The sequence below is a fragment of the Enterobacter sp. 118C5 genome (genome assembly GCF_034107645.1).
Taxonomy (GTDB): Bacteria; Pseudomonadota; Gammaproteobacteria; order Enterobacterales; family Enterobacteriaceae; genus Enterobacter; species Enterobacter nematophilus.
On record NZ_JAWNEU010000001.1, the window covers coordinates 913,047 to 968,571 of the forward strand.

Sequence of the window (55,525 nt, forward strand, 5' to 3'; positions counted from 1 at the left end):
CCGACCGGAAAAGTATGGACTCTTGAAGAATTGAACCATATGGCCGAGCTTTGCGAACGCTATGACGTGGCGGTAATCAGCGATGAAATTCATATGGACATGGTGTGGGGGACGCATCGCCACACCCCGTGGAACGCTGTGGCGCGCGGCAAATGGGCGCTTCTCACCTCCGGCTCGAAAAGCTTTAATATTCCGGCGCTGACGGGCGCATACGGCCTGATTGGCGATGAGGAGAGCCGTACCGGCTATCTCAGCGCGCTAAAAGGCCGGGACGGACTCTCTTCCCCTTCCGTGCTGGCGCTCACGGCACATATCGCCGCCTATCAGCAGGGAGAGCCGTGGCTGGACGCCTTGCGGCGCTATCTGGAAGAGAATCTGTTGTATATCGCGCAGGAATTAAACAGCGCTTTTCCGAAACTTAACTGGCAGCCGCCGGAAGCAACCTATCTGGCCTGGATTGACCTGCGTCCGCTAAACGTTGACGACAGGGCACTGCAAAAAGTGCTGATCGAGCAGCAAAAAGTCGCCATCATGCCGGGATACACGTACGGAAAAGAGGGCAACGGCTTCGTGCGCCTTAACGCCGGCTGTCCGCGCAGCAAGCTGGAACAAGGGGTTCAGCGCCTCATCGCCGGGATCAACACGCTCCTGTAATTTGTTTGCGCAACGGAATATTCCCTTGCGCAAATAGCTTTTTACCCCGTTTTGTTTTTATAATATGGCGCACTTTAACCAGAAAAGAGTGCGACCATGATTGATACACGCCTACCTTTAACTGATATTCATCGTCACCTTGACGGTAACATTCGTGCCCAAACCATCCTCGATCTTGGCCGCCAGTTCAACTTAACGCTTCCCGCTCAGACGCTTGAGTCATTGATCCCACACGTTCAGGTCACCTCCAATGAACCGGACCTGGTCAGCTTCCTGAGCAAGCTCGACTGGGGCGTGAAGATGCTGGCCTCGCTGGATGCCTGCCGCCGCGTGGCGTTTGAGAATATTGAAGATGCGGCGCGTAACGGCCTGCATTACGTCGAGCTGCGCTTCTCGCCGGGCTATATGGCGATGACCCACGGCCTGCCCGTTGCAGGCGTGGTGGAGGCCGTCATTGAAGGCGTCCGCGAAGGGTGTAAAACCTTCGACGTTCAGGCCCGCCTGATCGGCATTATGAGCCGCACGTTCGGCGAGGCCGCCTGCCTGCAGGAGCTTGAAGCGCTGCTGGCGCACCGCGATGCCATCACCGCCGTCGACCTCGCCGGCGATGAGCTGGGCTTCCCGGGCAGCCTGTTCCTCTCCCACTTCAACCGCGCGCGCGATGCCGGCTGGCACATTACCGTGCATGCGGGGGAAGCAGCGGGCCCGGAAAGCATCTGGCAGGCCATCCGCGAACTGGGTGCCGAGCGTATCGGCCACGGCGTGAAGGCGGTAGAAGATCGCGCCCTGATGGATTTCCTGGCGGAGCAGCGTATCGGGATTGAGTCGTGCCTGACGTCCAACATTCAGACCAGCACAGTGGCAACGCTGGCGCAGCACCCGCTGAAAACGTTCCTTGAGCACGGAGTGCTGGCCTCGCTGAACACGGACGATCCGGCGGTTCAGGGCGTGGATATCATCCACGAGTACAACATCGCCGCACCGCAGGCTGGCCTGAGCCGCGAGCAGATCCGTCAGGCGCAGGTAAACGGGCTGGAAATAGCCTTCCTTACGCCTGAAGAGAAGCAGGCGCTGCGGGATAAAGTGGCGCGCGGTTAACGCCGCTGCCGGGTGGCGCTGGCGCTTACCCGGCTTACAAAAATTATGCCAGACAAAGCGTGGCGCGATGTTTGGCAGATTCAATCCCCAGCTCAATCAGCTCCATAATCTGGATCGCCTGGCTGGCCGGAACCGGGTTCTCCCCCGTTCCGTTCAGCGCATCGCGGATGGCTGCATAATAGGCCGGATAGTTACCCGGGATCGTTAACAGGGTTTCCTCAACCAGCTCCTCACCTTCCGCCCGCGTCACGACGCCGTCGCGCATATCATAGCCCCAGTCTTCCTGCGGCAGACGTTCACCGTTTTTAAGCCGGTCTTCCTGCGGATCGAGGCCAAACTTCACGTAGCTCCCGCGCGTGCCGTGAATGATAAAGCGGGTAGATTCCGCGGCTGCGACCATCGTGCCGTGCAGCACAATCCGGCGCTGCGGGTAACTCAACACCGCGTGGAAGTAATCGGTTGTCTGCGCCCCGGGCCTGAGCTGGGCCAGATCGACCGTCATGCTCACCGGCAGACCAAACAGATTCACGGCCTGGTCCAGCAGATGCGGGGCTAAATCGTACCAGATGCCGCTGCCCGGACCGGCCTGCTCGCGCCAGCGGTTTCTTACCTGCGGACGGAAGCGGTCAAAGTGCGATTCAAAAAAAACGATCTCCCCTAACGTGCCTTCCCCGATAAGTGTCTTAACCGTCAGGAAGTCGCTGTCCCAGCGGCGGTTATGGAAAACGGACAGCACTCTGCCCAGGCTTTTCGCCAGCGCCTCCAGCTCACGCGCCTGTGACAACGTCACGGTGAGGGGTTTGTCAACAATGATGTGCTTCCCGGCTTCCAGCGCGGCTTTCGCCAGCGGGAAGTGCGTGTCGTTCGGGGTGGGAATAACAATTAAATCGATATTCGGATCGTTGAAAAGGTGTTTAGGCTCGGAGACAACCGGCACGGCGGGCCAGTCAGCGTGAACTTTGGCGGCGTCGCTGCTGGATACCGCAGCCAGCGCCATTCCCGGCGTTCCGGCTATCAGAGGCGCATGAAACGTTTTGCTCGCGTACCCGTAGCCTATAAGCCCGACGCGGATGTTATCACTCATCGTGTTATCCTCTTTATGCGTTTCTTATTTCATACTGGCCTGTCTGGCATTGTCCTCATTAATAATGAGCCATGGCGCTTAAAATAGCAGGCTGTAGCGGCTATTTTTGTTACATAGTATTAACCTTCTGATTTTGTTTAAGGGAATCGTCCCCAAAGCGCTTGCCGTCAGAGAAACAGCGCTGTAACATTTGCGCCCTGTATTTATGGATAAATTACAACAGTGAATCATGGCATCAATTATTAATCGAATCATTGAATTAGCGGGATGGATTGTTCTTGGGGTTTCGGTCATTTTGCTCGGCGTAGCCAGCCATATTGATAACTACCAGCCGCCGGAGCCTGCTGCCGTCACCCATCCTAAGTAACCGGTTGCTGCTATAAAGAGTGACATAATGTGTCAGTTTCATATTGCCAGCCCCGGTGAACGCGGTTAACCTTCTCTTCCAGGCATCACCTTCGGTGCCTGAACTTCAGCAAAGAAAACTCCTAATTTCGTCGCGTTATCTGAGTGGGCTGTTTACGTCTGTATTAATCCGTTTATTATTCGACCGAATTACCTTAACTGGTATTACTCACTTTTATATGGAAAATTATTAATATGACAGTTCAGGACTATTTATTAAAATTTCGCAAGATCAATTCGCTTGAGAGCCTGGAAAAACTGTTTGACCATCTGAACTACACCCTGTCGGATAATCAGGACATTATCAATATGTATCGCGCCGCGGATCATCGCCGTGCGGAGCTGGTCTCCGGCGGACGCTTGTTCAACGTCGGCGAAGTGCCGAAGTCCGTATGGCGTTACGTTTTATAAGAAAGTAGCCATCCGCGCGAAATGTTATATACTCTCCGCCCTGCAAACTGGCTGTACAACATTTCGCGCAGATAATGGGAGAGTTCATGACCGCAACGCCTGGAGAACGCATCGGAGGCTGGTTAATCGCCCCACTGGCATGGCTGCTGGTTGCCTTATTAAGCGCATCGCTTGCGCTGCTGCTTTATACCACCGCATTGATTACCCCTCACGCCATTAAGACCCTGATGTCGCAAAGCGTGCTGAATATAGCGATGTGGTTTGTGTCGTTCGTTTTCGCGATTGGGATGTGGTACTACACCCTGTGGCTGACCATCGCCTTCTTTAAGCGCCGCAAGAGTGTGCCTAAGCACTATATAATCTGGCTGCTCATTTCGGTTCTGCTGGCGGTTAAAGCGTTTGCTTTCTCGCCCGTGTCTGACGCGCTTGCTGTCCGCCAGCTGCTTTTCCCGTTACTGGCTGCGGCGCTGCTGGTGCCCTATTTCAAGCGTTCAACGCGTGTGAAAAACACCTTCGTGAACCCGTAATAACCTTACAGATAACCTGTTGTCGCCTGCCCCGGTTTGTCCGATAATAGGCGGCTTTTTTATTTCAGGCTAAATAATGACCGATTACTTACTGCTCTTTGTCGGCACTGTGCTGGTTAACAACTTCGTTCTGGTGAAGTTCCTTGGCCTGTGCCCGTTTATGGGCGTGTCCAAAAAGCTGGAAACGGCGATGGGCATGGGGCTGGCGACGACCTTTGTCATGACGATGGCGTCTATCTGCGCCTGGCTGATTGACACCTGGATCCTCATCCCGCTGGGGTTAATCTATCTCCGGACGCTGGCGTTTATTCTGGTCATTGCGGTAGTGGTGCAATTTACTGAAATGGTGGTGCGTAAAACCAGCCCGGCGCTCTACCGCCTGCTGGGTATCTTCCTGCCGCTGATCACCACCAACTGCGCGGTGCTTGGCGTGGCGCTGCTGAACATCAATCTTGGCCATAACTTCATGCAGTCGGCGCTGTACGGTTTTTCCGCCGCCGTCGGTTTCTCCTTTGTTATGGTGCTGTTCGCGTCGATTCGCGAACGTCTGGCGGCAGCGGATATCCCTGCGCCATTTCGCGGTAACGCCATTGCGCTGGTGACCGCGGGTTTAATGTCTCTGGCCTTTATGGGCTTTAGTGGTCTGGTGAAGTTGTAATGAGTGCTATCTGGATTGCCATCGCCTCTATCAGCGTCCTGGGGTTGGTGTTTGGCCTTGTCCTGGGCTATGCCTCCCGCCGTTTCGCGGTAGAGGACGATCCTGTTGTTGAGAAAATTGATGAGCTTTTGCCGCAAAGTCAGTGTGGACAGTGCGGCTACCCGGGCTGCCGCCCTTACGCTGAAGCGGTAGGCATTCAGGGTGAAAAAATTAACCGCTGCGCGCCCGGCGGCGAAGCGGTAATGCTGAAAATTGCCGCCCTGCTTAACGTCGACCCGCAGCCCGTAGATGGCGATGCCGAAGCGCAGGAGCCGGTTCGCGCCCTTGCCGTGATCGACGAGGCAAACTGCATCGGCTGCACCAAATGTATTCAGGCCTGCCCGGTTGACGCCATTGTTGGCGCGACCCGCGCCATGCACACCGTTGTGGCGGATCTGTGCACCGGCTGCAACCTCTGCGTGGCCCCCTGCCCGACGCAATGTATAGAGCTGCGCCCGGTTGAAACGACTACCGAAAGCTGGAAGTGGGATCTTCAAACCATTCCGGTTCGCAATATTCCTGTGGAACAACATGCTTAAGTTATTTTCTGCTTTCAGAAAAGAGAAGATTTGGGACTTTGACGGCGGTATCCATCCGCCAGAGATGAAAACCCAGTCCAACGGCACGCCGCTGCGTCAAATTCCGCTGGCGACGCGTTACGTCATGCCGCTCAAGCAGCATATTGGCGCTGAGGGCGAGCTGTGCGTGAAAGAAGGCGATACGGTGCTGCGCGGTCAGCCGCTGACCTTCGGACGCGGACGTATGCTGCCGGTCCACGCCCCAACATCCGGGAAAGTGGTGGCGATTGCCCCTCATACGGTGGCGCATCCGTCCGCGCTGTCGGAACTGAGCGTGATTATTGAAGCCGACGGTGAAGATCGCTGGATTGACCGTGACGGCTGGAGCGACTACCGCAGCCAGAGCCGCGACGCGCTTATCGAACGTATCCATCAGTTCGGCGTCGCGGGGCTTGGCGGCGCGGGCTTCCCGACCGGCGTCAAGCTGAGCGGCGGCGGCGATAAGATTCAGACGCTGATTATCAATGCCGCCGAGTGCGAGCCGTATATCACCGCAGACGATCGTCTGATGCAGGACTGTGCCGCCCAGGTGGTGGAAGGCATCCGCATCCTCGCCCACATCTTGCAGCCGCGAGAAGTGCTGATTGGTATCGAAGACAATAAACCGCAGGCTATCTCGATGCTGCGCGCCGTGCTGGCCGGTAGCCATGATATCGCCCTGCGCGTTATCCCGACCAAGTACCCCTCTGGCGGCGCAAAGCAGCTGACGCAAATCCTCACCGGAAAGCAGGTGCCGCACGGCGGACGCTCGTCGGATATCGGCGTGCTGATGCAAAACGTCGGAACCGCTTACGCCGTCAAGCGTGCGGTGATTGACGGCGAGCCGTTGACCGAGCGCGTGGTAACGCTGACCGGAGGGTCAGTTTCTCGTCCGGGTAACGTCTGGGCGCGCCTCGGCACGCCGGTGCGCCATCTGCTGGAACAGGCTGAATTTTGCCCGGCCAGCGACCAGATGGTGATCATGGGCGGCCCGCTGATGGGCTTTACTCTGCCGTGGCTCGATGTCCCGGTGGTGAAAATCACCAACTGCCTGCTCGCCCCTTCCCCAACCGAAATGGGGGAAGAGCAGGAAGAGAAAGGCTGCATCCGCTGCAGCGCCTGTGCCGACGCCTGCCCGGCGGATCTCCTCCCGCAGCAGCTGTACTGGTACAGCAAAGGCCAGCTGCACGATAAAGCAAAAGCCCATAACCTGGCCGACTGCATCGAATGCGGTGCCTGCGCCTGGGTCTGCCCAAGCAACATTCCGCTGGTGCAGTACTTCCGCCAGGAGAAGGCCGAAATTTATGCCATCTCCATGGAAGAGAAACGCGCCGCGGAAGCCAAGGCACGTTTCGAAGCGCGTCAGGCGCGTCTCGAACGTGAGAAGATGGCCCGTCAGGAACGTCATAAGCAGGCCGCCGTTCAGCCTGCCGGGAAAGATCAGGATGCAATCAACGCCGCACTGGCGCGCGTTCGCGAGAAAAAAGCCAATGCCGCCCAGACGCTGGTGATCCAGGCCGGTGATAAACCGGATAACAGCGAAGCGATTGCCGCCCGCGAAGCGCGCAAGGCAGCGGCCCGCGCCCGTCAGGCGGAAAAAGCGCAAACGGCGCAGCCGGAAGCTGAAATCGATCCACGCAAAGCGGCCGTTGAAGCGGCCATCGCCCGCGCTAAAGCGCGCAAAGCAGCGCAGCAGACGCCTGCCGCAGAACCCGAAGTACCGGTCGACCCGCGTAAAGCCGCCGTTGAAGCGGCCATCGCCCGCGCCAAAGCGCGCAAAGCGGCGCAGCAGGAAGAGCAGCCGCAGGCCGCAAACGACGACCCGCGCAAGGCCGCCGTCGCGGCCGCGATCGCGCGCGTTCAGGCGAAGAAAGCCGCACAGCAAGCCGTAAACGAGGATTAAATGGTTTTCAGAATCGCAAGTTCCCCCTACACCCATAACCAGCGTCAGACCTCGCGCATTATGATGCTGGTCTGCCTGGCCGCGCTGCCGGGCATTGCCGTTCAGTGCTGGTTTTTCGGCTGGGGAACCCTGTTCCAGATAGCTCTGGGATGCGCCAGCGCCGTCGCGGCGGAAGCCCTCGTGCTGAAGCTGCGCAAGATGGCGGTTTCCCGCATCCTGGCCGACAACTCCGCGCTGCTGACCGGCCTGCTGCTGACCATCAGCATTCCCCCGCTTGCCCCGTGGTGGATGGTGGTGCTCGGCACCGTGTTTGCCGTGATTATTGCCAAACAGCTCTATGGCGGCCTCGGTCATAACCCGTTTAACCCGGCGATGATCGGCTACGTGGTGCTGCTGATCTCCTTCCCGGTGCAGATGACCAGTTGGCTCCCGCCGCACGAAATTGCGGCCACGGTTCCGGGCTTTGTGGATGCTTTGCAGGTGATCTTTACCGGCCATACGGCGCTGGGCGCGGATATGAACGCGCTGCGTATGGGCGTGGACGGTATCAGCCAGGCGACGCCGCTCGATACGTTCAAAACGTCCCTGCACGCCGGGCACAGCGTTGAGCAGATCATGAAATCCGCCATCTACAGCGGCATGCTGGCGGGCGCGGGCTGGCAGTGGGTCAACCTGGCGTATCTGCTGGGCGGGCTGTTCCTGCTGCAGCAGAAGGCCATTCGCTGGCATATTCCGGTCAGCTTCCTCGTGACGCTGGCATTCTGCGCCACGCTGGGCTGGATCGTCTCTCCTGAATCACTGGCCAGCCCGCAGATTCATCTGCTCTCCGGCGCGACCATGTTAGGCGCATTCTTTATACTGACGGATCCGGTGACGGCCTCCACCACCAACCGCGGTCGCCTGATCTTCGGCGCGCTGGCAGGGTTGCTGGTCTGGCTAATCCGCAGCTTCGGCGGTTATCCGGACGGCGTCGCGTTTGCCGTCCTGCTCGCCAATATTACCGTTCCGCTCATCGACTATTACACGCGGCCCCGCGTGTACGGCCATCGCTAAGGGTTTCGCCATGTTAAAAACGATGCAAAAACACGGCGTCACGCTGGCTGTCTTCGCCGCGGTTCTGACGGGGCTGACGGCACTGGTTAATGCCTTGACCAAAGCAACCATTGAAGAACAGGCGCTTAAGCAGCAAAAGGCGCTGTTCGACCAGGTGATCCCGTCCGATTTCTACGATAATGACCTGCAAAAAAGCTGCTTTGTGGTAGACGCCCCGCAGCTTGGAAAAGGCGCGCATCGCGTCTTTATCGCCCGTAAAGGGGATAAGCCGGTAGGCGCGGTAATGGAAGCCACGGCGCCTGACGGTTACTCTGGCGCCATACAGCTGCTCGTGGGCAGCGATTTTTCCGGTACCGTTCTCGGGACCCGCGTCACGCAGCATCATGAAACGCCGGGCCTGGGCGATAAAATCGAAACCCGTCTGAGCGACTGGATTTTGCACTTTGCCGGTAAAGTCATCCACGGCGAAGACGACACGGCATTTGCGGTGAAGAAAGACGGCGGCGAGTTTGACCAGTTCACGGGCGCAACCATCACGCCGCGGGCGGTGGTAAACGCCGTAAAACGCGCCGGGCTGTATGCCGAAACGCTGCCCGCGCAAATCAACAATCTTCCGGCCTGTGAGGAGTGATCATGAGCCAGGTTAAAGAGGTTATTGTCCAGGGGTTGTGGAAGAATAACTCCGCGCTGGTACAGCTGCTTGGGCTCTGTCCGCTGCTGGCGGTGACATCTACCGCTACCAACGCGCTCGGGCTGGGCCTGGCGACCACGCTGGTGCTGACCCTGACCAACTTCTCTATCTCCGTTTTGCGCCGCTGGACGCCGTCGGAAATCCGTATTCCGATTTACGTGATGATCATTGCGTCAGTGGTAAGCGTCGTGCAGATGCTTATCAACGCTTACGCGTTTGGCCTGTACCAGTCGCTCGGGATTTTTATTCCGCTTATCGTGACCAACTGTATCGTGGTCGGCCGCGCTGAGGCTTTCGCGGTAAAAAACAACCCGGCCATTTCCGCTCTGGATGGGTTTTCCATCGGTATGGGCGCGACTGCCGCCATGTTCGTCCTCGGCTCAGTGCGTGAAATTCTGGGCAACGGGACGCTCTTCGACGGCGCAGATGCGCTGCTGGGAGGCTGGGCCAAAGTGCTGCGCACCGAAGTGTTCCACACCGACACGCCATTCCTGCTGGCGATGCTGCCGCCTGGCGCGTTTATTGGCCTTGGCATGATGCTGGCGGTAAAATACCTGATTGATGAAAAACGTAAGCGCCGCGCGGCAGAGCGCAGCGTTCTGGAAGGGACACCCGAGAAGGCTTCATGAATAAAGATAAGCGCATTGCGATCCTGACCCGTCTGCGGGACGAGAACCCGCACCCGACGACGGAGCTGAATTTTACCTCTCCGTTTGAGCTGCTGATCGCGGTGCTGCTCTCTGCGCAGGCGACCGATGTGAGCGTCAACAAAGCCACTGCCCTGCTCTATCCGGTCGCCAATACGCCAAAGGCGATGCTGGGGCTGGGCGTGGAGGGCGTTAAGTCTTATATCAAAACCATCGGCCTGTTTAACAGCAAGGCGGAGAACGTCATTAAGACCTGCCGGATCCTGCTGGAACAGCACGGAGGCGAAGTGCCGGAAGATCGCGCCGCGCTGGAAGCCTTGCCGGGCGTGGGGCGTAAAACCGCGAACGTTGTGCTCAATACCGCATTTGGCTGGCCGACCATCGCCGTGGATACGCATATATTCCGCGTCTCAAACCGGACCAACTTCGCCCCAGGGAAAAATGTCGAGCAGGTTGAAGAGAAGCTGTTAAAAGTGGTCCCTGCCGAATTCAAGGTTGACTGCCATCACTGGCTTATTCTGCACGGTCGTTATACCTGCATAGCCCGAAAGCCGCGCTGCGGCTCCTGCATTATTGAAGATCTCTGCGAATATAAAGAAAAAGTTTATCCCTGACTTTTATCCGCAATCATATTTCCACACCAGGAGAAGGCCTTCCAGAAACCCTTCTCCTGACCATAATTCATCCGCCTTTTGCATCCTCTGACGCGTCACTTCTTCGGCTCTATAACGCTCAAACAGGTTAATACTTTTTTCATTGCCAAAAATTTCTATATATCTGTGATCCCGATCACTCTGATAACGTCATGTTGTTTTTTTGTTGTCAAAGTCATCGCAAACCCTTTGCCGGGCAAGATATAACCGAGTTTACCCGGAAGATAAGACCAGCTATTTTTCAGATTATGGGCTATATCACTGCAACAGACGGCAAATAGCAGAACATATCGCCAAAAGCCTGTCCACCAGGGTAGATCCCAGTCGAAAAAACTACCTTTAGTTATCGTATAAAATTTAACGCTGAATAACATTTGCAGAAACCGACGATTATACCGCCCCAGATATATGTAACAGATTATTACAAACGTATTGCCAGACGGGGCAGGATAGTGAACATTACCCGCCGTTTCTCCTCCCAATATAACTATAAGGCGGATGGGCTACGGCCATCACGCTATGAACACCCCCGTTAATATGGGATGTAAAAAAAGAGGTATATGTGTCGACTGCAAACAATAAACCAACAGATGAAAGCGTGAGTCTGAACGCTTTTAAACAACCGAAAGCGTTTTATCTCATCTTCTCTATCGAGTTATGGGAGCGTTTTGGTTACTACGGCCTGCAAGGGATCATGGCGGTTTACCTGGTTAAACAGCTGGGTATGTCCGAAGCCGATTCCATCACGCTGTTCTCCTCCTTCAGTGCCCTCGTCTACGGTCTGGTTGCTATCGGCGGCTGGCTGGGCGATAAAGTTCTGGGTACTAAGCGCGTCATTATGCTGGGCGCCATTGTTCTGGCTATTGGCTATGGTCTGGTTGCATGGTCAGGGCATGATGCGGCTGTGGTCTATATGGGCATGGCAACCATCGCCGTGGGTAACGGTCTGTTCAAAGCAAACCCGTCTTCCCTGCTCTCAACCTGCTACAGCAAAGATGACCCACGTCTGGACGGTGCATTTACCATGTACTACATGTCCATCAACATTGGTTCCTTCTTCTCCATGCTGGCAACCCCATGGCTGGCGGCGAAATTCGGCTGGAGCGTGGCGTTTGCGCTGAGCTTCGTGGGTATGCTGATCACCGTGGTAAACTTCCTGTTCTGCCGCAGCTGGGTAAAAGACTACGGTTCAAAACCTGATTTCGAGCCTGTCCACATGGGCAAGCTGCTGGCCACCATCGTGGGCGTTGTCGTCCTGGCGGCGATCGCCACCTGGCTGCTGCACAACCAGGGTATCGCTCGTGCCGTTCTGGGCGTGGTTGCGCTGGGTATCGTGGTCATCTTCGCGAAAGAAGCGTTCGCTATGCAGGGTGCAGCCCGTCGTAAGATGATTGTGGCGTTCATTCTGATGCTGGAAGCGATTATCTTCTTCGTGCTGTACAGCCAGATGCCAACCTCTCTGAACTTCTTCGCTATTCGTAACGTTGAGCACTCTATCCTGGGCATCGCGTTCGAGCCGGAGCAGTATCAGGCGCTGAACCCGTTCTGGATCATGATCGGTAGCCCAATCCTGGCCGCTATCTATAACAAGATGGGCGACCGTCTGCCAATGCCGCACAAGTTCGCAATCGGTATGGTGCTGTGCTCCGGCGCGTTCCTGGTGCTGCCGCTGGGTGCCAAATTTGCCACTGACGCGGGTATCGTGTCCGTTAACTGGCTGATCCTGAGCTACGCGCTGCAGTCTATCGGCGAACTGATGATCTCCGGTCTGGGTCTGGCGATGGTTGCACAGCTGGTTCCTCAGCGTCTGATGGGCTTCATTATGGGTAGCTGGTTCCTGACCACTGCCGGTGCGGCGATCATCGCCGGTAAGATTGCGAACCTGATGGCGGTGCCGGAAAACGTGACCGATCCACTGGTCTCCCTGAACGTCTACGGTACCGTGTTCATGCAGATTGGTATCGCTACGGCGGTTATCGCGGCGCTGATGCTGCTGACCGCGCCGAAACTGAATCGAATGACTCAGGACGACGACAAGACCGCGGAAGCGAACAAAACCGCTACCGCGTGATATCTGAGAGAAACGACTGAACAGAAGCCGCTAAGATTTTAGCGGCTTTTTTTTTGTTCCTTCGCGCACTAACATAGCTGAAACCTCAGCAAAAAGGAGTTACCGATGAAACTGTTCTACAAACCGGGCGCGTGCTCTCTTGCTTCCCATATCACCCTGCGCGAGAGCGGCAAGGATTTCACGCTGGATGGCGTTGATCTGATGAAAAAGCGCCTGGAAAACGGGGATGACTTTTTTGCGATTAACCCTAAAGGGCAGGTTCCGGCCCTGCTGCTGGATGACGGTACTTTGCTGACCGAAGGCGTGGCGATTATGCAATTCCTGGCGGACAACGTACCGGATCGCCAGCTCCTTGCCCCTACCGGCAGCGTCGCACGTTATAAAACGCTGGAGTGGCTGAACTATATCGCCACCGAGCTGCACAAAGGTTTTACCCCCCTGTTCCGCCCGGATACGCCGGAAGAGTACAAGCCGACCGTGCGAGCCCTGCTGGAGAAAAAGCTGCAGTTCGTGAATGAATCGCTGAAGGACGATCAGTGGATTTGCGGTTCACGCTTCACCATTGCCGACGCGTACCTGTTTACCGTACTGCGCTGGGCGCGTGCGGTTAAGCTGAACCTGGAAGGGTTGGACCACATCGCATCGTATATGGCGCGCGTGGCGGAGCGTCCAGCGGTGGCTGCGGCGCTAAAAGCGGAAGGGTTGAATTAAACGAGCCGTCTGTATTGCCGGGTGGCGCTGACGCTTACCCGGCCTGCGAACTCTGGACGATTATAATCGTGTGGCGCTGAAATAATGCTCCGGCTTCGCGATGCGATCCTGGGCCGCGACCACCTGCAGCTCATATTCCTGCATCTCTTTCGTCGCAATCATAATTTCGTACACCGCTGCCGTAACGTGCTCCAGCGCGTCTCTCACCGTTGCACCCTGCAGCAGCTTCACCAGCAGCAGTCCGCTGGTCACATCACCCACGCCCACTGGCTGACGCGCGCCGAAATCCACCAGCGGCCGGCTGATATGCCATGCGTCATCTTTCGTCACCAGCAGCATCTCAAAACGCTCCTGGGTCAGCCCTGCGCGGGCGAGATGTTTTACCAGCATAATCTCCGGCCCCTGGGCTATCAGCTCGCGAGACGCGCTTACAGCCTCTTCTACGCTGTTAACCGGATGCTCGCAGAGGATCTCAAGCTCAATCAGGTTGGGCGCAATGATATCGCTGGCGGGCAGCGCATGGCGAACGTGAAATTCCGCTACGCCAGGCGCCACGATGCAGCCTTTCTCCGGGTGACCCATAACCGGGTCGCAGAAGTATTTTGCCGCCGGGTTTGCCGCTTTCACCTGACGCACGATGCCGAGGATATGTTCCCCCTGCTCCGCTGAGCCGAGGTAGCCGCTCAGAACGGCGTCGCAGCGCTTGAGCTGGTCGATATCTGCAATACCCTGCACAACGTCCGTGAGGTGCGAAGGCGGCATTACGCAGCCGGTCCATTTACCATATTGCGTGTGGTTAGAGAACTGCACGGTATTGAGCGGCCAGACGTTGGCACCGAGGCGGCGCATCGGGAATTCCGCTGCGCTATTGCCAGCATGTCCAAACACAACGTGGGACTGAATGGCGAGGATGTTCTTCATCTTTTTCTTACCAAACCCTGAACAAACAAAAAGGGCGTGGTTTCCCACGCCCCTGAAGACTTTTACTTATTTCCAGCAGACCAGACAGTAGTTTTTCTTACCGCGGCGCAGCAGCGTGTAGCGGCCATACAGACGATCGCCGTCAACGAAGGTGTATTCCGGGTCAGCCTGCTTTTCACCGTTGATGGTAATAGCGTTGGAGGCGATGGTTTTACGCGCCTGACCGCGAGACGGCTGCAGCTCAGAGTCCACCAGCGCCTGCATCAGGTCAGCCCCTTTTTCCATCTCAACCATCGGCACGCCGTCCTGCGCCAGCTGTTCGAAGTCCGCTTCGCTCAGATCGCTCAGCGTACCGTTGAACAGGCTTGCGGTGATGCGTTTTGCCGCGGCCAGGCCTTCTTCACCATGAACCAGTTTGGTCACTTCGTCCGCCAGCACGTACTGGGCACGCGGTGCCTTACCGCTGTTCTTATCTTCCTCTTCCAGCGCATTGATCTCTGCAATGTCCATGAAGGTGAAGAACTTCAGGAAGCGGTAAACATCGGCATCCGCCGTGTTGATCCAGAACTGGTAGAATTTGTACGGGCTGGTTTTCTTCGGATCGAGCCACACCGCGCCGCCTTCGGTTTTACCGAATTTGGTGCCGTCTGCTTTGGTGATCAGTGGAACGGTCAGGCCGAAGACCTGGTTCTGATGCAGACGACGGGTCAGGTCGATACCGGAGGTGATATTCCCCCACTGGTCAGAGCCGCCGATCTGCAGAGAGACGCCGTGCAGCTTGTTCAGGCAGGCAAAATCATAGCCCTGCAGCAGGTTGTAGGAGAACTCGGTAAAGGAGATACCCTGATCGTCACGGTTCAGACGCTGCTTGACCGCTTCTTTGTTAATCATCTGGTTAACAGAGAAGTGCTTACCGATGTCACGCAGGAAGGTCAGCACGTTCATGCTGCCAAACCAGTCGTAGTTGTTAGCAGCAATGGCAGAGTTATCACCACAGTTGAAGTCGAGGAACGGTGCAACCTGTTTGCGGATCTTATCGACCCACTCCTGCACGGTATCTTCGGTATTCAGCTTACGCTCCGCGGCTTTAAAGCTCGGGTCACCAATCAGACCGGTCGCGCCGCCCACCAGGGCAACAGGCTTATGGCCCGCCATCTGGAAGCGTTTCAGGCATAACAATGGAACAAGATGCCCCAAATGCAAGCTGTCAGCGGTGGGATCGAAGCCGCAATAGAGCGCGATCGGGCCTTGCGCCAGTCGCTCTGCTAACGCTTCCTCGTCCGTCACCTGAGCCACGAGGCCCCGCTCTTGCAATTGTTTAATCAAGTTACTGCTTGCCATCAAATTCTCCATGTATAAACGACTGCACCTTTGCCGGTACACGACTTTTCGCCTGATGCGAAAGGACCATAGAATAAAGCGCAAGCGCGGTGTGCGCTAGCGCTTAAATCAACAAATTTCGGGGATTACGGGGCCAGTCTGTCGATTTTCCAGCCGCCATTCTCGCGCTCGTATAAAAAGCGGTCGTGCAGGCGATGCTCACCGCCCTGCCAGAATTCCATCTGCTCAATCGGAATGCGGAAGCCGCCCCAGAAGCTCGGCAGCGGGATTTCCCCCTGCTGGAACTTCTGTTTCAGCTCCAGGAATTTACTTTCCAGCACGCCGCGGGCAGAGATCCGGCTGGACTGTTTTGACACCCAGGCGCCAATCTGGCTGTCGCGCGGGCGGCTGTGGAAATACTTCACCACCTCAAGGGTCGAGAGACGTTCCGCTTTGCCGGTGACCATCACCTGACGTTCAAGCATGTGCCACGGAAACAGCAGGCTGATGCGCGGATTATTTTCTAAGTGGTGCGCCTTGCGGCTGCCCAAATTGGTATAGAACACCAGCCCTTTCTCGTCGTAATGCTTAAGCAAGACGATGCGCTGATACGGTTGACCGTTTTCATCTACCGTCGCGACGACCATGGCCGTTGGGTCGGCCAGCTTCGCGTCGCAGGCCTGTTTCAGCCAGCGTTCAAAGAGCACGAGGGGTTCAGCGGGAAGATCCTGGCGACGCAGGCCGCCTTTGGTGTATTCACGGCGCAGATGCGCAATTTGCTGCAGTTCATCGTTATCTGACATGGCGTTAGCTGATCTTGAGATTGGGTGGCGCTATTGTGCGCCGCCCCTGTAAAAATCTCAACGCTTCGGATTTTCAAGCTGGCAGTTGTTCAGCACAATGCGATCGCGTTTGTAGACCGTGGCGCTGTCGCCCTTCGACCAGAAGACATAGATGCCGTCCGAATAACGCGCTCCGGAGGCCGAGATACCCTGCTTAAGGGTCAGCAGCTTATTGTCGTAGACGAAGCTGGCTTCCTGACGCGGGTTATTCAGCTTCACGGTCAGCGGTTTTTCATCGCAGCGATACTCCAGGGTATCGGTCTGCATGCGCTCAAGGAACTGGTTGTAGACGCTGCATCCTGACAGCAATAAAGGCGCGGCAATAAGAAGAAGTTTTTTCATGGGCGTATTCCGAAGACTTTCCTGGTCCTGGAGGGCATGGCTGCCCTCCTGTTTTATTCCATTCTAACAACGAGACGCCGCGCTGAATTTCAGTTAACTCTTATTATGACGAGGATTAGCCGGGAAAATCGCCCCGAGGACGCTGGCCTCGCGCGCGCCGGTCACCGACGGCAAATTGCCCGGCAGCCCGGCGATGGTGCGCCAGGCAAGCCAGGCGAAGGCCAGCGCTTCCATATCATCACCGCTGATGCCGGCCTCGTCCGTCGTGGTCACCTCGGTGCCCGGCAGCAGCCCGGCAAGACGCGCCATCACCAGCGGGTTTCGGCTTCCCCCGCCGCACACCAGCAGGCGTTCGCAGCCGCCGCTGAGCAGTACTTGCTCAGAGATCGACACGGCCGTTAATTCTGCAAGCGTCGCCTGGACGTCCTGCGGGGCGAGAGCCGGGAACAGCGCCAGCTGGCGCTCAAGCCAGCCAAAGTTGAAGTATTCCCGTCCCGTGCTTTTCGGCGCCGGTAAGGCAAAATAAGGGTCGCTGAGCATGGACTGCAGCAGCGGGAGAACCACTTTACCCTCGCTCGCCCAATCGGCGTTTTTATCATACGGTTGACCGCACTGCCGCCAGATCCAGGCATCCATTAACATATTTCCCGGACCGGTGTCGTAGCCGCGAACGGGCTGCCCCGGAATAAGCATCGAGAGGTTAGCAATCCCGCCAATGTTGAGTACCATGCGGCGTTCTGAAGGGTGCGCCAGCAACGCCTGATGGAAAGCAGGCACCAGCGGCGCGCCCTGGCCGCCTAGCGCAATATCGCGGCGACGAAAATCCCCGACGACCGTTACGCCTGTCTTCGCCACAATCTGGTTGTTATCGCCGATTTGCAACGTATGCGGCGCATCGCCCGTCGGCTCATGCCAGACGGTTTGTCCGTGACACCCGATAGCGACCACATCCTGGGGACGAAGATGTTCTTTTTGCATTAACGCCTGCACAGCATCCGCAAACAGCGCCCCCAGCCGAACATCCAGTTGACCAAGCTGGGAGAGGGTTAACTGCTGCCCCTGACAAATGCTCAGAATGTCCTCTTTCAGCGAAAGGGGGATTGGCCAGGTCAGGCTCGCCTGCTGTGCCACCATGTGTTCGTCAATGGCGGCCAGAACGACATCTACCCCATCCAGGCTGGTGCCCGACATCACACCAATGTAGCGACCCGATTTCATGCGCTTTCCTTACGTTGCGTGGGCTAAGGATATCCACTCAACCATAAACAGCGCTCCTTTGCCATCCGACGATAATATTTTTTAACAATGTCGCCGGGCGGATCCTGTTTATGTCTCGTTAAGTCAAATTCAAGTACAATTTTCTTATTGTTAGTGCAAAGATATGAACTATGGCCCTTTATGCCATATAATTTAGCCATAACGGATGCCTCCAGATAGGCGTTTTTGGTGAACAGGAGATTCAAATGATTGTACGTGTACTGGGCGTTTCGCTGATTGGTTTAACCCTGGCTGGCTGTGTGAACGACAGCTCGCTGTCTGGCGACGTTTACAGCGCTTCTGAAGCAAAACAGGTTCAGAGCGTGACTTACGGTACCGTTGTTAACGCCCGTCCTGTACAAATTCAGGGTGGTGATGAAAACAACGTGATGGGCGCAATCGGCGGTGCTGTACTGGGTGGTTTCCTGGGTAATACCGTTGGCGGCGGCACGGGCCGTTCTCTGGCGACCGCAGCGGGCGCTGTAGCGGGTGGCGTCGCGGGCCAGGGCGTTCAGGGCGCGATGAACAAAACCCAGGGCGTAGAGCTGGAAATTCGTAAAGACGACGGCAGCACCATTATGGTGGTTCAGAAACAGGGCAATACCCGCTTCTCCGCCGGTCAGCGCGTTGTGCTGGCAAGCAACGGTAGCCAGGTTACCGTTTCCCCGCGTTAATTAAAGATGGATGTGGTCATCCGGCCACATCCACTTACAAAATATATAATTCTCGTGAATATATTTACAATATATATTTATTCCATCTATTATTAATCCCGCCGTATATTGTTCCCGCGCAAAGTATTTATTGCTTTAATTGATTAGACTCTTCGCAACTACCTCACCCTATTTCATTTTAATTTTGTAAAACTTTATATGCTTGCGAATAGTCGTTCTGTCAAAGGTCGTTATATCTCGTTCTGTTTCGGTTGCGCTGTCGTCATCGGAATACTACAAGCTTTATTTGCGAAACTGGTGGAATGGGTTCCCTCCTTCTCACCCCTTTTGTTCCCTACGCTCACCATTTTTTTACTCGTGTTTCACCTGTTCATTGCCTGCTTTATGGCAATGAAATACTGGTGTGATAAGAGACGGCTTTATTTGATTGTCATCTCCTTTGCCTTTTCCGGTTCAGCATTACTGATGGTTGGAACGTTGACCAGCTTTCCGGCATGGCTGAACCTCTATCAGTTTAACGACGCGAACTACAACGATGCGATGATCTACTATATGTTCCGCCATCTCATAATGGCCGTCCTGATGATCGCTTCGGCATTACTCTATCCCTCCCGCAATCAGCCTTTTTCACGCTTAGCGCATATCTCGATCGTCAGTGGTGCATTTCTCTTTACCGCCTGTGGCGTGATGCTTGCGTGGATTTATTCCAGCCATTCCCCGTTTTTATCCCTCGATCTGGTCGATAATGAAACGCGGCAGTTTATGGTTCTCTGGAGCCACAGTATTAATATTTCATTAATTGTTCTCTGGGTGGTGACATTAGCTACGCTGATGTTTATTACGCGGGTGCGCAATCTTTTCTGGGTGGGAGGTAATTTTCTGTGTATCTGCTACGTCGTCACGCTCTCTATGCTGTTAGTGGGCGGGCACGCCGAAGATATATCGTGGTATCGTGCCCGGCTATTTGAAACCTTCGCGACGCTGATGATTATTTTCGTTCTGCTCTACGATGTCTTCAGGTTATACCGTGATTCCCATTTAAAGTATCAGCAGTCGTACCAAAATTCGATTCGCGATCCGCTCACGCGCCTTTATAACCGCAGCTATTTTTACGAATCGTTAAACCAGGCGCTGGACATCGCCACCTCCAGCCGCCCTGTTTCGGTTATCGTCAGCGATCTCGATCGCTTCAAACGCATCAACGACAACTATGGACACCTTCAGGGAGACAAAGTATTGCAGTTTGTCTCTAATCTGCTGATGGATTCCGTGCGCCCCCAGGATATCGCGGCGCGAATCGGCGGCGAAGAGTTTGTCCTGATGCTGGCAAACACCGCTGCCGAAGACGCCTACCAGGTGGCAGAGCGTATTCGGTTGAAGCTGAGCAGTTTTGACAAAATCAGCAGTGAGGGTCAGTTACCGGAGCCGGTTACCATCAGCATGGGGGTATTTACGGCAACCTCATCATCGGTCTCCGCAGAAGCGTGCGTAGAAAATGCCGATAAGGCGATGTATGAAGCGAAAGAGACAGGCCGTAACCGCGTCGTTGTCTTTAAGTAAAAATAAGGCCTTGCGGATGCAAGGCCTTGTTGTCCGGTCAGTCGCGAGACTGTAGCTCATGGATGTTTTGCTCAAGCCGCGCAATGAGGCTGATGAGCATTTCCAGCTCCGCCGGGGAAACCCCTGAAAGGATTTCACCGCGGGTTTTGGTAATTACAGCTTCCATTTCAGTGATGATGGGAGCCGCTTTCTCCGTCAGCTTAATCCGCTTGGCGCGACGATCGCTGGCGCAGGTTTGCCGGGAGATAAGTCCCTTCTCTTCCAGTTGGTCAAGCGTGCGCACCAGCGACGGTTGCTCAATGCCTATCGCTTTAGCCAGTTGAATTTGTGACTGGTCGGGCGGCAGCTGATGAATGTTGTGCAACGTGACCCAATGCGTCTGCGTCAGTTCCAGAGGTTTCAGGCGATGGTCAATCAGAGCACGCCAGACGCGTACCAACCTTGCCAGATCAGAACCTAATGGCGATTCCAATTTCATCTCCTTATAATTAGCTTGCTAAGTTATTATACTGATTTTAGAATAGTGTGCAGCATTTGTAATGGCAAAACAAATGCAATACTGCATTCATCTAATTCAAAAGTATGACTTACACTGATTTGTGATGCTTCTTCATACTCAGACAAGCCAACGCGGCATTCTGTTCACTGCAAAGGATTTCTGCCTGTGATCTTTTTTCATCGCCCAGAGGGTTTACCCCTTCAGGATCTGATCTTCGGTGCGTCAGTCTACTTTCCTCCTCTGTTTAAAGCCGTGCTGGTGGGCTTTATTCTGTGGCTCATCGCGCATCGCCTGCTTCGCGACTGGATGTACTCCGGCGAAATCTGGCATCCCATGCTGATGGATCTTTCCCTGTTTGCCCTCTCCGTATGCCTGGGCCTTGCTGTTCTGATCGTGTGGTGAATATGCCTCTGAAAACGCTGAAGTACTTTTCCACCCTGTTCGTCCTTGTCCTTGCCGTGATCGCTGGCTGGTGGTTGTGGAATTATTATATGCAGTCCCCCTGGACCCGTGACGGCAAAGTTCGCGCTGAGCAGGTCAGCATCACCCCCCAGGTGTCGGGAAGTATTACAACGCTGCTGGTTAAGGATAACCAGCTCGTTAAAAAGGGAGAGGTGTTATTCCGCATCGACGACACCCCGTACCACATTGCGATTCTGAACGCCCAGGCGCAGCTGGCAAAAGCCCAGTCTGACTTAGCGAAGGCCAATAACGAGGCCAATCGCCGCCGTCACCTGTCGAAAAACTACATCTCCGCGGAAGATTTAGATACCGCCAATATCAACGTCAAAGCCATGCAGGCGAGCGTCAACGTGGCTGAGGCGACGCTGAAGCAGGCGCAGTGGGAGCTTACCCAAACTGTGGTTACCGCCCCCGTCGACGGATGGGTGACCAACCTCTCCGCCCGTGTGGGGAATTATGCCACCGCCGGTCAGCCTGTTTTTGCCCTCGTCGATAGCCACTCCTTCTACGTAGTGGGCTATTTCGAAGAGACCAAGCTTCGTCATATACGTGAAGGTGCACCCGCCGCCATAACGCTTTACAGCGGCTCGCAAAAGTTACAGGGTCACGTCTCCAGCATTGGCCGCGCCATTTACGATCAAAGCGTTGAAACGGATTCCGGGCTGGTGCCGGACATCAAGCCGAACGTACCGTGGGTGCGCCTGGCTCAACGCGTGCCTGTGCGCGTGGAGTTTGACCGTTTACCCGAGGACATCACGCTGGTTTCCGGCACCACCTGCACTGTCTCCATCGGAACCCGTTAATGAAGCTACAGGCGCTCTCCTGGCAAAACACGCCGTGGATGAAAGCAACGCGCCCCCAGTGGCGCTACGCGCTGCGTAACGGCATTGCCATGTGCCTGGCGCTGACCGTCGCCTATTACCTGAACCTGGATGAGCCCTACTGGGCGATGACCTCTGCGGCGGTGGTAAGCTTCCCTACCGTTGGCGGGGTGATCAGCAAAAGCCTTGGCCGTATCGCAGGTAGCCTGCTGGGTGCCACCGCGGCGTTAATAATCGCGGGCCACACGCTGAACGATCCGTGGCTGTTCCTGCTGAGCATGGCGGCATGGCTGGGTTGCTGTACCTGGGCCTGCGCCCATTTCACCAATAACGTGGCCTATGCTTTCCAGCTGGCGGGCTATACCGCCGCCATTATCGCCTTCCCGGTCGTCAACGTGCTGGACACCACCGAGCTATGGGATATCGCGCAGGCGCGCGTCTGCGAAGTGATTGTCGGGATCCTCTGCGGCGGATTTATGATGATGGTCCTGCCCAGCACTTCCGACGGCACCGCGCTTATCACTGCGCTGAAAACCATGCATACCCGGCTGCTGGAACACGCGAGCCTGCTGTGGCAACCGGATACCAGCGACGACATCCGCCTCGCGCATGAAAAGGTTATCGGGCAGATCCTGACCATGAATCTGTTGCGTATTCAGGCGTTCTGGAGCCATTACCGTTTTCGCCGTCAGAACACGCTGCTTAACTATTTGCTGCACCAGCAGCTGCGCATGACCAGCGCCATCTCCAGCCTGCGCCGGATGCTGCTCAACTGGCCGTCACCGCCGGAAAACACCCGCGCCGTAATCGAAACCCTGCTCGCGGCGCTCGCGCGCCCGGATGCGGACATCTACACCGTCGCGAGGATCATCGCCCCGCTCGCCCCGGTGGATGAGTATGATTATCGCCATCGCGCCTTCTGGCAGCGGCTGAATTACTTTTGTCGGCTATACCTGCGCAGCAGCCGCTGGATTAAGGCGGTTGAGAATGCCACCCCGGTCACGGAGTTTAACGTTCCCGGCAGCCCGGCTCTCGCACGTCACACCGATTATCTGGAAGCGCTTTGGAGCGGTTTTCGCACCTTCTGCGCGCTGATGCTGGTGGGGGCGTGGAGCATCACAACGCAGTGGGAGTCCGGTTCGGCGGCCTTAACGCTTGCCGCTATCAGCTGCGTGCTTTACTCCGTCGCGGCCTCACCGTTTAACTCGCTTACGCTGCTGCTGCGAACGCTGGTTTTGCTGTCACTGTTCAGTTTTGTGGTGAAGTTTGGTCTGATGGTGCAGATAAGCGATCTCTGGCAGTTTCTGCTGTTCCTGTTTCCGCTGTTAACTACGATGCAGCTTCTTAAGCTGCAAATGCCGAAACTGGCGGGTCTGTGGGGGCAGCTGATTGTCTTTATGGGCTCGTTTATCTCCGTGACGAATCCGCCGGTGTATGATTACGCCGATTTTCTGAATGACAACCTGGCAAAAATCCTTGGCGTGGGTCTGGCGTGGCTGGCCTTCGCGGTGTTACGTCCCGGCTCTGACGCACGCAAGAGCCGTCGACATATTCGTGAATTGCGCAGAGGGTTTGTCGACCAGCTCAGCCGCAAGCCGGATCTGCAAGAAAGCGAGTATGAGTCGCTGGTTTATCACCACGTCAGCCAGTTAAATAACAGCCAGGACGCGCTCTCCCGACGCTGGCTGCTGCGCTGGGGCGTGGTGCTGTTGAACTGCTCGCACGTGGTCTGGCAGCTTCGCGCGTGGGAAACGCGATCCGATCCGCTCTCGCAGGTACGTGATGTTTGCATCTCTCTGCTACGCGATGTGATGAGCGAGCGCGGCGTTCAGCAGCGGCCTCTTGAGGCCACGCTGGCTGAACTGCAGCGGATCTGCGACACCCTTGCACGGCACCATCTTCCCGCAGCCCGCGATTTGGCCTCGATAATCTGGCGCCTGCACTGCTCGCTGTCGCAGCTGGAACAGGCGCCTCCGCCGGGAACGATTGGGGATCAGATTACGCCGCAGGCATAGCGCGCCCCGCCGCCGCCAAGCGGTTTAGGCCGATCGGACATGTTATCGCCGCCCACATGGATCATCAGCGCTTTGCCTTTGACCTCATCCAGCTTTTTCAGCCGCGGAGCCACGACCGGATCCGTGGCTTTACCGTCATTGTTGACCACCAGCACCGGCAAGTCGCCCAGGTGTCCCATACCTTCAGGCCCTTCATGTTTACCTGAATTCTGCGGATCGAGGTGGCCCCCTGCTGCTTCCGCTGCCGACGGTTTACCCTCTTTCATGGCTGGCTGACAGCTCCCCTTGGCATGAACGTGGAAGCCGTGTTCGCCCGGCGGGAGTGCTTTAAGATCGGGTGCGAATTCCAGCCCTTTATCGGTCTCAGTGATTTTCACCGTCCCGATGGACTGACCCACACCCTGTGAGGTGACGAGATTCATTTCTACTTCGTCGCTGGCTGCCTGCGCCCCTGCGCAAACAACCAGCGTGACCAATGCCAGAGTAAAACGCTTCATATGACCTCCGCTGGTTATTTTTTGCCCCTTAAGTGTATACCAGAGGCACAGATTTCACCGGAAAGTCACCTTCTTGCGGTTTATGGCACGTCGTAACCCAGCGCGGCCTTGCGGATGCGGAACCACTGCTGGCGGGTCATCTGCAGCTCTTCGGCGACCAGTGCGGAACGGACGCGTTCAATTTTCCCGGAGCCAATGATCGGCAGCGGTTTTGACGGCAGACGCAGGATCCAGGCGTAAACCACCTGCTCTATGCTCTCCGCGTTCAGCTCGCGGGCGATGGTTTCCAGCTCATTGCGCAGCGGCTGGAACGCATCATCATTAAACAGGCGTCCTCCGCCGAGGCACGACCAGGCCATCGGGCGAATGCGCAGCTGCTGCAGCTGGTCGAGCGTACCGTCCAGCAGCAGCGGCTGGTGTACCGGGGAGATCTCAACCTGGTTGGTGGCGAGCGTAAACGGCAGACGAGACTGAAGCAGCGCAAACTGGGCCGGGGTAAAGTTGGAGACGCCGAAGTGACGCACCTTCCCGCTCTGATGCAGGCTCAGGAAGGCTTCCGCCACCTCGTCGGCATCCATGAGCGGGTCCGGACGGTGAATCAGCAGCAGGTCGATACGATCGGTTGCCAGATTGACCAGCGACTGCTCGGCGCTCTTGATGATATGGGCGCTGTCGGTGATGTAGTGACCGAGGGCATGCTCCGGTTTGGCCGTGGTGGCAATACCACATTTCGTGACGATCTCCATGCGATCCCGGAGTGCCGGAACCAGCTTAAGCGCCTCGCCAAAGGCGGCTTCACACTGATAGCCACCGTAAATATCCGCATGATCGACGGTTGTTACCCCTAAATCGATATGCTCTTCAATAAAGCTTGCCAGCTGGAGGGGGGACATATTCCAGTCCATCAGGCGCCAGTAGCCCATCACAAAACGGGAGAATTCTGGCCCCTGGGGGGCAAGGGTAATTCGCTGAACCATAACATTTTCCTCAAGGACGTGATGTCATGAGTATACGCAATTACCGCATTAAAACAGTGAAGGTTGCTGGGGTTCTTCGGTCTCAGCGGCTTTGTTTGCGCGGATTTTGCGCAGAAGCCGCTGTCTGCAGAGGCGTAGCACCTCCTGCTTTTGCGTGTCGCTGAAGCTTTGCCAGTTAAAACGCTCGTCACGGGTACGCATGCACCCGCGGCAATAACCGCGTTCATCTGACTGACAAATCCCCCGGCACGGGCTCTGGATGGGGAAAAACTCCAGCTGCTCTGCCACACTCACCTCCGGTTAACCGCTCTCACCTACAGTGAAGACGCTAAAAGCGCCGTGTGCAAGGGCTTTACCACAGTTTTGTGGCATTAAGGTTTCACTAATCTTCCCTCTCTATACTCGCCACATCATGACAATGACAGGTTTACGATCGATGTGGTTAAGTAAAAAGTTACAGTGTAACGACATAAAATTTACTCTGGGCTGTGCACTCTTTTTTACTCTGCTTAACGGGCTGTTTATCCAGCGCAGCTGGGCCATTATTGCCCCTGCGCATCTGCACGACATTCTCTTCGCCGCATCCGTGCCGGTGGTGCTGTTTTGTGGCTGGGTCATTGTATTTAGCCTGCTCAATATCCCGTATATCCGCAAGCCGCTGATGATCGTCTTAACTGTCGGGTGCGCTGCGGCAACTTACTTTATGTTTACCTACGGCGCGGTCATCGATCAGAACATGATTGTGAACGTGTTCGAAACTAACTCCCAGGAAGCCACCGCGCTGGTGACCCCGCAGATGATTCTGTGGATTGTCATAGCCGGTCTTGTTCCATCCCTGGTGCTGGCGCTGACCCGTATTCGTACCGGCAAATGGTGGTACGCCCTGCTGACGCGCGTTGCCGCGATGCTCGGTGCCCTGCTGGTGGTTATTCTTATCGCCGCGGTGTTTTATAAAGATTACGCGTCGCTGTTCCGCAATAATAAAAGCATCGTCAAAATGGTCACCCCGGCGAACTACGTCAGCGCCGTGGTGAAATACAGCAAGATGCGCTGGTTTGCCGGCGATCAAACGCTGGTGCGGATTGGCGAAGATGCGCACAAAGGCGCGCTGATTACGGGTCAGCAGAAGAAAACCGTTCTGGTGCTGGTCATCGGCGAAGCGTCGCGCGCGGCGAACTACTCACTCAATGGCTACGGGCGTGAAACCAACCCCGAGCTGAAAAAGCAGGATGTGATCAACTTCCCCCAGGCCTCCTCGTGCGGGACTGAAACCGCCGTTTCCGTGCCCTGCATGTTCTCCGGCATGACGCGCAGCAAATACGATGCCGATCTGGCGCACCATCAGGAAGGGCTGCTCGACGTGCTCAAGCATGCGGGTTTCAACCTCCTGTGGCGCGACAACGACGGCGGCTGTAAAGGCGCCTGCGATCGTATTCCCCATACCGACATGACGCAGTGGAAGCTGGACCATTTCTGCAAAGACCAGTCATGTATTGATGACGTAAACTTCTACCGCCTGGACAACGTGCTGGACGGACTGAAGCAGGACACGGTGCTGGTTATCCACCTGATGGGCAGCCACGGTCCGGCGTACTACCGCCGTTACCCGGATAATTTCCGTAAATTCACCCCAACCTGCGACACCAACGAGATTCAGGATTGCGATCATCAGGCGCTGATGAACACCTATGACAATACAATCCTGTATACCGACAGCATGGTCAGCAAAACCATCGACGCGCTGAAGGCTCGACAGGCGAACATGAACACCGCGCTGATCTACCTCTCGGATCACGGGGAATCGCTCGGTGAGAGCGGTATTTATCTGCACGGCACGCCGTACATGCTGGCGCCGGAGCAGCAGACGCACATTCCGTTTATGTTCTGGCTCTCCCCGGACTATGCGAAGAACTTTGGCATCAACGAGCAGTGTTTACGCGACCACGCAGCAAAAAATGCGGTTTCGCAGGACAATTTGTTCTCGACGGTGCTGGGCATGATGGACGTTAAATCAAGCGTTTATCAGCAACAGCTGGACATTCTGAACGCGTGTCGCCGGTAACAGCGCTTGCATTAGACCGAACGGTCTATTAGAGTGAATCCATGAGCAGAAATACTGAACACGATACCCGCGAACATCTCCTGGCGACCGGCGAGCGGCTGTGCATGCACCGCGGCTTCACCGGTATGGGGTTGAGCGAGCTATTAAAAACCGCAGAGGTACCGAAGGGGTCGTTCTATCACTACTTCCGGTCCAAAGAGGCTTTTGGCGTGGCGATGCTGGAGCGGCACTATGCTGCTTACCACCAGCGCCTCGCAACCCACTTCGCCACGGGGGAAGGTAACTATCGGGATCGTGTTCTGAACTACTATCAGGAAACGCTGAACCAGTTCTGTCAGCAGGGCATTATCAGCGGATGCCTGACGGTTAAACTCTCTGCCGAAGTGTGCGATCTCTCAGAAGATATGCGCACGGCAATGGATAAAGGCGCCAGCGGCGTTATCGCCCTGCTGGCGCAGGCGCTGGCGAAGGGGCGCGAAGAAAATACGCTCGCCTTCCCCGGCGATCCCTTAACGCAGGCTCAGGTGCTCTACTCCCTCTGGTTAGGCGCCAACCTGCAGGCTAAAATTTCTCGCAGTGCCGTGCCGCTCGAAAGCGCGCTGGCGCATGTGAAAAGTACGATCACTGCGCCTGGCGCTTAGCAGGCGTTTTTATTTCCGTTATTACTAGTCGACTGGTCTACTCAGGAGTCGTTATGTCAGCTGAAAAATTATTTACCCCCTTAAAAGTGGGTGCCGTCACCGCGCCAAACCGCGTGTTTATGGCTCCCCTTACCCGTCTGCGCAGCATTGAGCCGGGTGATATCCCAACCCCACTGATGGGTGAATACTATCGTCAGCGCGCCAGCTCTGGCCTGATCATCACTGAAGCCACGCAGATTTCTGCTCAGGCCAAAGGATATGCGGGTGCGCCGGGGCTGCACAGCCCGGAGCAGATCGCCGCATGGCAGAAAATCACCGCGGGCGTTCACGCTGAAGACGGCCGCATTGCGGTCCAGCTGTGGCATACCGGTCGTATCTCCCACAGCAGCATTCAGCCTGGCGGTCAGGCGCCGGTTTCAGCGTCTGCCCTGAACGCGAACACCCGCACCTCCCTGCGCGATGAAAACGGCAACGCGATCCGCGTCGACACCTCTACGCCACGCGCGCTGGAGCTGGACGAGATCCCGGGTATCGTGAACGATTTCCGTCAGGCCGTGGCCAACGCCCGCGAAGCCGGTTTTGACCTGGTTGAGCTGCACTCCGCGCACGGTTACCTGCTGCACCAGTTCCTGTCACCGTCGTCTAACCATCGCACCGACCAGTACGGCGGCAGCGTCGAAAACCGCGCCCGCCTGGTGCTGGAAGTGGTTGACGCCGTATGCCAGGAGTGGAGCCCGGACCGTATCGGTATCCGCGTCTCCCCAATCGGTACGTTCCAGAACGTTGACAACGGTCCGAATGAAGAAGCGGACGCGCTGTATCTGATTGAAGAGCTGGCGAAACGCGGCATTGCCTATCTGCACATGTCCGAGCCGGACTGGGCCGGCGGTAAGCCTTATACGGAAGCCTTCCGTCAGAAAGTGCGCGAGCGCTTCCACGGAGTGATCATCGGTGCGGGTGCTTATACTCCGGAGAAAGCCGAAGACCTGATGAATAAAGGGCTGATCGACGCCGTGGCGTTTGGCCGCGACTATATTGCCAACCCGGATCTGGTTGCGCGTCTGCAGCAGAAAGCGGCCCTGAACCCGCAGCGTCCTGAGAGCTTCTACGGCGGCGGCGCGGAAGGCTACACCGACTACCCTTCTCTGTAATCTCGCCATTGTTCATTGATAGCGGCGACACTTCGCCGCTATACTAAAACATCGTTTCTGTTCAAAAAGATACTCTACTCCATTGGTTAATGAGGAAATTATGCGCCTACTTCACACCATGCTGCGCGTTGGCGATCTGCAACGTTCTATCGATTTCTACACTAACGTCCTGGGCATGAAGCTGCTGCGCACCAGCGAAAACCCGGAATACAAATACTCGCTGGCGTTCGTGGGTTACGGCCCGGAAACGGATGAAGCGGTCATCGAACTGACCTATAACTGGGGCGTGGACAGCTATGAGCTGGGTACGGCCTACGGCCATATCGCGCTGGAAGTGGACAACGCTGCCGAAGCGTGTGAACGCATCCGCAGCAACGGCGGTAACGTCACGCGCGAAGCCGGCCCGGTAAAAGGCGGCACCACCGTGATTGCGTTTGTTGAAGATCCGGACGGTTACAAGATCGAGCTGATTGAAGCCAAAGACGCGGGTCGCGGTCTGGGCAACTGATCCCTCAGGGCGCAACATGCGCCCGTAGTTTTACTGCATCACCCTGCAAAATTTGCCATAATGCGCACTGCTTTTTCCCCTTGTAAGAGACCCTGATGTCCGATAACGCTCAATTTAGCGGTCTGTGCGACCGTTTTCGTGGTTTTTATCCCGTTGTCATTGATGTAGAAACAGCCGGATTTAACGCTAAAACCGATGCGCTGCTCGAAATTGCCGCCATCACGCTGAAGATGGATGAACAGGGCTGGCTTACACCGGACACCACGCTGCATTTCCACGTTGAACCTTTCGAAGGGGCAAACTTACAGCCGGAGGCGCTGGCGTTTAACGGTATCGATCCGCATAACCCGCTGCGCGGTGCAGTCAGTGAATATGATGCGCTGCACGCCATTTTTAAAATGGTGCGTAAAGGCATGAAAGAGAGCAACTGCAGCCGCGCCATCATGGTAGCCCATAACGCCACCTTCGATCACAGCTTTACCATGGCCGCAGCCGAACGCGCGTCGCTTAAACGCAACCCTTTCCACCCGTTCGTGACCTTCGACACCGCCGCGCTGAGCGGCCTGGCGCTGGGACAAACGGTGTTATCCAAAGCCTGCATTACGGCAGGTATACCGTTTGACGGCACCCAGGCGCACTCCGCCTTATACGACACGGAGCGCACCGCGGAGCTGTTCTGTGAGATCGTCAACCGCTGGAAGCGTCTGGGCGGCTGGCCGCTGCCGATGGGCGACAGTGAAGAATAAAAAAAGCGACCTTATCAGGTCGCTTTTTTATTAACGCAGATAATTACTCAGCGTCCGGCTCTTCGGTTTTGTACTTCGCCGCCGTCTCTTTGATCAGCTGCTGCAGTTCGCCGCGCTGATACATCTCAATTAGGATATCGCAGCCGCCCACCAGCTCGCCGTCTACCCACAGCTGCGGGAAGGTCGGCCAGTTAGCGTATTTTGGCAGCTCAGCGCGGATGTCCGGGTTCTGCAGGATATCAACGTAAGCAAAACGCTCACCACAGGCTGACAGCGCCTGAACCGCTTGCGCGGAGAAGCCGCAGCTTGGCAGCTTCGGAGAACCTTTCATATACAGCAGAATCGGGTTTTCAGCGATCTGGCGCTGGATTTTTTCAATAGTGGTGCTCATGTCTTGCTTCCTTTAACTTCTGTTACGGCAGTAGTCTGACATTGTAGCGGGTCAGGCTGGCATCGGAAAATAACATTTTCGTCACGTTTATATATTTTACCCCGACTCCACAAAAGTTGCATTGCAAATGACGTTTACCCCTTCGCCCGTCAGGGTTTTGCTTAGGGAGTGAACAATTGTGCGACAGAACGATGAATTTTTTTGCACTTGCTAACGAAACACGTTTTTAGATTGAAAAATGCTATTAACTTCTCGGGTTTTTATGGATTAGAATCGACGGGCTTTGTAAATCACACGCGGGTATTATTGATGACCTGCATATATCAGGGGACTGCCCAGTGGCGCGGATAACTAAAATCTCGATCACGCTCTGTGCTTTACTGTTTACATCACTCACGTTAACGCCAGCGGCAAACGCCTCTCAGCAGGCGCGGCAATCTGCTGTACAAAAAAGCCATCTGGTAAAAGCCACAGAACGTAAGAAAAAAACCACCACGAAGAACGTCAAGAAAAAATCTACCGCTCAGACTAAACAAACCGCTTCCAGCAAAACGAAAACAAAATCTTCCCGCACTACCCGCACCGCCAAAAATAAAGCTTCGCAGACCGCCGCTAACCTCGTTACAGAAAAATGCATTACCCGTAAAGGCCATAAAGCAAAATGCACGAAGGTAACGAAACTGGCGGACGTGCATAAAGTGCGTGTGCAAAAAGCGCAAAAAACCGCGATGAATAAACTGATGGGGCAGATTGGCAAACCTTATCGCTGGGGCGGAAGTTCGCCGCGTACCGGTTTCGACTGCAGCGGCCTCGTCTATTACGCCTATAAAGATCTGGTTAAATTCCGTATTCCACGTACCGCCAATGAGATGTATCACCTGCGTGATGCGTCGCCGGTTAACCGGGGTGAGCTGGAAAACGGCGATCTGGTCTTCTTCCGCACGCAGGGTCGCGGTACGGCTGACCATGTGGGCGTCTATGTCGGCAACGGGAAATTCATCCAGTCTCCGCGCAGCGGTCAGGACATTCAGATCACCTCGCTCAGCGAAGATTACTGGGTACGTCACTACGTTGGCGCGCGTCGCGTCATGACGCCAAAAACCATTCGTTAATCCCTGCCCTGCCGCATCGGCGGCAGGGTAAGTTCCTCTTTTGCATACCCTTTCAATTTGCTATCCTGTCCTTGTTGTCTGTAGGGTTATTGGCAACACAAAATACAATAAGGAGAGAAGCAATGTCGTTCGAATTACCTGCACTACCGTATGCAAAAGACGCCCTGGCACCGCATATTTCTGCGGAAACCCTGGAATATCACTACGGCAAGCATCATCAGACGTACGTCACTAACCTGAACAACCTCATCAAGGGCACCGGTTTTGAAGGCAAAACGCTGGAAGAGATCGTTCGCAGCTCAGAGGGTGGCGTTTTTAACAACGCGGCTCAGGTGTGGAACCACACTTTCTACTGGCACTGCCTGGCGCCGAATGCCGGCGGCGAACCTGCCGGTGAACTGGCAGCCGCCATCAACGCCGCCTTTGGCAGCTTTGCGGAGTTTAAAGCGAAGTTTACCGATGCAGCCATCAAAAACTTCGGTTCTGGCTGGACGTGGCTGGTAAAAGAGGCGGATGGCAAACTGGCTATCGTGTCCACCTCTAACGCGGGCACCCCGCTGACCACCAGCGCTACGCCGCTGATGACCGTGGACGTGTGGGAGCATGCTTACTACATTGATTACCGCAACGCGCGCCCGAACTACCTGGAGCACTTCTGGGCACTGGTTAACTGGGACTTTGTCGCGAAGAACTTCGCCGCGTAAGAGACACGCAGAAGGGGTAACCCTTCTGCGTTTTTGCTTATTCAGCCGTGCAAACCGCTTCAGGCTGTTTACGGCCGGACATCATCACCAGCAGCAGGCCAAGCGCGGCAATAATCGCCCCCATCACCGGCACAAAACTGTACCCCAGACCGCCTGAAATCACGGCGCCTCCGGCGGCGGCACCCAGCGCATTGCCGAGATTGAACGCCCCGATATTTACGGAAGACGAGAGGCCCGGCGCCTCATGGGCGACGCGCATCACGCGCATCTGCAGCGGCGGCACCACGGCAAAGGTAGCGGCTCCCCAGACGACCATCGCAATCGCCGCGCCGAACTCATTCCGCGCCAGCCACGGGATAGCGACCATAATGACAATCAGCAGGGTTAAAAAGCCCTTCAGCGTGCCGCTCACGGAACGGTCGGCAAATTTTCCGCCGAGATAGTTGCCAATCGAGAAGCCGACGCCAATCAGCACCAGCATCGCGGTAACGAAGAGAGGCGTTGCGTGGGTGATATCGTGCAGCACCGGTGAAATATAGGTGTAGAGGGTAAACATTGCCCCTGCCCCCAGCACCGTGGTGAGCAGCGCGAAGAGTACCTGCGGGCGCATCAGCACCGCCAGCTCTTTACGCACTTCCGGACGTTCTCCGGCGCTGCCTTTCGGCAGGGAGAAGAACAACGCCACCATCGCGACCACGCCCAGCCCGGCCGTTGCCAGGAAAGACATCCGCCAGCCGATCGCTTCACCCAGCCATGTCGCCGCCGGTACGCCGCCGATGTTGGCAATCGTCAGCCCCATAAACATGGTCGCCACGGCGCTTGCCTGCTTGTGTTTTGGCACCACGCTTGCGGCCACGACCGAGCCCAGCCCAAAGAACGCGCCGTGGTTGAGGCTGGTCAGAATGCGCGACAGCATCAGGGTAGTGTAGTCCGGCGAAATGGCCGAAAGCACGTTGCCCAGGGTGAAAATCGCCATCAGGAAAATCAGCGCATTGCGGCGCGCGCGGTGCGAAAGCAGAAGCGTCATCAGCGGCGCCCCCACCATCACGCCGATGGCGTAGGCGCTGATTAACATCCCGGCGGCCGGGATCGAGACGTCCACGCCCCGGGCGATGACAGGCAGTAACCCCATCGGGGAGAATTCAGTGGTGCCAATCCCAAAAGCGCCAATCGCCAGGGCCAGCAGGGGAAAATTGATTTTCATGCGTCAACTCCGGATGCCGTGTCATGTAGTGACACAGAACAAAGAAGCGGAAAGCATGACATCAATCACAAAAAATGAGAAGTTAACAAAATGGCAAAAGATTTTTGCCAGGGAAGTAACAATCGGGACGTTCGGGAGGGAGAAGGCTCTCCCCCCGCGTAAATCAGTGCAGCGCAGCCGTCAGGCCAGCCGCCACAATCAGCGCCAGCACAATAACGGTGGTGAACAGCGAAAACTTCAGATCGGAACTCATCAATTTTTCTCCTTTTAATCCCCCCACGAAAAGTGAGCTTGCTCATTTTTGCACAGTTTACGTCAAAAATCTTCCATGATTTAAGCTGATAAACACTTTACCTCTTCCCCTTTTCATCAAGATAGGCCAAAATTCCACGCTAAATTTATTAGCGTACCGGCCATTGACCCCCTCCTGACGTCCCGTGTCGTTTTCCCGGCGTGCCGCAATCCAAAATTGCGTGATAAGGGTGAGAGAAGGCAAACGTTTACCTTCAAGTTTTTCAGGAGCTTAGGATATGGTCTGGAGTGACATTTAATGGCAACAATTAAAGACGTAGCAAAACGCGCAAACGTTTCCACTACAACCGTATCACATGTAATTAACAAAACCCGCTTTGTGGCGGAAGAGACGCGCAACGCCGTCTGGGCAGCAATCAAAGAGCTGCACTACTCCCCGAGCGCGGTTGCGCGCAGCCTTAAGGTTAACCACACCAAGTCTATTGGTCTGCTGGCGACCAGCAGCGAAGCGGCCTATTTTGCCGAGATCATTGAAGCGGTAGAGAAAAACTGCTTCCAGAAAGGCTATACCCTGATTCTCGGCAACGCCTGGAACAGCATTGAAAAACAGCGCGCCTACCTGTCGATGATGGCGCAAAAGCGCGTGGATGGCCTGCTGGTGATGTGCTCTGAGTACCCGGAATCCGTGCTGTCGATGCTGGAAGAGTATCGCCATATCCCTATGGTGGTGATGGACTGGGGCGAAGCGCGCGCGGATTTCACCGATTCGGTTATCGATAACGCCTTCGAAGGCGGTTATATGGCGGGCCGTTATCTGATCGAACGCGGCCACCGCGAGATTGGCGTGATCCCGGGTCCGCTGGAACGCAACACCGGCGCGGGCCGCCTGGCCGGCTTTATGAAAGCGATGGAAGAAGCGCTGATTTCCGTGCCGGAAAACTGGATCGTGCAGGGTGACTTTGAGCCGGAATCAGGCTACCGCGCGATGCAGCAGATCGTCTCTCAGCCGCACCGTCCAACCGCCGTCTTCTGCGGGGGGGACATCATGGCAATGGGCGCGCTCTGCGCTGCCGACGAGCTGGGCCTGCGCGTCCCGCAGGATATTTCCGTAATCGGGTATGACAACGTGCGCAACGCGCGCTTCTTCACGCCAGCGTTGACCACCATTCACCAGCCGAAAGATTCGCTGGGTGAAACCGCCTTCAATATGCTGCTGGACAGGATCGTCAACAAGCGTGAAGAGTCGCAGTCCATTGAAGTTCACCCTCGCCTCATCGAACGCCGTTCCGTTGCGGATGGTCCGTTCCGCGACTATCGTCGTTAATCTCATTGCGGAGCCAGTCAGTCTGGCTCCCGCAGCCACTCCCGGTTAAGCGTTTCGCTGTCCCCCAGATATTCCAGAAGCCAGGCCATGGCGGGCGAGACATCATTTTGTTGCCAGGTGAGGCAGCAGGCCGCATCCGGGAACGGATTCTCCAGCGTCAGCTCAACCCACTCGCCGGTGTCGATGCGCGGACGCGCAAAATGAACGGGCACCATCGCAACGCAGAGCCCGGCGCTGAGGCACGTCGCCGACGATTCCCAGTCAGGGGCCACCACCCGCCGCTGGTTATCTAAAAGCCAGGTAATACGCTTGGGCAGCGAGCGGGAGGTATCCTCCAGCACCAGCGACGGCCAGCTGCGCAGCGTATCGTCGCTCAGCGGCCCTTCCATCTTCGCCAGCGGATGATCGCTTGCCACCACGCATTTCCAGCTCAGCATGCCCATATCGCGAAAGGCGTAACGTCCACCGACCGGGATCGCCTGGGTCGCACCAATCGCCATCTCTGCCCTGCCGTCCGCCAGCGCATCCCAGACGCCGTTGAATACCTCCTGCGAGACGCGCAGCTCGACGTCAGAAAAATGACGGTAGAAATCGACAATCATCTGCCGGGTGCGTTCGGGCTTAACGATGTTATCCACCGCGATGGAAAGGTGTCCCCGCCAGCCGTTCGCGATCTGCTGGCACTGCTCGCGGGTGATCTGCATTTTTTTGATAACAGAACGCCCTTCCTTCAAAAACCACGCCCCTGCGGGCGTTAATTCCACATCGCGATGCCGCCGTTCAAACAGCGGAACCGCCAGCCACTCCTCAAGCTGTCGCACCGTGTAGCTGATGGCCGAAGGGACGCGGTGCAACTCCTGCGCCGCCCCGCTAAAGCTGCCGTTACGCGCGACAGCATCGACCACTTCAAGAGAATAATCTGACCACATTTTCTGCCTGCAAAAAATTTGAATGCACCCGCCAAATATTAGCGTTTCACAAGCGTCTTTGCACTCCCTACACTCAGCGCCAACGTATACCTGCCTCCTCAGGAGAATAAAACAGTGCAACCCAGGAAAGGTTTTTTAGTCTGGCTCGGCGGCTTAAGCGTGCTGGGCTTTTTGGCCACCGATATGTACCTGCCGGCTTTCGCCGCCATGCAGGAAGATTTGCAAACCCCTGCCGCCGCCATCAGCGCCAGCCTGAGTTTGTTCCTCGCCGGTTTTGCCTTCGCGCAGCTGCTCTGGGGACCGCTTTCGGATCGCTTTGGGCGTAAACCGGTGTTGCTGCTGGGGCTGGCCATTTTTGCCGTGGGCTGCCTGGGGATGCTATGGGTGCGCGATGCCACCTGGCTGCTGGTGCTGCGGTTTGTTCAGGCGGTCGGCGTCTGTGCCGCGGCCGTGACCTGGCAGGCGCTGGTCACCGACTACTACCCGGCAAACCGCACAAACCGTATTTTCGCCACCATTATGCCGCTGGTGGGGCTCTCACCGGCTCTCGCCCCGCTGCTGGGCAGCTGGATCCTCGCGCATTTCGACTGGCAGGCCATCTTCGCCACGCTGTTTGCCATTACGCTGGTGCTGATGCTGCCGGCGTTCGCCCTCAAGCCCGCGCATAAAAAAGAGGCGCACGCAGACGCGAAGCCGATTACCTTCACCTCCCTGCTGAGCGCTAAGGCGTATCGCGGCAACGTTCTGATCTATGCCGCCTGCTCGGCGAGCTTCTTCGCGTGGCTGACCGGGTCGCCCTTTATTCTGCACGATATGGGCTACAGCCCGGCGGCCATTGGCCTAAGCTACGTTCCGCAGACCATCGCGTTCCTGGTAGGCGGTTACGGCTGTCGCGCGGCGCTGCAAAAATGGGAAGGTCAGCAGATGCTGCCGTGGCTGCTGGTGCTCTATGCGCTGAGCGTCATCGGCACCTGGGCCGTTGGCTTTATTCCGGGCGCGGGTCTGGCCGAAATATTGATTCCATTCTGCGTGATGGCCATCGCGAACGGGGCGATTTACCCTATCGTTGTGGCGCAGGCGCTGCGTCCGTTCCCGCAGGCGACAGGCCGCGCGGCTGCGCTGCAGAACACCCTGCAGCTGGGGCTGTGCTTCCTGGCAAGCCTGGTAGTCTCCGCGCTGATTGCCACGCCGCTGCTGACGACGACCAGCGTGATGCTGGTCACCGTTGCGCTGGCGGCGTTGGGTTATCGCATGCAGGCCGCCGCGCAGCGCGCGCAGGATAAGAGCACGCAGGTGGAAACCTCGCATGCCTAATCGCGTCAGAAACTATGTTAATTTTCAGTGATTAGGTTGCTAAGCATTTTCTATTGAATCACCAAATTTTGAGGCCTATACTAAATTTGGCTCGATTAAATACGATAAATATTAAGTGTTAACGGGAGCCGGAGCGCTCCCGTTTTACCATGGAAGGCATTTCGGCAAGGGTTATCTCCCTTCCTCTGTTCTACGTCGGATACTAGCCTCGCGGTATTTACCGTGAGATTTCTCACAAACCAAAAAAAGCGTCTACGCTGTTTTAAGGTTCTGATCACAGTAGGGTGATGGAGAAGCTATGAGTTCATCGTGTATAGAAGAAGTCAGCGTTCCGGACGATAACTGGTCCCGGATCGTCAGTGAACTGTTGGGACGTGCGGGCATTACAATTAATGGCTCATCCCCCTCCGATCCTCAGGTTAAACATCCCGATTTTTTTAAACGCGTGTTGCGGGAAGGATCGTTAGGCCTGGGAGAAAGCTATATGGACGGCTGGTGGGAGTGCGAACGGCTGGATACCTTCTTCGCCAGCGTGCTGCGTGCCGGTCTGGAAAAACAGCTCCCCCGCAATCTAAAAGACACCCTGCGTGTCGCCTCTGCCCGTCTGTTTAACCTGCAAAGTAAAAAACGCGCCTGGATCGTCGGCAAAGAGCATTACGATCTCGGCAACGATCTGTTCAGCCGCATGCTGGACCCCTTCATGCAATACTCCTGCGCCTACTGGAAAGAGTCGTCGACGCTTGAAGAGGCTCAGCAGGCCAAGCTGCGCCTGATTAGCGAGAAATTGCAGCTTCAGCCCGGTATGCGCGTGCTGGATATCGGCTGCGGCTGGGGCGGGCTGGCCTATTTTATGGCGAAGCACTACGGCGTCAGCGTCGTCGGCGTCACCATTTCCGCTGAACAGCAAAAAATGGCCCAGGCACGCTGCCAGGGGCTGGATGTTGATATCCGGCTGCAGGATTACCGTGACCTGAACGAACAGTTTGACCGCATCGTTTCCGTGGGCATGTTTGAGCACGTCGGGCCGAAAAACTACGATACCTATTTCGAGGTGGTGGACCGTAATCTGAAACCGGACGGCATCTTCCTGCTGCACACCATCGGCTCTAAGCGGACCGACAATAACGTCGACCCGTGGATCAACAAATACATCTTTCCGAATGGCTGTTTACCGTCCGTACGCCAGATTGCCAACGCCAGCGAATCCCATTTCGTGATGGAAGACTGGCATAACTTCGGCGCGGATTATGACACCACGTTAATGGCGTGGCATGCACGTTTTCAGGAAGCCTGGCCTGAAATTGCGGACAACTATTCTGAACGATTCAAGCGGATGTTTAGCTATTATCTGAATGCCTGCGCGGGGGCGTTTCGCGCGCGCGATATTCAGCTCTGGCAGGTTGTTTTCAGCCGTGGGATTGAACACGGCCTGCGGGTCGCACGCTAAAAAAATAACCCCGGACAGCCGGGGTTATTTTTTATTCTTCTTCTACAGCGTTAATTATTGCGGCTTCTTTTGCGGCCAGCACGCGCTCAACGGTATCGACAACCGCCTGGGTTTGCGGATCGATTTCGATATTCACGCGATGCCCCAGTTTTTTCGAACCCAGCGTGGTGCGCTGCAGCGTCTCGGGAATTAAATGCACGCAAAAACGGGTTGGCGTCACTTCTCCCACCGTCAGACTAATCCCATCAATGCCAATAAACCCTTTATAGAGGATGTATTTCATTAATGACGGATCCTGCACTTTAAACCAGATTTGACGGTTATTTTCCGACGTCACGATTTTCGCCACTTCCGCGGTGGTCATGATGTGCCCGGACATCAGATGGCCGCCAATCTCATCGCTGAACTTCGCCGCCCGCTCAACGTTGACGGTGTCCCCTACCACCAGCTCGCCCAGGTTGGTAATACGCAGCGTCTCTTTCATTAAATCAAAGCTAATCTGGTTGCCATTAATTTCGGTGACGGTCAGGCAGCAGCCGTTATGGGCAACCGAGGCGCCGGTTTCAATGCCATCAAGCATATATTCCGGCAGCTCTACAACATGAGTACGAAAATTAGGTTTTTCATCAATGGACACCACTTTGGCGGTGCCCTGCACAATACCAGTAAACATGCTTACAACTCCTGTTTTTTCCGGACGGTGGTGACACCGTTTAATCCCACCACAATAACAGTTGGAAAAACAGGTTGCCAGCGGAGCGCATTTTCTGGCGATTTTTTCACTAGATAAATAGCTAAAGCCCGCTACAATAGCTGGCACCCCCCTGCATTTTCTTCTTGCTGCCAGTTACGGCGGCTTTTTTAGTCTCTCATATAACTACAAAATAAAGGTGTTCACGTGCAGAAGTACATGAATGAAGCGCGCCAGTTATTGGCACTGGCTATACCAGTGATCGTCGCGCAGGTGGCCCAGACCGCAATGGGATTTGTGGATACGGTAATGGCGGGTGGCTACAGCGCCACCGATATGGCGGCCGTTGCCATCGGCACGTCAATCTGGCTGCCGGCCATCCTGTTCGGCCACGGTCTGCTGCTCGCCCTCACGCCGGTTATCGCTCAGCTTAATGGCTCGGGTCGTCGCGAGCGTATTGCCCATCAGGTCCGCCAGGGTTTCTGGCTGGCAGGGTTTGTTTCCGTGCTGATTATGGTCGTGCTCTGGAACGCGGGCCATATCATCCGCGCTATGCACAATATTGACCCGGCGCTGGCAGATAAAGCCGTGGGCTATCTGCGCGCCCTGCTCTGGGGTGCGCCCGGCTACCTCTTCTTCCAGGTTGCACGTAACCAGTGTGAAGGGCTGGCGAAAACCAAGCCCGGCATGGTGATGGGTTTTATCGGCCTGCTGGTGAATATTCCGGTGAACTATGTCTTTATCTACGGTCATTTCGGCATGCCGGAGCTGGGCGGCGTCGGCTGCGGTGTGGCGACGGCTGCGGTTTACTGGGTAATGTTCTTCAGTATGATCGCCTATGTGAAACGCGCCCGTTCAATGCGCGATATTCGCAACGCAAACAGATTCAGCACGCCGGACTGGAGCATCATGACGCGTCTGGTACAGCTAGGCTTGCCGATCGCGCTGGCCCTGTTCTTTGAGGTGACGCTCTTTGCCGTGGTTGCCCTGCTGGTCTCCCCGCTGGGGATTGTTAACGTCGCCGGACATCAGATTGCGCTCAACTTTAGCTCCCTGATGTTCGTCCTGCCGATGTCGCTCGCGGCGGCGGTGACGATTCGCGTTGGCTTCCGCCTGGGACAGGGCTCCACCCTGGATGCGCAAACGGCCGCGCGTACCGGGCTGGGCGTCGGCGTCTGTATGGCCATCTGCACGGCGCTGTTTACGGTGGCGCTGCGCGAGCAGATCGCCCTGCTCTATAACGACAACCCGGACGTGGTGGCGCTGGCCTCGCACCTGATGCTGCTGGCTGCGGTGTATCAGATTTCTGACTCCATCCAGGTGATTGGCAGCGGCGTATTGCGCGGATATAAAGACACGCGTTCGATCTTCTTTATTACCTTTATCGCCTACTGGGTGCTGGGTCTGCCGGCTGGCTACGTGTTGGCGCTGACCGATCTGGTCGTTGATCGTATGGGGCCAGCCGGATTCTGGATGGGCTTTATCATCGGACTGACGTCGGCGGCGATCATGATGATGCTGCGCATGCGCTTCCTGCAGCGCCAGCCGTCAACGGTAATTTTGCAGCGCGCTGCGCGTTAAATATGCAGTAGCCGCCCGCTGGCGGCTACTTTCTCTTCACTTTGCGCGGTAATGAAGCAATCGCGTGAAATCAGAGAGAAAAATGCATTTTCCCTCTTGCCACCTCGGTGCTGTGCCGCTAATATTCGTCCCCGTTGTCATCCACAACACGTTGCGTTCATAGCTCAGTTGGTTAGAGCACCACCTTGACATGGTGGGGGTCGTTGGTTCGAGTCCAATTGAACGCACCATTCTGCGTCCGTAGCTCAGTTGGTTAGAGCACCACCTTGACATGGTGGGGGTCGGTGGTTCGAGTCCACTCGGACGCACCATTTCAGTCCTGAAATGGTGCAAATTCTCTCCTGTTAGCCTGAATTTTCTTAATCCCTTATTTTCATCATTATTCTCCTGCTACGCTTTTCTTATGGAAAAAAAACAGGAAGCGCGTCAATGAAGAATATCGCGATTATCGGCTCCGGCCCCACAGGGATTTACACCTTTTATCATCTGCTAAATAACAGCACTCCGCTCTCCGTATCCATCTTCGAACAGGCCGATGAAGCCGGCGTGGGCATGCCCTATAACGACGACGATAATTCCCGGCTGATGCTGGCGAACATTGCGAGCATTGAAATCCCGCCCATTTTTATGACCTACCTCGACTGGCTTAAAGAACAGAGCGACGCCCATCTGGCGCGCTTTAAGGTTGATAAAGCCCGCCTGCATGACCGGCAGTTCCTGCCGAGGCTCCTGCTGGGAGAGTATTTTCGCGACAGCTTTCGTTCAATCGTGAAAGAGGCAAAAAAGCTGGGGTTCCAGGTGACGGTTCATGAATCGGCAAAGGTAACGGACATCATCCCCTCGACAACCGGCGTCACCCTTTCCGTCAACGACACCACCTTGGCCGATCGGTTCGACCTGGCGGTGATCGCCACCGGCCATGTCTGGCCGGATGAGGAGGAAGCCACGCGCACGTTCTTCCCCAGCCCGTGGTCGGGGTTGATGGACGCCAGCATTCCCCCTTGCCGCGTGGGCATTATGGGAACCTCGTTGAGCGGTCTGGACGCGGCTATGGCGGTGGTGATGCAGCACGGTGAGTTTCGTGACGGTAAATTCATCCTCGACAAGGGCAGCGAAGGGTTAAACATTACGCTGATGTCACGAACGGGCATTCTGCCGGAAGCCGATTTTTACTGCCCTATCCCTTATGAGCCGCTGTCGGTATTGACCGAATTCGTGGTTGAAAGCGAGATAGCCAAAGGATCGGACGGCCTGCTTGACCGCATATTTTCCCTGATGGTGAAAGAGCTCGAGCTCGCCGACCCGGCGTGGTGCGAGAAAATTTCTCTGCGTAACCAGGATGCCGACAGCCTTCGTGAGGCGTGGTTTGAGGATCGTAAGCGGCACGGGCCCTTTACCTGGGCGGAAGAGAACCTCAGCGAGGTTGAGCGCAACAAACGCGAACGGCGCACCGTGGCCTGGCGCTATACCGTCCTTCGGCTGCATGAGGTGGTTCAGGAGATTGTGCCCCACCTCAACGAAGAGGACAGAGAGCGCTTTAAGCAGGGCCTCGCCCGCGTGTTTATCGACAACTATGCCGCCATCCCGCCGCAGTCTATCCGCAGGCTGCTTGCGCTTCGCGAGGCCGGCATCATTAGCGTAGCGGCGCTCGGCGATGATTACACGCTTGATGCCGGCAGCGATCGGACGGTCATTACCACCAATGAGACCGTTTATCGTTTCGACGTGTTTATTGATGCGCGCGGACAAAAGCCGCTCAAAACAAAGGACCTGCCTTTTCCGACACTGCGTAAACAGCTGGCAGAGACGGGCGACGAGATACCCGACGTTGGCGAGGATTACACGCTTAAAGCGCCTGAAACGGTTCGCGGGCGCATCGCTTTCGGCGCAATACCGTGGCTAATGCACGATCGTCCCTTCGTTCAGGGGCTGGCGGAGTGTGCGGAGATTGCAGAGGCGATGGCGAAGGCGGCTGAAAAACCTGCTTCGGGGAGACGGCGTCGGTTACCGTACGTGGAGAACTGACAGGGCTTCCATGCCCTGCTATCGGTGATTACTCGAAGAAGACCTCCGGGTTTTCCGACAGCGATACGAACGTTTTGGTGTTCTTATCCAGGGCAAGGATTTTGCCGCTTTCAATGTCGTATACCCAACCGTGCAGTCGGATGGAGTTATTACGCAGGCCCACCGCGACGGACGGGTGGGTCTTGATGTTGCTCAGCTGCGCAAACACGTTCTCCTGCACCATCGCATTTACTTTATCGATAGGCGTGTCCCAGCTTTTCTTCTCTACCACGGCCTTTGCCGCGTCGGAATAGCGCAGCCAGTGCGATACGGCAGGCATCGGCTCCAGGTTGGCGTTATCGGCAATCGCCTTCATCGCGCCGCAGTTGGAGTGGCCGCAGATCACGATGTCGGTCACGCCCAGCGCCAGCACCGCGTACTCGATAGTTGCGGAGACGCCGCCCGGCTCCGGCCCGAAAGGCGGAACAATGTTGCCAGCATTACGAATGACAAAAAGCTGTCCCGGCTCTTGCTGGGTGACCAGTTCAGGAACCAGACGGCTGTCGGAGCAGGAGATGAACAGCGCTTTGGGATTCTGGCTGGACGCTAAACTGCGAAAGAGCTCTTTACGTTGCGGGAAAATCTCTTTTTGAAAGCTGAGAAAACCTTCAATGATATGTTGCATAGCAATTTCTCTTTTATCTGTTTTCGTTTAGGTATGATCGCGATCACACTCGTAAAGTTTACCCACCGTACTTTACCTGAGACAAGCAATATATTTCTGGCCCGACCGCTGCACGATGTCGTCGGCGTTCGCCGGGATGTTCTGCCCTTCAAACGCGCCGTAAAGACGGGCGAACGATCTTCCCGCCAGGCGCCGGGTAACGTCCTCAACCGTACGGGCAGGCAGCGGGAGCATATTCGGGTAGCTCCACATAAACGACACGGCATCTTTCCCCGGCGTGACCTGCAAAATATCCCCCGCCAGCAAAACGCCCTCGCCCTCCTGCCAGTGCAGCACCGTTCCGCCCGCAAAATGGCCGCCGAGACGCAGCAGCGTGGCCGAGGGCATAATCTCCAGCGCATCGCCATCCCAGAAGTGAATCGCCGGGCTGTTGCGCATCACCCATTCGCGGTCGCTGGCGTGCAGATAGACCGGCGCATCGAAAGCCGCGGCCCACTCCTGCATCGTGGTGTAATAGTGCGGATGCGAAATCGCAATGGCGTGAAGGCCACCGAGCGCGGTGATGAGCGTTTGGGTTGCGGGATCAAGGTTGGCAATGCAGTCCCACAGAATATTGCCGTGTGGAGTGCGCAGGAGCAGCGCTCGCTGGCTAATTGCAAAGGACGGTACCGTTTTGATACTGAACAGCGCGGGCTCCAGCTGCTGCCATTTGTTCGCGTGCGTGGCCGTCACCGTCGCGTAATCAATCCACGCCTGACCGCTGGCAGGGACATACTGGCGTTCGTCCTCGCAAATCGGACATCTCTCCGGCTTTCCGTCATAGGAGGTACCGCAGGTTTTACAGAGTGTAATCATGAGCGCTCCTCGGTGATAAAGCACTGAGTATGGCAGGGATTATCCTTATGTGCTGCGAGGTACATTGCCGGCGTTTTTTACCCTATACTGTGCCAGTATCAAAAACCGAACAGAGCAGGTGCAACATGGAAATTGATCTCGATAACTTAGTTTTTAACGGACTGGATGAAGCGGAAGAGCGTAACGCGGAACGTCTGGACGACGCGGACAAGAAAGCGCAGGCGGTTGTTGCCGACGACGACTGCGGTGATGCCTGCAAGATTTGATAAAAAAGCACCGGTAAACCGGTGCTTTTTTATTACTTTTTCAGCCCGTCAATGGCCGCCTGAGCGCAGGCTTCATCAAGATGACCGCCCGGCGCACCGCCGATGCCGATCGCCCCAATCACCTCATCGCCTTCTTTTACCGGCAGTCCACCTGCCAGCAGCAGGAAGCCTGGAATATCACGCATATTCTGTGCGCCCGCATTGCTCTGCGCCGCTTCCATCACTTTGCCTGACGCATTCTTTGCGCTAAGCGCCGTAAACGCTTTCATTTCGCTGGCTTTTACCGTGTGAGGACCGGCGTTATCCATACGCTGCACCGCTTTCACCACGCCCGCACGGTCAACCACCGTAACCGCGACCTGGTAATTTTTCGCTGCACAGGACTGAATGGCGGATGTTGCCAGCGCGTTAGCCTGCGCCAGAGAGAGATTCTTTTGGGTCAACGTCTCGGCCTGCGCGGCCAGACTTACGCTACCCGCGACCAGTGCCGCAACCATCATTACTTTTTTCATTGCACTTCCTCGAGTGTTGTTTGACATCTCAAAGGTTACTTAACTGCACAACGAAACGTAATTCGGTTCATTACGCACTCCACCTGGTAGTTATACGGATTGCAATTTGTCGTACGCCCGGCTCGCCTGTACCAGGCTGGTGACGCCGAGCTTGGCAAACGCCGCCGCGCGGTGCGCTTCCACGGTTCTCGGGGAAAGATTCAGACGTGCAGCCACCTCTTTGTTACTGCACCCTTCCATCAGTACGGTCAACACCTCGTGCTCCCGCGCGGTTAGCTGTTCAAAGCGTGCTTTGATCTGCGAAATATCCTGCCAGGCGGCAGACCGTCGCTGGCTCTCCTCAAAGGCCAGCCCAACCGTTTCGATTAGCTTATCGGCGTCTAACGGCTTGGTGAAAAACTCAAACACGCCGTTGCGAAACGCGCGCCGGCAGGCGTCGATCGTTCCGTGCCCGGTCATAATAATCACCGGCAGCAGCGGCCAGGGCCATTCGCCCTCTTCCAGCCACGTCAGCCCGCCTTTGCCCGGCATGCGCATATCCAGCAGCAGACAGCCGACAAGCGCCGATTGACCGTCCTGCGTTTTCGTAAAGGCTTCGACGCTCTCAAACGTCTTAACCTGCCAGCCCATTCCCGACAGTAAAAACGCCAGGGATTCTCTGATGGACTCGTCGTCATCGATGAGCCAGACAACCTTATCCATGCTTTGTCTCCTCTCCTGCTGCCAGCTGCAAGCGGACCTGCGCCCCACCCTGCGGGGCATTGCCCAGGGTAATCGAGCCGTTCATGCGCGTTATCAACGTTTCCGTTAACGTCATCCCCAGCCCAATTCCGCCGGGGCGTCCGCTAAAGAATGGCATAAATGCGTTCTGCAGAGCATCCGGGCTAAACCCGGGCCCGCCGTCGGTCAGGGTAACCAGAATGCCCTTCTCATTTTTCTGACTGTCGATTCGCACCCAGCCGTGCGTGCTCTCCTGCTGCGCCTGAATCGCATTGCTGAGCAGATTGTGCAGGATCTGCTCCAGCCAGAGTCGGTCCGCCAGCACGGTCGTAGCATCCACAGCAAATACATGGATGACCGCGATACGCCGGGATTTAAGCTCGTGCTCCAGTAAATTCTCCACCTGCAGCCAGCACTGCACCAGATCGGTTTCGCGCAGGGTCACCTTCTCCTGAACAACATGCTCGCGAAACCGCGTCAGCAAGGCGCTGATACGCTGCGTTTGCAGCAGCGCGGCCGCGAGCGCCTGCGACACGGCCTGCGGGTTATCCTGCTGCTGCTGTCGCTGCGCCCCCTGGATCCAGGTTTGCACGGCGGTCAGCGGCTGGTTGATTTCATGGACGATGCCCGCGGTGATCTCCCCCAGCGTGTTAAGCCTGGCATGCTGATAATATATTGCACGCTGCTCGGCCTGCTGGCGCTGTTTGCGCTGCCAGAGCACGGTTCCCGCCCCCGCAATCACCATCCCCCACGTCAGAAAGAGCAGCGGATACGCCAGCCAGGAGACTCTGAACCAGTCCGGATCTGCCGCGGCAGAGAGAGTAAAGGGCTGAGTATGCTGCGGGAAGGTGCGCTGCCAGTGCCAGAAAGCGTCTGTAGACCACGGCCGATCGTTATTCGAGAGGTTCAGATGCAGCTCTGCAAAGCTATGGCTCGGCGCAAGCAGCGCGCTTAAGTCGATCAGGACGCGGATCTGCCGCCACGGGTTGTATAGCCAGTACTGAACGCCGCGAAACGGCTCAACGCGGGCCGCGTCGAGCGCGCGACCGTTAGTTTTTTCCAGGGCCTTAATATGGGGGAATTTTTTGCGTAACGCGGTGATATCTTCATCGCCGGTCAGAAGCGGAAGCACCGACTCGTTTTGCGTCAGAACGGCGCCGATCGCCGAATACAGCGCGGTAAACTCGCGATCGCGCTCCCAGAACTGGCGGCGTATCTGTTCCGCATACAGCAGCACGCCGCTTATCAGGCAGACTAGCACCCACAGCGCGATGCTGCGCTTTATCATCTTTTTTATGCTCATAGCGTTAACTGGCACTGTCATTCAGACTGACGACATTACCAGTTAACGATGATGAGAACAAAAAAACGCGGCGCGATCAGATCTCCGGCGTTTTGCTAAAGCCGGTCAGCATCAGGATCAGGCTTTGCGGGGAGGATGCCGTCTCAAACTGATAGTGATTTCCCTGACGATCGCCGCCGATGTACCACGAAATCTCGGTTTTCCCTTCTGCCAGCGCCTTGCGCACCGCTTTATCCACGTCCACTATCCGGTATTCGCGGGAGTGGTTAAGGTAAAGCACCGCATCCGAACGGTAGTTACAGGCTGGCCGCGACTGCCAGCTCACGCTGGCCGGATCCCAGTCGTTGCTTGCCGGATAGAAGAAGATTTGATCCGCGCCGTTGGTTTCCACTTTCCCGCCATAAATCCGCACGCGGTATTTAAACTGCGACGGATCCTGTCCGGCTGGCAGCGGGGGAATGTGGAACTTCACCAGCGACAGCGTTTCGCTGTTTTTCGTGCGTCCGCCGTTTTGCCAGTTATCCTGCACCAGCAGGGCCTGGGGATCGGGCTGGGAAAGCGCTGGCTCCAGGCTGCTGAGCCAGACGTTGGCCTTCGCCTTTGAATAACCGTACGGAACGGTGGTGCCGCAGTCCAGCCCGCGGTTCATGCACAGGTCGGTCATAAAGCGCGCGGCGTCTTCCGTCCAGCCGTTCATAAAGTCAGCATGCGCCGTATACAGGCTCCCCCACCGCTCTTCACGCTCGTCGCCGTGCATGATGGGGTCGAGGGAAAGCTGCGCTTTACTGGTATCGAGCGAGCTAATCGTCGGGAGCACGTACGCAATGTTCATGTTCACGGTGGGAATTTTCACCGGGAAGTCGGACGGGCACTGCCCTTTGGTGTCGTAGGTGGCGTTGACCAGACCGTGGGCGGGCTTAAGATTTACCCCATCCCAGCAGTTTGGAAACTGAATGCCGATATTAAACTGCACGGCATCGTTCGCCTTGCGTAAGCCGCAGACCTCACCCGTTTTGGTGGTGTAGCCGTGGCCGTTAGCGCACAGGAAGGTGATATGTGGATTCGGCTCGGTGCCGTGATGATCGCCCGCCAGCAGCGATAGCCCCGCCGGGAACGGGTGCAGCGGCCAGGCGTCCACGTTCGATGCCTGATAATAGGTTTTTTGATAGGCAGGTTTGACCACCGTTCCGTCAGGCAATTTCAGAGAGGGTGCCCAGTAGGCCGAGCTGTCTGCTTTATTATCGCAGGTGGTCTTTTCATGCGTACGCAGCGATTCGCGGCTGGAGAAGGCATCCGTTTGCACGTTGCCAAAAAAATCGTGGAGCATGGCCTCATTGGGCATGCCGTACATCATAATGGCATCGTCGCCGAGCGTGTGTGAGTAACCGCAGACGACGTGCGCCTGTGGCGCAGCGTGTGCCGCCTGCATGGCAATCAGTAGTGCGGTGGCAGAAAGTGCCGGGGTGAGTATTATCCGTTTCATTATCATCTCCTTCTGAGAAAGGAGATATTGGTAACAAAACGGCTACGGTTTACCGAGGATTTGCCCGCGTATTTTTCCGTTCATCCCTGCTTTACACGCATCACGCACAGCTCATTCCAGTACGTTTCGCGCGTGCGGCGAAGTTCAGCGTGGCGTTTTATCATGGAACCACTCCGGGTCTATGTTGGCGACGTCCACGCCATAGAGGCTGGCAACAGGCAGTATTGACTCAAGAACACGCTGCGCGCTGTTCTCCGCATTCGCGGGCCGGGTCGCAAAAAACCGCCGTAGCGTGCCGATCCATTTTTTCATCGTCTTTACCCCTCTCGCTTTACCTGAGTTCAGTAAAACACGCCTCCATCAGGGAGAGGAAATAACAATAACGACTGTTGATATGCAGGATCTGAGTAACATGCGAAACGCTGACGCCTTACCCGGCCAGCGCCTTAACCACCGTTTCCATCGCTTCGGTTGTCAGTGCGCTGCGCTTGATGCGCTGGTTCGCCAGCGCGGTTCGCAGCACGCCCGCAATGACAATATGCTTCGGCTCCTGCCCTAAATCACGCATCTCCAGCACCACCTTTCCGACCACCCGGCACATCTCCTGGTACAGCGCTTCATCTTTGGTCACGTTACCCATCGTCATCACTCCATTGCCTGTTAAACGTTGAGCTTAAATGATTCTCCCCCCGGATACAAAAAAGAAGCCCGGCGAGGATCTCGCCGGGCTTCATCTGTAAAATCAAATAATTAGTTGTTTACTGGAATGACCGCGCCTTTGTATTTGGTACGGATCCAGTCCTGAATCTCTTTGGAGTGCAGCACGTTCACCAGCGCGACGATGTCTTTCTTCTTCTCGTCGCCGCGATGCACGGTAATGATGTTGGCGTACGGGTTGTTTTCACCGCTCTCTACCGCAATCGGGTCATGAACCGGGTCCAGACCGGCGTCAATCGCGTAGTTGGCGTTAATCACCACCGCGTCGCCTTCGTCGTTGTTGTACATCTGCGGCAGCAGGGACGCTTCCACGTTCGGCGTGAACTTCAGCTTTTTCGGGTTCTCAACGATATCGCTGATGCGCGCCGTCACTTTGTCGATGCCCGGCTTCAGCTTGATCACGCCCTCTTTTTCGAAGATGGAGAGAATACGGCCTTCTTCGGAAACCGCATCACGCATGATGATCTTGCCGCCTTCCGGCAGGTCCTTCAGGGATTTGTATTTTTTGGAGTAGATGCCGATTGGCTCAATGTGGATCGCGCCCGCACTGACAAAATCGTAGTCCTTATCCCCCGCGTGATCCTTCAGGACGCTGTTCAGGTAAGGGATGTGCTGGAAGTAGTTGGCGTCGATGTCACGTCCGGCCAGCGCGGTGTTGGGCAGAATGTAGTCCTGGAACGGTTTAATCTCCAGATCGATACCCTGCTTCGCCAGAATCGGCTTGGCCTGCTCCAGAATTTCGGCGTGTGGGGTGTTGGACGCGCCCACGGTCAGGGTGTCGGCCCAGGAGGCGAAGCTCAGGGCGCTCAGGGTGGCGGCGGCGATCAGCGTCAGTGTCTTTTTCATGATGTGGTTCCTGTGTGTTTTATTAGCGTTTATCTAACAGTGAAGTAATGACATCGCCGCAGAACTGGATAATGAAAACGATGATTAAAATGGTCACCGTTGCCACCAGCGTGACGTCACCATGGTTGCGCTGGAATCCTTCCAGATAAGCCAGATTTCCCAAACCGCCGGCGCCAATCACCCCCGCCATTGCGCTGTAGCTCACCAGCGCAATCAGCGTCACCGTAATACCTGAAACCAGTGCAGGTGATGATTCCGGCAGTAAAACCCGAAACACTAGCGTGCTCAGTCGTGCGCCCATCGAGCGCGTTGCTTCTATGACCCCTTTGTCCACTTCGCGCAGGGCGATCTCCACCAGGCGCGCGTAGAACGGCGCGGCGCCGACAATCAGTGCCGGCAGCGCCGCGTTAGCACCAAGGATGGTACCGACAACGGTCTTGGTGAACGGGATGAGCAGGACGATTAAAATGATGAACGGAATAGAGCGGAACACGTTCACCACGATCGAAATGACGCTGTAGACCGTGCGGTTGTGGAACAAGCCACCGCGCGCGGTTAAAAACAGCGCCAGGCCCAGCACGATGCCCAGAACAAAGGTCGCCACGCCGGAAAGCGCGGTCATATACAGCGTCTCCAGCGTGGCAGCCCAGAGCTGATCCCACTTGAGATGCGGAAAGAGATTCTCAGCCATGTTTAATTACCTCGCCTTCAATATCGCTTTGCTTCAGGTCGGTGAGGATATTGTTCAGTTGTTCATCGGAGGCCACCACGTGGACCCAGAGCTGCCCGAAAACACCGTGGGCGGTTTGCGTCATTTTTCCGTGCAGGATGTTAAACGGCAGGCCGTAGCGCAGGGTTAATTCCCCGACAATCGGCTTATGGGTGCTGTGCCCGGTAAAGGTCAGCCTGATCACCGTGCCTTCCAGATCGTTTGCCAGTTCGGTATTGAAGGTCTCTTCCTCTGCGTACTGACTCACCTGGCGGACGAACTGCCGGGTGATGGGCTGCTGTGGATGGGTAAAGACGCTCAGCACGTCGCCCTCTTCCACGACTTTACCGTTCTCCATCACCGCCACGCGGTCGCAGATTTTGCGCACCACGTGCATCTCGTGCGTGATCAGCACGATGGTGAGTTTGAAGCGGCGGTTAATGTCCAGCAGCAGATCGAGGATCTGATCGGTGGTCTGCGGGTCGAGCGCGGACGTGGCCTCATCGCAGAGCAGCACGTCGGGGTTGTTGGCCAGCGCGCGCGCAATCCCCACGCGCTGTTTTTGCCCGCCGCTCAGCTGCGACGGGTACGCATTCTCGCGCCCCTTCAGGCCAACCAGTTCCACCAGTTCGGCGACGCGCGCCTTAATGTTAGCTTTTGGCACACCGGCGATTTGCATCGAGAAAGCAATGTTCTCGCTCACCGTGCGCGACCACAGCAGGTTGAAGTGCTGAAACACCATGCTGATCTTCAGGCGCGCCTGGCGCAGCGCTTCACCTTTTGCGGCGGAGATATCCTGCCCGTTAATGGTGACGCTCCCGGCGCTGGGTTTCTCCAGACCGTTCAGCAGGCGAATCAGCGTGCTTTTCCCGGCCCCGCTGTAGCCGATAATGCCGTAAATTTGTCCCTGGTCTATCGTCAAATTGACGTTATCAACGGCGGTCAGCGCGACTTTTCCGTTGTCAAAAACCTTCGAAATATTCCTGAGTACGATCATTCTTATACGTTATCCGTTGCGCATATAGCGGTTTAGCAGTATGGATGTCCAAACGATAGTAAACAGGCGTTATCAGCTTTGAAATGAACAAAAAAGCATGTCTTATAACTTTCGGAAATAAACAGCGAGTTTGCCGGGCGGGAAGTATTTAGACTAATTTCAGCAATGATTATCTGCCAGACGCATATGTGCTGGCTTACCTTCCGTAAAAGCGGTCATTTTTTCAGCATTTTATGCCGATATAGCCATCCTCACATCCAGACAACTGTACGTCTTGCTGTCCTGACATCCAAAAACGGCATTTATATTCCTTTCTGTTCTAAACGGCAGTGAATGGTTCTTTATTGAGAAAATTTCACCGCCCTATCATCCCGTCATGACATCCAGAAAGGAAAACATCATGACGATTTACCACTCCGTCACCGAACTGATTGGCCGCACGCCGCTGATCCAGCTGCATAAGCTTGATACCGGCCCCTGCTCGCTGTTTCTGAAGCTGGAAAACCAGAACCCCGGCGGCTCGATTAAAGACCGCGTTGCGCTGTCGATGATTAACGAAGCGGAGCGCACCGGCCAGCTGCAGCCGGGCGGCACAATTATTGAGGCAACGGCGGGGAATACCGGCCTCGGCCTGGCCCTGATCGCCGCCCAGAAAGGCTACTCGCTGATCCTGGTGGTGCCGGACAAAATGAGCCGCGAGAAGATTTTCCACCTGCGCGCGCTGGGTGCCCAGGTGGTGCTGACCCGCTCCGACGTCAACAAGGGCCACCCCGCCTATTACCAGGATTACGCCCGGCGCCTGGCCAACGAGCTGCCCGGCGCGTTTTATATCGACCAGTTTAATAACGAGGCCAATCCGCTGGCGCACCGCACCACCACGGCACCGGAGCTGTATGAGCAGCTTGACGGCAGGATTGACGCCATCGTGGTGGGCGTCGGTTCAGGCGGGACGCTGGGCGGCCTGCAGGCGTGGTTCGCCGAGCACTCGCCGCACACGGAGTTTGTCCTGGCTGACCCCGCCGGGTCGGTTCTTGCCGACCAGGTCGAAACCGGACGCTACCACGACGCGGGCTCCTGGCTGGTAGAGGGAATTGGCGAAGACTTTATTCCGCCGCTGGCCCACATCGAAGGGGTGAATCGCGCCTGGCGCATCACCGACCGGGAAGCCTTCACCACCGCACGCGAGCTGCTGAAAACGGAAGGTATTCTGGCGGGCTCTTCCAGCGGCACGCTGCTGGCGGCGGCGCTGAAATACTGCCAGGCGCAGACCATACCTAAACGCGTGGTGACCTTCGCCTGCGACAGCGGCAATAAATATCTCTCGAAGATGTTCAACGACGACTGGATGCGCCAGCAGGGGCTTATCACGCGCCCTCAGGCGGGCGATCTCTCCGACTACATCGCCCTGCGCCACGATGAAGGCGCCACCGTCACTGTCGCTCCGGACGACACGCTTTCCACCGTGCTGGCACGCATGCGCCTGTATGACATCTCCCAGCTGCCGGTCCTTGAGAGCGGCAAGGTGGTGGGCATTATCGACGAGTGGGATCTGCTGCGGCATATCGGCGGCGACGGCGACCGCTTTGCCCTGCCGGTCACGGCGGCCATGACCCGTCAGGTGGAATTCCTCGACAAACGCGCCCCGGAGAGTGCCCTGCACGCCATCTTCGACCGCGGTCTGGTGGCCGTGATTAACGACAATGACCGTTTTCTCGGCCTGATTACGCGCAGCGACGTCCTGACCGCGTGGCGCAATCGTCTACAGTAATAAAGGATTAAACGATGAAAAACCTGGCAACCCTGAGCGTCCACAGCGGCGCGTTTAACGACCAGCACGGCGCCGTCATGCCGCCGATTTACGCCACGTCGACGTTTGCGCAACCGTCACCCGGAGAGCATACCGGCTATGAGTATTCCCGCAGCGGCAACCCTACGCGCCACGCGCTGGAAACCGCCATCGCCGAGCTCGAAGGCGGCACGCGCGGCTACGCCTTTGCCTCCGGTCTCGCCGCCATCTCCACGGTGCTCGAACTGCTGGATAAAGACAGCCATATCGTCGCCATTGATGACGTTTACGGCGGGACGTATCGCCTGATCGAAAACGTACGCAAGCGCAGCACCGGCCTGCGGGTCAGCTGGGTTAAGCCGGACGATTTAGCCGGGCTTGAGGCCGCCATTCGCCCGGACACGCGCATGGTGTGGGTGGAAACGCCGACCAACCCGCTTCTGAAGCTGGCGGATCTGGCGGCCATTGCCGCTATCGCGCGGCGTCATAACGTCATCAGCGTGGCGGATAACACCTTCGCGTCGCCGGCGATCCACCGCCCGCTGGCGTCGGGTTTCGATATCGTGGTGCACTCCGCCACCAAATACCTTAACGGCCACTCTGACGTGGTGGCCGGGCTGGCGGTGGTGGGTGATAACCCGGCGCTGGCGGACCAGCTTGGCTATCTGCAAAACGCGGTCGGCGGCGTCCTGGATCCCTTTAGCAGCTTCCTGACCCTGCGCGGTATCCGCACGCTTGCGCTGAGGGTAGAAAAGCACAGCAGCAACGCGCTGGAGATTGCGCAATGGCTGGCGCAGCATCCTCTGGTCGAAAAAGTGTTCTATCCCGGCCTGGAATCGCATCCGCAGTATCAGCTTGCCCGCACGCAGATGGCCCTGCCGGGTGGGATGATTTCCGTCGTGGTGAAAGGCGATGCGCAACGCGCTAGCGAGGTGATTCGCAACCTGAAGCTGTTCACCCTCGCGGAAAGCCTGGGCGGCGTGGAGAGCCTGGTGAGCCAGCCCTACAGCATGACGCACGCCTCGATTCCGCTGGAGCAACGGCTGGCAAACGGTATTGTGCCGCAGCTGATTCGCCTGTCGGTGGGCATTGAAGATCCGAAAGACCTGATTGCCGACCTCAGCCAGGCGCTGCAAAAATAGGCAAAATGCGGCAGGTCGATCGCCTGCCGCCAAAAGTTGTCATCATGGCTTAACGCCTTGATAACAATATTATGTGAAACGGCATTGATTAATT

Annotated in this window: 60 protein-coding genes and 2 tRNA genes (1 of these 62 running past the window's edge); 36 read left to right on the top strand and 26 right to left on the bottom strand. The window is 56.3% G+C overall.

The window, feature by feature from the left end; genetic code table 11:
- Both UTO39_RS04250 and add read left to right on the top strand, forming a co-directional pair.
- On the top strand, positions 1 to 654 hold the 3' portion of the coding sequence (locus UTO39_RS04250; RefSeq protein ID WP_320726560.1) for a MalY/PatB family protein. 519 nt of this gene lie to the left of the window's left edge; only the last 654 of its 1,173 coding nucleotides appear in the window; its start codon lies off the left edge, out of view; it ends in the stop codon at positions 652 to 654.
- Positions 655 to 750: 96 nt separating this feature from the next.
- On the top strand, positions 751 to 1,752 hold the full coding sequence (gene add, locus UTO39_RS04255) for an adenosine deaminase (protein WP_061098408.1): 1,002 nt from the start codon (positions 751 to 753) through the stop codon (positions 1,750 to 1,752).
- A gap of 43 nt (positions 1,753 to 1,795) precedes the next feature.
- Here the strand turns inward: add and UTO39_RS04260 are convergent, their stop codons facing one another.
- On the bottom strand, positions 1,796 to 2,836 hold the full coding sequence (locus tag UTO39_RS04260; RefSeq protein WP_320726561.1) for an oxidoreductase: 1,041 nt from the start codon (positions 2,834 to 2,836) through the stop codon (positions 1,796 to 1,798).
- Between the two features lie 241 nt (positions 2,837 to 3,077).
- Between UTO39_RS04260 and blr the strand changes: the two genes are divergently transcribed.
- The 12 genes from blr to gstA all read left to right on the top strand — a co-directional run bounded on the left by blr (position 3,078) and on the right by gstA (position 13,162).
- Complete coding sequence (gene blr / locus UTO39_RS04265; RefSeq protein ID WP_168733269.1) at positions 3,078 to 3,203, top strand: division septum protein Blr; 126 nt, start codon at positions 3,078 to 3,080, stop codon at positions 3,201 to 3,203.
- Between the two features lie 233 nt (positions 3,204 to 3,436).
- Positions 3,437 to 3,652, top strand: coding sequence for a transcription modulator YdgT (gene ydgT / locus UTO39_RS04270; protein WP_013096896.1), 216 nt, complete (start codon positions 3,437 to 3,439; stop codon positions 3,650 to 3,652).
- A gap of 86 nt (positions 3,653 to 3,738) precedes the next feature.
- A complete protein-coding gene (locus tag UTO39_RS04275) occupies positions 3,739 to 4,179 on the top strand; it encodes a DUF2569 domain-containing protein (protein WP_151413875.1) in 441 nt (146 codons plus the stop codon).
- A 76-nt stretch (positions 4,180 to 4,255) separates the two neighbouring features.
- Complete coding sequence (rsxA, locus tag UTO39_RS04280; protein WP_014883581.1) at positions 4,256 to 4,837, top strand: electron transport complex subunit RsxA; 582 nt, start codon at positions 4,256 to 4,258, stop codon at positions 4,835 to 4,837.
- Positions 4,837 to 5,415 (top strand): electron transport complex subunit RsxB, encoded by a 579-nt coding sequence (gene rsxB, locus UTO39_RS04285; protein ID WP_061098411.1) that lies wholly within the window; start codon positions 4,837 to 4,839, stop codon positions 5,413 to 5,415. The genes rsxA and rsxB overlap by 1 nt, the downstream gene beginning before the upstream one ends.
- Positions 5,408 to 7,336, top strand: a complete 1,929-nt coding sequence (gene rsxC / locus UTO39_RS04290) for an electron transport complex subunit RsxC (RefSeq protein ID WP_320726562.1) — start codon at positions 5,408 to 5,410, stop codon at positions 7,334 to 7,336. Before rsxB ends, rsxC begins: the two co-directional genes overlap by 8 nt.
- Entirely contained in the window at positions 7,337 to 8,389 is a 1,053-nt protein-coding gene (rsxD, locus tag UTO39_RS04295; RefSeq protein ID WP_320726563.1) for an electron transport complex subunit RsxD, read from the top strand.
- A 10-nt stretch (positions 8,390 to 8,399) separates the two neighbouring features.
- Positions 8,400 to 9,020 carry an electron transport complex subunit RsxG gene (gene rsxG, locus UTO39_RS04300; RefSeq protein WP_320726564.1) on the top strand — a complete coding sequence of 207 codons (621 nt, stop codon included), beginning with the start codon at positions 8,400 to 8,402 and terminating at the stop codon, positions 9,018 to 9,020.
- A 2-nt stretch (positions 9,021 to 9,022) separates the two neighbouring features.
- Positions 9,023 to 9,709, top strand: a complete 687-nt coding sequence (locus tag UTO39_RS04305) for an electron transport complex subunit E (RefSeq protein ID WP_320726565.1) — start codon at positions 9,023 to 9,025, stop codon at positions 9,707 to 9,709.
- Complete coding sequence (gene nth, locus UTO39_RS04310; RefSeq protein WP_320726566.1) at positions 9,706 to 10,341, top strand: endonuclease III; 636 nt, start codon at positions 9,706 to 9,708, stop codon at positions 10,339 to 10,341. Before UTO39_RS04305 ends, nth begins: the two co-directional genes overlap by 4 nt.
- Positions 10,342 to 10,942: 601 nt before the next feature.
- Entirely contained in the window at positions 10,943 to 12,451 is a 1,509-nt protein-coding gene (dtpA, locus tag UTO39_RS04315) for a dipeptide/tripeptide permease DtpA (protein ID WP_320726567.1), read from the top strand.
- 105 nt (positions 12,452 to 12,556) lie between these two features.
- Positions 12,557 to 13,162, top strand: coding sequence for a glutathione transferase GstA (gstA, locus tag UTO39_RS04320; RefSeq protein ID WP_151413264.1), 606 nt, complete (start codon positions 12,557 to 12,559; stop codon positions 13,160 to 13,162).
- A gap of 60 nt (positions 13,163 to 13,222) precedes the next feature.
- On the opposite strand, the gene pdxY is transcribed toward gstA, so the two are convergent.
- From pdxY to anmK, 5 genes are all read right to left on the bottom strand, one after another.
- Positions 13,223 to 14,083, bottom strand: a complete 861-nt coding sequence (gene pdxY / locus UTO39_RS04325) for a pyridoxal kinase PdxY (RefSeq protein WP_320726568.1) — start codon at positions 14,081 to 14,083, stop codon at positions 13,223 to 13,225.
- A 66-nt stretch (positions 14,084 to 14,149) separates the two neighbouring features.
- Positions 14,150 to 15,424 (bottom strand): tyrosine--tRNA ligase, encoded by a 1,275-nt coding sequence (gene tyrS, locus UTO39_RS04330; protein WP_023311370.1) that lies wholly within the window; start codon positions 15,422 to 15,424, stop codon positions 14,150 to 14,152.
- Positions 15,425 to 15,549: 125 nt separating this feature from the next.
- Entirely contained in the window at positions 15,550 to 16,206 is a 657-nt protein-coding gene (pdxH, locus tag UTO39_RS04335) for a pyridoxamine 5'-phosphate oxidase (protein WP_320726569.1), read from the bottom strand.
- Between the two features lie 57 nt (positions 16,207 to 16,263).
- Complete coding sequence (mliC, locus tag UTO39_RS04340; protein ID WP_028012908.1) at positions 16,264 to 16,587, bottom strand: C-type lysozyme inhibitor; 324 nt, start codon at positions 16,585 to 16,587, stop codon at positions 16,264 to 16,266.
- Positions 16,588 to 16,680: 93 nt separating this feature from the next.
- Complete coding sequence (gene anmK, locus UTO39_RS04345) at positions 16,681 to 17,805, bottom strand: anhydro-N-acetylmuramic acid kinase (RefSeq protein ID WP_320726570.1); 1,125 nt, start codon at positions 17,803 to 17,805, stop codon at positions 16,681 to 16,683.
- Positions 17,806 to 18,050: 245 nt separating this feature from the next.
- Here anmK and slyB point away from each other — a divergent pair, with 245 nt between their 5' ends.
- Positions 18,051 to 18,518, top strand: a complete 468-nt coding sequence (gene slyB, locus UTO39_RS04350) for an outer membrane lipoprotein SlyB (RefSeq protein WP_028012906.1) — start codon at positions 18,051 to 18,053, stop codon at positions 18,516 to 18,518.
- A 198-nt stretch (positions 18,519 to 18,716) separates the two neighbouring features.
- Positions 18,717 to 20,078, top strand: a complete 1,362-nt coding sequence (locus UTO39_RS04355; RefSeq protein WP_320726571.1) for a GGDEF domain-containing protein — start codon at positions 18,717 to 18,719, stop codon at positions 20,076 to 20,078.
- Positions 20,079 to 20,115: 37 nt separating this feature from the next.
- Here UTO39_RS04355 and slyA read toward each other — a convergent pair whose 3' ends face one another.
- Positions 20,116 to 20,556: a transcriptional regulator SlyA gene (gene slyA / locus UTO39_RS04360; RefSeq protein WP_021241135.1), complete on the bottom strand. Its 441-nt coding sequence runs from the start codon at positions 20,554 to 20,556 to the stop codon at positions 20,116 to 20,118.
- A gap of 186 nt (positions 20,557 to 20,742) precedes the next feature.
- Here slyA and UTO39_RS04365 point away from each other — a divergent pair, with 186 nt between their 5' ends.
- From UTO39_RS04365 to UTO39_RS04375, 3 genes are read left to right on the top strand one after another with little or no spacing between them, the layout of a single operon-like run.
- The gene (locus tag UTO39_RS04365) at positions 20,743 to 20,979 is read left to right on the top strand and encodes a DUF1656 domain-containing protein (protein WP_061098423.1); all 237 of its coding nucleotides are present in this window, start codon (positions 20,743 to 20,745) and stop codon (positions 20,977 to 20,979) included.
- Between the two features lie 2 nt (positions 20,980 to 20,981).
- A complete protein-coding gene (locus UTO39_RS04370) occupies positions 20,982 to 21,842 on the top strand; it encodes an HlyD family secretion protein (protein ID WP_320726572.1) in 861 nt (286 codons plus the stop codon).
- The gene (locus UTO39_RS04375) at positions 21,842 to 23,875 is read left to right on the top strand and encodes an FUSC family protein (protein WP_320726573.1); all 2,034 of its coding nucleotides are present in this window, start codon (positions 21,842 to 21,844) and stop codon (positions 23,873 to 23,875) included. Before UTO39_RS04370 ends, UTO39_RS04375 begins: the two co-directional genes overlap by 1 nt.
- Here the strand turns inward: UTO39_RS04375 and sodC are convergent.
- The 3 genes from sodC to UTO39_RS04390 form a co-directional block, all read right to left on the bottom strand.
- The gene (gene sodC, locus UTO39_RS04380) at positions 23,854 to 24,372 is read right to left on the bottom strand and encodes a superoxide dismutase [Cu-Zn] SodC (RefSeq protein ID WP_061098426.1); all 519 of its coding nucleotides are present in this window, start codon (positions 24,370 to 24,372) and stop codon (positions 23,854 to 23,856) included. The genes UTO39_RS04375 and sodC overlap by 22 nt on opposite strands.
- Positions 24,373 to 24,452: 80 nt before the next feature.
- Positions 24,453 to 25,349: an aldo/keto reductase family oxidoreductase gene (locus UTO39_RS04385; RefSeq protein ID WP_266178193.1), complete on the bottom strand. Its 897-nt coding sequence runs from the start codon at positions 25,347 to 25,349 to the stop codon at positions 24,453 to 24,455.
- A 48-nt stretch (positions 25,350 to 25,397) separates the two neighbouring features.
- On the bottom strand, positions 25,398 to 25,637 hold the full coding sequence (locus UTO39_RS04390; protein WP_061098428.1) for a DUF1289 domain-containing protein: 240 nt from the start codon (positions 25,635 to 25,637) through the stop codon (positions 25,398 to 25,400).
- A gap of 148 nt (positions 25,638 to 25,785) precedes the next feature.
- Between UTO39_RS04390 and eptA the strand changes: the two genes are divergently transcribed.
- From eptA to rnt, 5 genes are all read left to right on the top strand, one after another.
- Positions 25,786 to 27,411, top strand: coding sequence for a phosphoethanolamine transferase EptA (gene eptA, locus UTO39_RS04395; RefSeq protein ID WP_320726574.1), 1,626 nt, complete (start codon positions 25,786 to 25,788; stop codon positions 27,409 to 27,411).
- A 41-nt stretch (positions 27,412 to 27,452) separates the two neighbouring features.
- Positions 27,453 to 28,052 (top strand): TetR/AcrR family transcriptional regulator, encoded by a 600-nt coding sequence (locus UTO39_RS04400; protein WP_059355233.1) that lies wholly within the window; start codon positions 27,453 to 27,455, stop codon positions 28,050 to 28,052.
- A gap of 53 nt (positions 28,053 to 28,105) precedes the next feature.
- A complete protein-coding gene (locus tag UTO39_RS04405; RefSeq protein WP_061098431.1) occupies positions 28,106 to 29,203 on the top strand; it encodes an alkene reductase in 1,098 nt (365 codons plus the stop codon).
- A gap of 100 nt (positions 29,204 to 29,303) precedes the next feature.
- Entirely contained in the window at positions 29,304 to 29,711 is a 408-nt protein-coding gene (gene gloA / locus UTO39_RS04410; protein ID WP_013096923.1) for a lactoylglutathione lyase, read from the top strand.
- Positions 29,712 to 29,806: 95 nt separating this feature from the next.
- On the top strand, positions 29,807 to 30,457 hold the full coding sequence (rnt, locus tag UTO39_RS04415) for a ribonuclease T (RefSeq protein ID WP_061098432.1): 651 nt from the start codon (positions 29,807 to 29,809) through the stop codon (positions 30,455 to 30,457).
- Between the two features lie 43 nt (positions 30,458 to 30,500).
- Here the strand turns inward: rnt and grxD are convergent, their stop codons facing one another.
- Complete coding sequence (gene grxD, locus UTO39_RS04420) at positions 30,501 to 30,848, bottom strand: monothiol glutaredoxin 4 (protein ID WP_003832760.1); 348 nt, start codon at positions 30,846 to 30,848, stop codon at positions 30,501 to 30,503.
- A 338-nt stretch (positions 30,849 to 31,186) separates the two neighbouring features.
- Here grxD and UTO39_RS04425 point away from each other — a divergent pair, with 338 nt between their 5' ends.
- On the top strand, positions 31,187 to 31,960 hold the full coding sequence (locus tag UTO39_RS04425) for a C40 family peptidase (protein WP_061098433.1): 774 nt from the start codon (positions 31,187 to 31,189) through the stop codon (positions 31,958 to 31,960).
- 122 nt (positions 31,961 to 32,082) lie between these two features.
- Complete coding sequence (gene sodB, locus UTO39_RS04430; RefSeq protein WP_061098434.1) at positions 32,083 to 32,664, top strand: superoxide dismutase [Fe]; 582 nt, start codon at positions 32,083 to 32,085, stop codon at positions 32,662 to 32,664.
- Positions 32,665 to 32,701: 37 nt separating this feature from the next.
- Here sodB and UTO39_RS04435 read toward each other — a convergent pair whose 3' ends face one another.
- Together UTO39_RS04435 and UTO39_RS04440 are read right to left on the bottom strand one after the other, a co-directional pair.
- Positions 32,702 to 33,868: an MFS transporter gene (locus UTO39_RS04435; RefSeq protein ID WP_320726575.1), complete on the bottom strand. Its 1,167-nt coding sequence runs from the start codon at positions 33,866 to 33,868 to the stop codon at positions 32,702 to 32,704.
- Positions 33,869 to 34,031: 163 nt separating this feature from the next.
- Entirely contained in the window at positions 34,032 to 34,121 is a 90-nt protein-coding gene (locus UTO39_RS04440; protein WP_020688313.1) for a YnhF family membrane protein, read from the bottom strand.
- A 297-nt stretch (positions 34,122 to 34,418) separates the two neighbouring features.
- Here UTO39_RS04440 and purR point away from each other — a divergent pair, with 297 nt between their 5' ends.
- Positions 34,419 to 35,444 (top strand): HTH-type transcriptional repressor PurR, encoded by a 1,026-nt coding sequence (purR, locus tag UTO39_RS04445; protein WP_320726576.1) that lies wholly within the window; start codon positions 34,419 to 34,421, stop codon positions 35,442 to 35,444.
- Between the two features lie 17 nt (positions 35,445 to 35,461).
- On the opposite strand, the gene punR is transcribed toward purR, so the two are convergent.
- Positions 35,462 to 36,373 carry a DNA-binding transcriptional activator PunR gene (gene punR / locus UTO39_RS04450; RefSeq protein ID WP_253541701.1) on the bottom strand — a complete coding sequence of 304 codons (912 nt, stop codon included), beginning with the start codon at positions 36,371 to 36,373 and terminating at the stop codon, positions 35,462 to 35,464.
- 114 nt (positions 36,374 to 36,487) lie between these two features.
- Here punR and punC point away from each other — a divergent pair, with 114 nt between their 5' ends.
- On the top strand, positions 36,488 to 37,687 hold the full coding sequence (punC, locus tag UTO39_RS04455; RefSeq protein WP_151413256.1) for a purine nucleoside transporter PunC: 1,200 nt from the start codon (positions 36,488 to 36,490) through the stop codon (positions 37,685 to 37,687).
- 298 nt (positions 37,688 to 37,985) lie between these two features.
- Positions 37,986 to 39,134: a cyclopropane fatty acyl phospholipid synthase gene (cfa, locus tag UTO39_RS04460; protein WP_320726577.1), complete on the top strand. Its 1,149-nt coding sequence runs from the start codon at positions 37,986 to 37,988 to the stop codon at positions 39,132 to 39,134.
- A gap of 31 nt (positions 39,135 to 39,165) precedes the next feature.
- On the opposite strand, the gene UTO39_RS04465 is transcribed toward cfa, so the two are convergent.
- A complete protein-coding gene (locus tag UTO39_RS04465) occupies positions 39,166 to 39,807 on the bottom strand; it encodes a riboflavin synthase (RefSeq protein ID WP_061098440.1) in 642 nt (213 codons plus the stop codon).
- Positions 39,808 to 40,032: 225 nt separating this feature from the next.
- Here UTO39_RS04465 and mdtK point away from each other — a divergent pair, with 225 nt between their 5' ends.
- From mdtK to UTO39_RS04485, 4 genes are all read left to right on the top strand, one after another.
- Entirely contained in the window at positions 40,033 to 41,406 is a 1,374-nt protein-coding gene (gene mdtK / locus UTO39_RS04470) for an MdtK family multidrug efflux MATE transporter (RefSeq protein ID WP_320726578.1), read from the top strand.
- Between the two features lie 153 nt (positions 41,407 to 41,559).
- Positions 41,560 to 41,636: transfer RNA gene (locus UTO39_RS04475), tRNA-Val, on the top strand.
- Between the two features lie 4 nt (positions 41,637 to 41,640).
- Positions 41,641 to 41,717 (top strand) — tRNA-Val (locus UTO39_RS04480).
- A 118-nt stretch (positions 41,718 to 41,835) separates the two neighbouring features.
- Positions 41,836 to 43,431, top strand: coding sequence for an FAD-NAD(P)-binding protein (locus UTO39_RS04485; protein ID WP_320726579.1), 1,596 nt, complete (start codon positions 41,836 to 41,838; stop codon positions 43,429 to 43,431).
- Between the two features lie 28 nt (positions 43,432 to 43,459).
- Here UTO39_RS04485 and UTO39_RS04490 read toward each other — a convergent pair whose 3' ends face one another.
- Complete coding sequence (locus UTO39_RS04490) at positions 43,460 to 44,095, bottom strand: carbonic anhydrase (RefSeq protein WP_320726580.1); 636 nt, start codon at positions 44,093 to 44,095, stop codon at positions 43,460 to 43,462.
- A 72-nt stretch (positions 44,096 to 44,167) separates the two neighbouring features.
- Positions 44,168 to 44,950, bottom strand: a complete 783-nt coding sequence (locus tag UTO39_RS04495) for an MBL fold metallo-hydrolase (protein ID WP_320726581.1) — start codon at positions 44,948 to 44,950, stop codon at positions 44,168 to 44,170.
- A 125-nt stretch (positions 44,951 to 45,075) separates the two neighbouring features.
- Here UTO39_RS04495 and UTO39_RS04500 point away from each other — a divergent pair, with 125 nt between their 5' ends.
- A complete protein-coding gene (locus UTO39_RS04500) occupies positions 45,076 to 45,216 on the top strand; it encodes a hypothetical protein (RefSeq protein WP_061098445.1) in 141 nt (46 codons plus the stop codon).
- A 32-nt stretch (positions 45,217 to 45,248) separates the two neighbouring features.
- Here the strand turns inward: UTO39_RS04500 and UTO39_RS04505 are convergent, their stop codons facing one another.
- The 9 genes from UTO39_RS04505 to UTO39_RS04545 form a co-directional block, all read right to left on the bottom strand.
- Positions 45,249 to 45,728 carry a heme-binding protein gene (locus UTO39_RS04505; protein ID WP_061098446.1) on the bottom strand — a complete coding sequence of 160 codons (480 nt, stop codon included), beginning with the start codon at positions 45,726 to 45,728 and terminating at the stop codon, positions 45,249 to 45,251.
- 90 nt (positions 45,729 to 45,818) lie between these two features.
- Entirely contained in the window at positions 45,819 to 46,430 is a 612-nt protein-coding gene (locus UTO39_RS04510; protein ID WP_151413252.1) for a LuxR C-terminal-related transcriptional regulator, read from the bottom strand.
- Positions 46,423 to 47,736: an ATP-binding protein gene (locus tag UTO39_RS04515; protein ID WP_320726582.1), complete on the bottom strand. Its 1,314-nt coding sequence runs from the start codon at positions 47,734 to 47,736 to the stop codon at positions 46,423 to 46,425. Before UTO39_RS04515 ends, UTO39_RS04510 begins: the two co-directional genes overlap by 8 nt.
- Before the next feature lie 91 nt (positions 47,737 to 47,827).
- Complete coding sequence (locus UTO39_RS04520; protein WP_320726583.1) at positions 47,828 to 49,234, bottom strand: DUF1996 domain-containing protein; 1,407 nt, start codon at positions 49,232 to 49,234, stop codon at positions 47,828 to 47,830.
- Positions 49,235 to 49,378: 144 nt separating this feature from the next.
- A complete protein-coding gene (locus UTO39_RS04525) occupies positions 49,379 to 49,546 on the bottom strand; it encodes a hypothetical protein (protein WP_061098450.1) in 168 nt (55 codons plus the stop codon).
- Between the two features lie 118 nt (positions 49,547 to 49,664).
- A complete protein-coding gene (fumD, locus tag UTO39_RS04530) occupies positions 49,665 to 49,874 on the bottom strand; it encodes a fumarate hydratase FumD (protein ID WP_028012876.1) in 210 nt (69 codons plus the stop codon).
- Positions 49,875 to 49,984: 110 nt separating this feature from the next.
- Complete coding sequence (locus tag UTO39_RS04535) at positions 49,985 to 50,797, bottom strand: MetQ/NlpA family ABC transporter substrate-binding protein (protein WP_061098451.1); 813 nt, start codon at positions 50,795 to 50,797, stop codon at positions 49,985 to 49,987.
- 22 nt (positions 50,798 to 50,819) lie between these two features.
- Positions 50,820 to 51,488 (bottom strand): methionine ABC transporter permease, encoded by a 669-nt coding sequence (locus UTO39_RS04540; protein WP_008500617.1) that lies wholly within the window; start codon positions 51,486 to 51,488, stop codon positions 50,820 to 50,822.
- The gene (locus tag UTO39_RS04545) at positions 51,481 to 52,503 is read right to left on the bottom strand and encodes an ATP-binding cassette domain-containing protein (RefSeq protein WP_320726584.1); all 1,023 of its coding nucleotides are present in this window, start codon (positions 52,501 to 52,503) and stop codon (positions 51,481 to 51,483) included. Before UTO39_RS04545 ends, UTO39_RS04540 begins: the two co-directional genes overlap by 8 nt.
- 400 nt (positions 52,504 to 52,903) lie before the next feature.
- Here UTO39_RS04545 and UTO39_RS04550 point away from each other — a divergent pair, with 400 nt between their 5' ends.
- A complete protein-coding gene (locus UTO39_RS04550; protein ID WP_320726585.1) occupies positions 52,904 to 54,271 on the top strand; it encodes a cystathionine beta-synthase in 1,368 nt (455 codons plus the stop codon).
- A 14-nt stretch (positions 54,272 to 54,285) separates the two neighbouring features.
- On the top strand, positions 54,286 to 55,431 hold the full coding sequence (locus tag UTO39_RS04555; protein ID WP_266178213.1) for a PLP-dependent aspartate aminotransferase family protein: 1,146 nt from the start codon (positions 54,286 to 54,288) through the stop codon (positions 55,429 to 55,431).
- Positions 55,432 to 55,525 lie beyond the last annotated feature (94 nt).

Excerpts from the sequence above, each read along its gene's own strand:
- UTO39_RS04370 (WP_320726572.1), top strand. The coding sequence starts at position 20,982 with ATGCCTCTGAAAACGCTGAAGTACTTTTCCACCCTGTTCGTCCTTGTC.
- UTO39_RS04510 (WP_151413252.1), bottom strand. The coding sequence starts at position 46,430 with ATGGATAAGGTTGTCTGGCTCATCGATGACGACGAGTCCATCAGAGAA.
- gstA (WP_151413264.1), top strand. The coding sequence starts at position 12,557 with ATGAAACTGTTCTACAAACCGGGCGCGTGCTCTCTTGCTTCCCATATC.
- nth (WP_320726566.1), top strand. The coding sequence starts at position 9,706 with ATGAATAAAGATAAGCGCATTGCGATCCTGACCCGTCTGCGGGACGAG.
- punR (WP_253541701.1), bottom strand. The coding sequence starts at position 36,373 with ATGTGGTCAGATTATTCTCTTGAAGTGGTCGATGCTGTCGCGCGTAAC.
- UTO39_RS04545 (WP_320726584.1), bottom strand. The coding sequence starts at position 52,503 with ATGATCGTACTCAGGAATATTTCGAAGGTTTTTGACAACGGAAAAGTC.
- UTO39_RS04535 (WP_061098451.1), bottom strand. The coding sequence starts at position 50,797 with ATGAAAAAGACACTGACGCTGATCGCCGCCGCCACCCTGAGCGCCCTG.
- UTO39_RS04540 (WP_008500617.1), bottom strand. The coding sequence starts at position 51,488 with ATGGCTGAGAATCTCTTTCCGCATCTCAAGTGGGATCAGCTCTGGGCT.
- grxD (WP_003832760.1), bottom strand. The coding sequence starts at position 30,848 with ATGAGCACCACTATTGAAAAAATCCAGCGCCAGATCGCTGAAAACCCG.
- UTO39_RS04465 (WP_061098440.1), bottom strand. The coding sequence starts at position 39,807 with ATGTTTACTGGTATTGTGCAGGGCACCGCCAAAGTGGTGTCCATTGAT.
- UTO39_RS04275 (WP_151413875.1), top strand. The coding sequence starts at position 3,739 with ATGACCGCAACGCCTGGAGAACGCATCGGAGGCTGGTTAATCGCCCCA.
- sodC (WP_061098426.1), bottom strand. The coding sequence starts at position 24,372 with ATGAAGCGTTTTACTCTGGCATTGGTCACGCTGGTTGTTTGCGCAGGG.
- UTO39_RS04485 (WP_320726579.1), top strand. The coding sequence starts at position 41,836 with ATGAAGAATATCGCGATTATCGGCTCCGGCCCCACAGGGATTTACACC.
- pdxH (WP_320726569.1), bottom strand. The coding sequence starts at position 16,206 with ATGTCAGATAACGATGAACTGCAGCAAATTGCGCATCTGCGCCGTGAA.
- UTO39_RS04405 (WP_061098431.1), top strand. The coding sequence starts at position 28,106 with ATGTCAGCTGAAAAATTATTTACCCCCTTAAAAGTGGGTGCCGTCACC.
- tyrS (WP_023311370.1), bottom strand. The coding sequence starts at position 15,424 with ATGGCAAGCAGTAACTTGATTAAACAATTGCAAGAGCGGGGCCTCGTG.
- UTO39_RS04500 (WP_061098445.1), top strand. The coding sequence starts at position 45,076 with ATGGAAATTGATCTCGATAACTTAGTTTTTAACGGACTGGATGAAGCG.
- purR (WP_320726576.1), top strand. The coding sequence starts at position 34,419 with ATGGCAACAATTAAAGACGTAGCAAAACGCGCAAACGTTTCCACTACA.
- gloA (WP_013096923.1), top strand. The coding sequence starts at position 29,304 with ATGCGCCTACTTCACACCATGCTGCGCGTTGGCGATCTGCAACGTTCT.
- UTO39_RS04555 (WP_266178213.1), top strand. The coding sequence starts at position 54,286 with ATGAAAAACCTGGCAACCCTGAGCGTCCACAGCGGCGCGTTTAACGAC.
- slyB (WP_028012906.1), top strand. The coding sequence starts at position 18,051 with ATGATTGTACGTGTACTGGGCGTTTCGCTGATTGGTTTAACCCTGGCT.
- rsxA (WP_014883581.1), top strand. The coding sequence starts at position 4,256 with ATGACCGATTACTTACTGCTCTTTGTCGGCACTGTGCTGGTTAACAAC.
- UTO39_RS04550 (WP_320726585.1), top strand. The coding sequence starts at position 52,904 with ATGACGATTTACCACTCCGTCACCGAACTGATTGGCCGCACGCCGCTG.
- UTO39_RS04305 (WP_320726565.1), top strand. The coding sequence starts at position 9,023 with ATGAGCCAGGTTAAAGAGGTTATTGTCCAGGGGTTGTGGAAGAATAAC.
- UTO39_RS04525 (WP_061098450.1), bottom strand. The coding sequence starts at position 49,546 with ATGAAAAAATGGATCGGCACGCTACGGCGGTTTTTTGCGACCCGGCCC.
- rsxB (WP_061098411.1), top strand. The coding sequence starts at position 4,837 with ATGAGTGCTATCTGGATTGCCATCGCCTCTATCAGCGTCCTGGGGTTG.
- rnt (WP_061098432.1), top strand. The coding sequence starts at position 29,807 with ATGTCCGATAACGCTCAATTTAGCGGTCTGTGCGACCGTTTTCGTGGT.
- UTO39_RS04490 (WP_320726580.1), bottom strand. The coding sequence starts at position 44,095 with ATGCAACATATCATTGAAGGTTTTCTCAGCTTTCAAAAAGAGATTTTC.
- pdxY (WP_320726568.1), bottom strand. The coding sequence starts at position 14,083 with ATGAAGAACATCCTCGCCATTCAGTCCCACGTTGTGTTTGGACATGCT.
- rsxG (WP_320726564.1), top strand. The coding sequence starts at position 8,400 with ATGTTAAAAACGATGCAAAAACACGGCGTCACGCTGGCTGTCTTCGCC.
- rsxC (WP_320726562.1), top strand. The coding sequence starts at position 5,408 with ATGCTTAAGTTATTTTCTGCTTTCAGAAAAGAGAAGATTTGGGACTTT.
- UTO39_RS04385 (WP_266178193.1), bottom strand. The coding sequence starts at position 25,349 with ATGGTTCAGCGAATTACCCTTGCCCCCCAGGGGCCAGAATTCTCCCGT.
- rsxD (WP_320726563.1), top strand. The coding sequence starts at position 7,337 with ATGGTTTTCAGAATCGCAAGTTCCCCCTACACCCATAACCAGCGTCAG.
- UTO39_RS04260 (WP_320726561.1), bottom strand. The coding sequence starts at position 2,836 with ATGAGTGATAACATCCGCGTCGGGCTTATAGGCTACGGGTACGCGAGC.
- mliC (WP_028012908.1), bottom strand. The coding sequence starts at position 16,587 with ATGAAAAAACTTCTTCTTATTGCCGCGCCTTTATTGCTGTCAGGATGC.
- UTO39_RS04355 (WP_320726571.1), top strand. The coding sequence starts at position 18,717 with ATGCTTGCGAATAGTCGTTCTGTCAAAGGTCGTTATATCTCGTTCTGT.
- UTO39_RS04515 (WP_320726582.1), bottom strand. The coding sequence starts at position 47,736 with ATGATAAAGCGCAGCATCGCGCTGTGGGTGCTAGTCTGCCTGATAAGC.
- UTO39_RS04400 (WP_059355233.1), top strand. The coding sequence starts at position 27,453 with ATGAGCAGAAATACTGAACACGATACCCGCGAACATCTCCTGGCGACC.
- UTO39_RS04440 (WP_020688313.1), bottom strand. The coding sequence starts at position 34,121 with ATGAGTTCCGATCTGAAGTTTTCGCTGTTCACCACCGTTATTGTGCTG.
- sodB (WP_061098434.1), top strand. The coding sequence starts at position 32,083 with ATGTCGTTCGAATTACCTGCACTACCGTATGCAAAAGACGCCCTGGCA.
- UTO39_RS04495 (WP_320726581.1), bottom strand. The coding sequence starts at position 44,950 with ATGATTACACTCTGTAAAACCTGCGGTACCTCCTATGACGGAAAGCCG.
- add (WP_061098408.1), top strand. The coding sequence starts at position 751 with ATGATTGATACACGCCTACCTTTAACTGATATTCATCGTCACCTTGAC.
- fumD (WP_028012876.1), bottom strand. The coding sequence starts at position 49,874 with ATGGGTAACGTGACCAAAGATGAAGCGCTGTACCAGGAGATGTGCCGG.
- cfa (WP_320726577.1), top strand. The coding sequence starts at position 37,986 with ATGAGTTCATCGTGTATAGAAGAAGTCAGCGTTCCGGACGATAACTGG.
- UTO39_RS04505 (WP_061098446.1), bottom strand. The coding sequence starts at position 45,728 with ATGAAAAAAGTAATGATGGTTGCGGCACTGGTCGCGGGTAGCGTAAGT.
- UTO39_RS04435 (WP_320726575.1), bottom strand. The coding sequence starts at position 33,868 with ATGAAAATCAATTTTCCCCTGCTGGCCCTGGCGATTGGCGCTTTTGGG.
- anmK (WP_320726570.1), bottom strand. The coding sequence starts at position 17,805 with ATGAAATCGGGTCGCTACATTGGTGTGATGTCGGGCACCAGCCTGGAT.
- slyA (WP_021241135.1), bottom strand. The coding sequence starts at position 20,556 with ATGAAATTGGAATCGCCATTAGGTTCTGATCTGGCAAGGTTGGTACGC.
- ydgT (WP_013096896.1), top strand. The coding sequence starts at position 3,437 with ATGACAGTTCAGGACTATTTATTAAAATTTCGCAAGATCAATTCGCTT.
- eptA (WP_320726574.1), top strand. The coding sequence starts at position 25,786 with ATGTGGTTAAGTAAAAAGTTACAGTGTAACGACATAAAATTTACTCTG.
- UTO39_RS04520 (WP_320726583.1), bottom strand. The coding sequence starts at position 49,234 with ATGAAACGGATAATACTCACCCCGGCACTTTCTGCCACCGCACTACTG.
- UTO39_RS04375 (WP_320726573.1), top strand. The coding sequence starts at position 21,842 with ATGAAGCTACAGGCGCTCTCCTGGCAAAACACGCCGTGGATGAAAGCA.